At 42.1% G+C, this 57,671-nt stretch carries 47 protein-coding genes and 3 pseudogenes (1 of these 50 cut by a window edge); 24 read left to right on the top strand and 26 right to left on the bottom strand.

Translation table 11 applies throughout. The features are described 5' to 3' along the window. The first annotated feature begins 165 nt into the window (after positions 1–165). Positions 166–369, top strand: coding sequence for a hypothetical protein (locus RH949_RS14225; RefSeq protein ID WP_446353942.1), 204 nt, complete (start codon positions 166–168; stop codon positions 367–369). Between the two features lie 373 nt (positions 370–742). On the opposite strand, the gene RH949_RS14220 is transcribed toward RH949_RS14225, so the two are convergent. From RH949_RS14220 to mgsA, 3 genes are read right to left on the bottom strand one after another with little or no spacing between them, the layout of a single operon-like run. Then, positions 743–1,489 carry a 4'-phosphopantetheinyl transferase family protein gene (locus RH949_RS14220; RefSeq protein WP_446353940.1) on the bottom strand — a complete coding sequence of 249 codons (747 nt, stop codon included), beginning with the start codon at positions 1,487–1,489 and terminating at the stop codon, positions 743–745. Between the two features lie 3 nt (positions 1,490–1,492). Further along, entirely contained in the window at positions 1,493–1,837 is a 345-nt protein-coding gene (locus tag RH949_RS14215; RefSeq protein WP_006101976.1) for a DUF4870 domain-containing protein, read from the bottom strand. After that, the gene (gene mgsA / locus RH949_RS14210) at positions 1,830–3,161 is read right to left on the bottom strand and encodes a methylglyoxal synthase (protein ID WP_446353937.1); all 1,332 of its coding nucleotides are present in this window, start codon (positions 3,159–3,161) and stop codon (positions 1,830–1,832) included. Before mgsA ends, RH949_RS14215 begins: the two co-directional genes overlap by 8 nt. 226 nt (positions 3,162–3,387) lie before the next feature. Between mgsA and RH949_RS14205 the strand changes: the two genes are divergently transcribed. Next, positions 3,388–3,600 carry a hypothetical protein gene (locus tag RH949_RS14205; RefSeq protein ID WP_044207863.1) on the top strand — a complete coding sequence of 71 codons (213 nt, stop codon included), beginning with the start codon at positions 3,388–3,390 and terminating at the stop codon, positions 3,598–3,600. Between the two features lie 67 nt (positions 3,601–3,667). On the opposite strand, the pseudogene RH949_RS14200 reads toward RH949_RS14205, so the two are convergent. From RH949_RS14200 to RH949_RS14185, 4 genes and pseudogenes are all read right to left on the bottom strand, one after another. Then, positions 3,668–4,438 (bottom strand): annotated as a pseudogene (locus RH949_RS14200) (DUF3226 domain-containing protein). Positions 4,439–4,440: 2 nt separating this feature from the next. After that, on the bottom strand, positions 4,441–5,580 hold the full coding sequence (locus RH949_RS14195) for an AAA family ATPase (protein WP_446353935.1): 1,140 nt from the start codon (positions 5,578–5,580) through the stop codon (positions 4,441–4,443). Further along, positions 5,574–6,209, bottom strand: coding sequence for a hypothetical protein (locus RH949_RS14190; protein ID WP_006101961.1), 636 nt, complete (start codon positions 6,207–6,209; stop codon positions 5,574–5,576). The genes RH949_RS14195 and RH949_RS14190 overlap by 7 nt, the downstream gene beginning before the upstream one ends. A gap of 94 nt (positions 6,210–6,303) precedes the next feature. Further along, positions 6,304–6,487, bottom strand: a pseudogene (locus RH949_RS14185) (glutathione S-transferase family protein); the annotation flags it as partial. A 238-nt stretch (positions 6,488–6,725) separates the two neighbouring features. Here RH949_RS14185 and RH949_RS14180 point away from each other — a divergent pair. The 6 genes from RH949_RS14180 to RH949_RS14155 all read left to right on the top strand — a co-directional run bounded on the left by RH949_RS14180 (position 6,726) and on the right by RH949_RS14155 (position 16,812). Continuing rightward, positions 6,726–8,648 carry a PAS domain-containing sensor histidine kinase gene (locus RH949_RS14180; RefSeq protein ID WP_446353932.1) on the top strand — a complete coding sequence of 641 codons (1,923 nt, stop codon included), beginning with the start codon at positions 6,726–6,728 and terminating at the stop codon, positions 8,646–8,648. A 26-nt stretch (positions 8,649–8,674) separates the two neighbouring features. Continuing rightward, entirely contained in the window at positions 8,675–10,336 is a 1,662-nt protein-coding gene (locus RH949_RS14175; RefSeq protein WP_446353930.1) for an ATP-binding protein, read from the top strand. Continuing rightward, entirely contained in the window at positions 10,326–11,831 is a 1,506-nt protein-coding gene (locus RH949_RS14170) for an ATP-binding protein (RefSeq protein WP_446353928.1), read from the top strand. The genes RH949_RS14175 and RH949_RS14170 overlap by 11 nt, the downstream gene beginning before the upstream one ends. Before the next feature lie 118 nt (positions 11,832–11,949). Next, positions 11,950–13,740 carry an ATP-binding protein gene (locus RH949_RS14165; protein ID WP_446353926.1) on the top strand — a complete coding sequence of 597 codons (1,791 nt, stop codon included), beginning with the start codon at positions 11,950–11,952 and terminating at the stop codon, positions 13,738–13,740. A 238-nt stretch (positions 13,741–13,978) separates the two neighbouring features. Then, entirely contained in the window at positions 13,979–15,379 is a 1,401-nt protein-coding gene (locus RH949_RS14160) for a collagen-like protein (RefSeq protein ID WP_446353924.1), read from the top strand. A 326-nt stretch (positions 15,380–15,705) separates the two neighbouring features. Further along, on the top strand, positions 15,706–16,812 hold the full coding sequence (locus RH949_RS14155) for a mechanosensitive ion channel family protein (RefSeq protein WP_446353922.1): 1,107 nt from the start codon (positions 15,706–15,708) through the stop codon (positions 16,810–16,812). A gap of 190 nt (positions 16,813–17,002) precedes the next feature. On the opposite strand, the gene RH949_RS14150 is transcribed toward RH949_RS14155, so the two are convergent. The 5 genes from RH949_RS14150 to RH949_RS14130 all read right to left on the bottom strand — a co-directional run bounded on the left by RH949_RS14150 (position 17,003) and on the right by RH949_RS14130 (position 19,452). Further along, entirely contained in the window at positions 17,003–17,314 is a 312-nt protein-coding gene (locus tag RH949_RS14150; protein ID WP_006101986.1) for a type II toxin-antitoxin system RelE/ParE family toxin, read from the bottom strand. Continuing rightward, positions 17,311–17,580: a type II toxin-antitoxin system ParD family antitoxin gene (locus tag RH949_RS14145; RefSeq protein WP_006101934.1), complete on the bottom strand. Its 270-nt coding sequence runs from the start codon at positions 17,578–17,580 to the stop codon at positions 17,311–17,313. Before RH949_RS14145 ends, RH949_RS14150 begins: the two co-directional genes overlap by 4 nt. 49 nt (positions 17,581–17,629) lie before the next feature. Beyond that, the gene (locus RH949_RS14140) at positions 17,630–17,806 is read right to left on the bottom strand and encodes a hypothetical protein (protein ID WP_446353952.1); all 177 of its coding nucleotides are present in this window, start codon (positions 17,804–17,806) and stop codon (positions 17,630–17,632) included. Next, complete coding sequence (tgt, locus tag RH949_RS14135) at positions 17,803–18,936, bottom strand: tRNA guanosine(34) transglycosylase Tgt (RefSeq protein WP_446353919.1); 1,134 nt, start codon at positions 18,934–18,936, stop codon at positions 17,803–17,805. Before tgt ends, RH949_RS14140 begins: the two co-directional genes overlap by 4 nt. 63 nt (positions 18,937–18,999) lie before the next feature. Further along, on the bottom strand, positions 19,000–19,452 hold the full coding sequence (locus tag RH949_RS14130) for a hypothetical protein (RefSeq protein WP_006102097.1): 453 nt from the start codon (positions 19,450–19,452) through the stop codon (positions 19,000–19,002). A 394-nt stretch (positions 19,453–19,846) separates the two neighbouring features. Between RH949_RS14130 and cobS the strand changes: the two genes are divergently transcribed. Then, positions 19,847–20,644 (top strand): adenosylcobinamide-GDP ribazoletransferase, encoded by a 798-nt coding sequence (cobS, locus tag RH949_RS14125; protein ID WP_446353917.1) that lies wholly within the window; start codon positions 19,847–19,849, stop codon positions 20,642–20,644. Between the two features lie 125 nt (positions 20,645–20,769). On the opposite strand, the gene RH949_RS14120 is transcribed toward cobS, so the two are convergent. The 3 genes and pseudogenes from RH949_RS14120 to RH949_RS14110 form a co-directional block, all read right to left on the bottom strand. Then, positions 20,770–21,567, bottom strand: coding sequence for a DUF3153 domain-containing protein (locus RH949_RS14120; RefSeq protein ID WP_446353915.1), 798 nt, complete (start codon positions 21,565–21,567; stop codon positions 20,770–20,772). Positions 21,568–21,751: 184 nt separating this feature from the next. Continuing rightward, positions 21,752–22,635: pseudogene (locus tag RH949_RS14115) on the bottom strand (metallopeptidase TldD-related protein); the annotation flags it as partial. Between the two features lie 553 nt (positions 22,636–23,188). Then, entirely contained in the window at positions 23,189–24,025 is an 837-nt protein-coding gene (locus RH949_RS14110; protein ID WP_446353913.1) for a WecB/TagA/CpsF family glycosyltransferase, read from the bottom strand. A 785-nt stretch (positions 24,026–24,810) separates the two neighbouring features. On the opposite strand from RH949_RS14110, the gene RH949_RS14105 reads away from it, so the two are divergent. From RH949_RS14105 to RH949_RS14090, 4 genes are all read left to right on the top strand, one after another. Beyond that, entirely contained in the window at positions 24,811–27,561 is a 2,751-nt protein-coding gene (locus RH949_RS14105) for a DUF4114 domain-containing protein (protein WP_446353911.1), read from the top strand. Positions 27,562–27,578: 17 nt separating this feature from the next. Further along, complete coding sequence (locus RH949_RS14100; protein ID WP_446353909.1) at positions 27,579–28,745, top strand: glycosyltransferase; 1,167 nt, start codon at positions 27,579–27,581, stop codon at positions 28,743–28,745. A gap of 63 nt (positions 28,746–28,808) precedes the next feature. Beyond that, the gene (locus RH949_RS14095; RefSeq protein ID WP_446353907.1) at positions 28,809–29,585 is read left to right on the top strand and encodes a hypothetical protein; all 777 of its coding nucleotides are present in this window, start codon (positions 28,809–28,811) and stop codon (positions 29,583–29,585) included. 172 nt (positions 29,586–29,757) lie between these two features. Continuing rightward, positions 29,758–30,810, top strand: coding sequence for a sulfotransferase (locus tag RH949_RS14090; protein ID WP_446353905.1), 1,053 nt, complete (start codon positions 29,758–29,760; stop codon positions 30,808–30,810). 307 nt (positions 30,811–31,117) lie between these two features. Here RH949_RS14090 and RH949_RS14085 read toward each other — a convergent pair whose 3' ends face one another. Continuing rightward, entirely contained in the window at positions 31,118–32,020 is a 903-nt protein-coding gene (locus RH949_RS14085) for a glycosyltransferase family 2 protein (protein ID WP_446353903.1), read from the bottom strand. Between the two features lie 98 nt (positions 32,021–32,118). Between RH949_RS14085 and RH949_RS14080 the strand changes: the two genes are divergently transcribed. Both RH949_RS14080 and RH949_RS14075 read left to right on the top strand, forming a co-directional pair. Next, entirely contained in the window at positions 32,119–32,880 is a 762-nt protein-coding gene (locus RH949_RS14080; RefSeq protein ID WP_446353901.1) for a class I SAM-dependent methyltransferase, read from the top strand. Positions 32,881–33,129: 249 nt separating this feature from the next. Continuing rightward, entirely contained in the window at positions 33,130–33,885 is a 756-nt protein-coding gene (locus RH949_RS14075) for an FkbM family methyltransferase (RefSeq protein WP_446353899.1), read from the top strand. 100 nt (positions 33,886–33,985) lie between these two features. On the opposite strand, the gene RH949_RS14070 is transcribed toward RH949_RS14075, so the two are convergent. Next, positions 33,986–34,810, bottom strand: coding sequence for a glycosyltransferase family 2 protein (locus RH949_RS14070; protein WP_446353897.1), 825 nt, complete (start codon positions 34,808–34,810; stop codon positions 33,986–33,988). A 100-nt stretch (positions 34,811–34,910) separates the two neighbouring features. On the opposite strand from RH949_RS14070, the gene RH949_RS14065 reads away from it, so the two are divergent. Then, on the top strand, positions 34,911–35,651 hold the full coding sequence (locus RH949_RS14065) for a CatB-related O-acetyltransferase (protein WP_446353895.1): 741 nt from the start codon (positions 34,911–34,913) through the stop codon (positions 35,649–35,651). A gap of 140 nt (positions 35,652–35,791) precedes the next feature. On the opposite strand, the gene RH949_RS14060 is transcribed toward RH949_RS14065, so the two are convergent. The 4 genes from RH949_RS14060 to RH949_RS14045 all read right to left on the bottom strand — a co-directional run bounded on the left by RH949_RS14060 (position 35,792) and on the right by RH949_RS14045 (position 40,740). Continuing rightward, positions 35,792–36,997: a hypothetical protein gene (locus tag RH949_RS14060; protein WP_446353893.1), complete on the bottom strand. Its 1,206-nt coding sequence runs from the start codon at positions 36,995–36,997 to the stop codon at positions 35,792–35,794. A gap of 33 nt (positions 36,998–37,030) precedes the next feature. Further along, a complete protein-coding gene (locus RH949_RS14055; RefSeq protein WP_446353891.1) occupies positions 37,031–37,732 on the bottom strand; it encodes an FkbM family methyltransferase in 702 nt (233 codons plus the stop codon). Between the two features lie 168 nt (positions 37,733–37,900). Then, positions 37,901–39,241, bottom strand: a complete 1,341-nt coding sequence (locus tag RH949_RS14050) for a flippase (protein WP_446353889.1) — start codon at positions 39,239–39,241, stop codon at positions 37,901–37,903. Positions 39,242–39,324: 83 nt separating this feature from the next. Then, positions 39,325–40,740, bottom strand: a complete 1,416-nt coding sequence (locus RH949_RS14045; protein WP_446353887.1) for an O-antigen ligase family protein — start codon at positions 40,738–40,740, stop codon at positions 39,325–39,327. Between the two features lie 181 nt (positions 40,741–40,921). Here RH949_RS14045 and RH949_RS14040 point away from each other — a divergent pair, with 181 nt between their 5' ends. After that, positions 40,922–42,310, top strand: a complete 1,389-nt coding sequence (locus RH949_RS14040; protein ID WP_446353885.1) for an SLBB domain-containing protein — start codon at positions 40,922–40,924, stop codon at positions 42,308–42,310. A 35-nt stretch (positions 42,311–42,345) separates the two neighbouring features. Here the strand turns inward: RH949_RS14040 and RH949_RS14035 are convergent, their stop codons facing one another. Then, complete coding sequence (locus RH949_RS14035) at positions 42,346–43,260, bottom strand: hypothetical protein (protein WP_446353883.1); 915 nt, start codon at positions 43,258–43,260, stop codon at positions 42,346–42,348. Between the two features lie 395 nt (positions 43,261–43,655). On the opposite strand from RH949_RS14035, the gene RH949_RS14030 reads away from it, so the two are divergent. Next, complete coding sequence (locus tag RH949_RS14030; protein WP_446353881.1) at positions 43,656–45,920, top strand: GumC family protein; 2,265 nt, start codon at positions 43,656–43,658, stop codon at positions 45,918–45,920. Positions 45,921–45,965: 45 nt separating this feature from the next. Next, positions 45,966–47,441 (top strand): hypothetical protein, encoded by a 1,476-nt coding sequence (locus RH949_RS14025; RefSeq protein WP_446353879.1) that lies wholly within the window; start codon positions 45,966–45,968, stop codon positions 47,439–47,441. 82 nt (positions 47,442–47,523) lie between these two features. On the opposite strand, the gene RH949_RS14020 is transcribed toward RH949_RS14025, so the two are convergent. Beyond that, entirely contained in the window at positions 47,524–48,990 is a 1,467-nt protein-coding gene (locus RH949_RS14020) for a pentapeptide repeat-containing protein (protein WP_446353877.1), read from the bottom strand. Positions 48,991–49,370: 380 nt separating this feature from the next. Between RH949_RS14020 and RH949_RS14015 the strand changes: the two genes are divergently transcribed. From RH949_RS14015 to RH949_RS14000, 4 genes are all read left to right on the top strand, one after another. Continuing rightward, the gene (locus RH949_RS14015; RefSeq protein ID WP_006101425.1) at positions 49,371–49,514 is read left to right on the top strand and encodes a chlorophyll a/b-binding protein; all 144 of its coding nucleotides are present in this window, start codon (positions 49,371–49,373) and stop codon (positions 49,512–49,514) included. Between the two features lie 65 nt (positions 49,515–49,579). Next, entirely contained in the window at positions 49,580–49,723 is a 144-nt protein-coding gene (locus tag RH949_RS14010) for a chlorophyll a/b-binding protein (RefSeq protein WP_446353875.1), read from the top strand. Positions 49,724–49,788: 65 nt separating this feature from the next. Beyond that, positions 49,789–49,932 (top strand): chlorophyll a/b-binding protein, encoded by a 144-nt coding sequence (locus tag RH949_RS14005; protein WP_006101425.1) that lies wholly within the window; start codon positions 49,789–49,791, stop codon positions 49,930–49,932. A gap of 166 nt (positions 49,933–50,098) precedes the next feature. Beyond that, a complete protein-coding gene (locus tag RH949_RS14000) occupies positions 50,099–51,436 on the top strand; it encodes a nucleoside recognition domain-containing protein (RefSeq protein ID WP_446353873.1) in 1,338 nt (445 codons plus the stop codon). A 496-nt stretch (positions 51,437–51,932) separates the two neighbouring features. Here the strand turns inward: RH949_RS14000 and RH949_RS13995 are convergent, their stop codons facing one another. Next, positions 51,933–52,625: a hypothetical protein gene (locus tag RH949_RS13995; protein ID WP_044207512.1), complete on the bottom strand. Its 693-nt coding sequence runs from the start codon at positions 52,623–52,625 to the stop codon at positions 51,933–51,935. Positions 52,626–52,923: 298 nt separating this feature from the next. Between RH949_RS13995 and RH949_RS13990 the strand changes: the two genes are divergently transcribed. Then, the gene (locus RH949_RS13990; protein WP_446353870.1) at positions 52,924–53,916 is read left to right on the top strand and encodes an alpha/beta fold hydrolase; all 993 of its coding nucleotides are present in this window, start codon (positions 52,924–52,926) and stop codon (positions 53,914–53,916) included. A 202-nt stretch (positions 53,917–54,118) separates the two neighbouring features. On the opposite strand, the gene RH949_RS13985 is transcribed toward RH949_RS13990, so the two are convergent. Beyond that, positions 54,119–55,426: a sensor histidine kinase gene (locus tag RH949_RS13985; protein ID WP_446353868.1), complete on the bottom strand. Its 1,308-nt coding sequence runs from the start codon at positions 55,424–55,426 to the stop codon at positions 54,119–54,121. Positions 55,427–55,580: 154 nt separating this feature from the next. Next, positions 55,581–57,671: the 3' portion of a PAS domain S-box protein gene (locus RH949_RS13980; protein WP_446353866.1), read on the bottom strand. The gene runs 1,077 nt beyond the window's last position; the window shows 2,091 of its 3,168 coding nt (coding positions 1,078–3,168); its start codon lies off the right edge, out of view — the gene reads right to left on this strand; it ends in the stop codon at positions 55,581–55,583.

The following is a 57,671-nucleotide window of genomic DNA, read 5'->3' as shown; positions in this document are numbered from 1 at the left end:
ATCAAGGTAATCGCACTGAATGTACCAGTAGGGATTGAGCCGCGAACAGTGATGGTACTGCTCTAAACACCAATCTTTGAGCCAGAAGGCGAAATCTCAACCACCGATCGCAGGAGCCTAAAACAGATGAATAGGCATAAGCAGTGGAAAAAGGCATGTTTCAAAGTGACGACTTGGGTTTTATCCGAGATCGTTTTAAATGTGTTGGGATTGGATGATTTGGCTGACTATAGTGAATTTATTTTTGATCCAGAGGTGATCGTCTCTCAATATCATTCTGTAATTCTAGTGGCTCCACCTCACCCGCCACAAGTTGAGCAAGACTCGCTGTTTGGTCAAACAATCTGCGATCGCGTTGAATTAGTTTAAGTCATTTGTCATTCGTTTATGTCATTCGTTTATGTCCTTTGCCCTTACCCTAAATGGTGTAAGGGCACGATATTATCCATCCGTGTCAACTTAAGGTGAAAGTCAATGCTGGCAAGGTTTTAAACTGTGGCTATCTACTCCTTGACATTTTCCCCCTCATCCCCTAACCCCTTCTCCCACCGTGGGGAGAAGGGGGATCGGATGCTCTTACTCCCCTCTCCCTTGCAAAAAAAGCGAAGCATCCTCTGTCATCCCCCCTCTTGTAGGGGGGAACGAGGGGGGTTGGAGAGGGGCTGGGGGAGAGGGGTTGAGCTTAAGTTGACACCAATGGATATTATCGTGCCCCTACAGGTCACTTGAAGTGTCCAGGAAGTTAAGGTTCAAACTCAAGACATTTGATCTGCCAATTCTGCCCGAATACCGCAACAGCAGCCACATAGTCCGATGCTGGGGTTAGGGGAAAAAGTGACCAATGAGACGCCGCGTTAGCGTCTCCGGCGATACTCAGCAGTTTAGCCGCTTCTCCTGGCATCAGAGCGACTTCAATTTCTGACAACTTGGCTAACCCATCACCAGTTGCTTTTAAATAGGCTTCTTTGCGTGTCCAACCATTGAAAAAAGCTGTTTGTTGCTGATCCCCAGCCAGAGTCCGAATAGCAGTATATTCTCTTGGCGTAAAGAAACGTTGTGCTAGTTTCTCAGCATCGGGCATCGGACGTCGATATTCAAGATCGATCCCCAGTTTAAGAGTTGAGGATAGAGCATACAAGGCTAATCCATGAGAATGAGACAGATTAAAACCCAATGTTTGATTGGGGTTGCTCGTTGCCAGAGTGGGTTTGCCACGGGGACTATAGTCAAACTGGATTTGATCAGGCGGTTGATTTAAATAGCGACCCAAGATTGTCCGCAAAATCCCCCGACCTGCAATAAAATGGTTGCGATCGCGCTCAAAGTAGAATCGCTTTGCCCGTTGCTGTTCATCCTGGGAAAGGAGTTGTGCTAATCTCTCGATCTGTGCGATCGGTTGATTCAAATCCGCCCGCCAGACATGGATCTCCTGGGTGGAGAAGACTAAGGTAGAGGGTGGAGGATACCAAAGACGTTTCCCAATCGTCATCACCTACACCAAGCGGAAAATAAACGGATAGCGGTAGGGTTGGTTGGGATCATCTAGAACCTTGATCACAGCAATAATCGGCATGATTAGACTGACCAAACCTAACAGAATCAGTAAGGGGACACCAATTACGACAACGATTAGCAGAACAAAAATAAAAGCATAGATATAGAGATTAATGTAAAAATTTAGAGATTCTTTGGCATTTGCCTTAACAATCGGATCATCCGTCACCAACAAAATCACAATCGGGATCGCAACCGATAAAATCGCTGAACTCAACAATATCGAGCCATGGCATAGGGCGGATAAAAGTTTGCGTTGATCGAGATCGTGCTGATTACTCATCAGTGACTCCTGGTATTAGCTCTGGTTCAGTGACAGGTGGTTGTTCATCGGCAGGCTTGGATGCTTCCAAGGGAGCAATGACGGTTAATCCCTGGGGAATACATTCAATCGTGACTGGAGTTGTGCCAATAATTTCCCCATCGACAACCACTTTTTGGGGAGGGTTAGTGTTGACCTTAATTTGTCCAGTTCGTAAACAAATTGTATCCTCTCGACGGGCAGCTCTCCGCATTAATGCAGCACCGAGTAAATCCACGATCGCATCCATGGCTTCGATTTTGGTGTTTTGAGTATTAATCGTGACTTCCAATAACCCATCATTGGCAATCACTTGTCCCATCCCCTGTGCCATTAGAGAGGTTGGCGGTGCTGCATTGGCGATGGTGATGGCGGCGGCTTGACATTGACTGGTAATCCCGGCAATCTCTAATTCTGTCTCAAACACACTATGTTCGTTGAGTTGCTGCATCCCTGCCAAAATATAAGCTAAGACGCCCAAGCGTTTTTTCGCCTCTCGATCCGCTCGTTCCACGGTTTCAGCTTCAAAGCCAATTCCAGCCAGCAAAATCATCGGATGCTGATTGCACTGTGCGGCATCAACTACCCGGGTAATGCCTGATAAAATCAGTTCACAGGCGGCGCGAATATTTGTGGGAATCCCTAACGCCACCGCAAAAGCATTAGCTGTACCTCTGGCGATGATCCCCAAGGGAATCTGGCTACCAATCAAAGCACCTGCGACAGCCGAAATGGTGCCGTCTCCACCCGATGCGATAATCAGATCTGCACCGGATGCGATCGCCTCTTGCGCCAACTCTGCTGAAGAGCGATCGGGCGTCGTTAGGTGAATATCGAGATGCAGTTGGGGTTTTAAAAGCTGCTGAATCAGCGTTAAATCCTTCTCGGCGTTGCCTTGACCCGAAACGGGGTTAAAAATCAGGTAAGCAAAGCGATTTTTGGCAAAATTGGCGATAATTGCTTCAGCCGTGGCAAGATTAGTAGCCAGAGGGACGTTGTGAACATTACAGATGCGTAACAATGCCTGAATGTCCGGCTCATGGGGTTGAGCGTAGAGGGGATCGATGAGGAAAATCACCGCAATCACCTCACCTGTCGCCACTTCCGCCGCAATCTGGGCATCTCCGCCCAAAGGACCCGACAATAGACACTCAACCTCTAACTTACTCCGGTCATGAATGCGTTGTCCGGTGGTTCCGGTGGCGATTAAGCGGTAACGGGAGAGGATGGGGGTGTATTGTTTAGCAAAGTTAGCAATATCATCTTTTTTGCGATCGTGGGCAATTAAGGCAATGGTTGGGGACATGATGGGATGGGGGAATTCTCATCTTAGTTTAAAAGGAATTGGCGCAGTTGGTTTTGTAGTAGGCACTTTAGTGGCAGAAGCGCTAAAGCGCTGACTACAAACAGTCAGATGAGTCGATCGGGGAAATCAGCCGCACTACATTTGACTTTACGATGTTAGGCATCATACAGTCTTATCCAGCAAACTACGATTCGATTTCGTGTGAAAGTCCAATCGAGGAACTCTTATGCTTAGAAAAGTTATTGACTCGGATCAAAATACGCTTTATGGGGTTTATTATACGGTTTATGGGTCACTGGCTGGTGATGATCACTTAATGAGGTCTTACCTCTGGGCAGGTCCTTATGATGATATGAAAGCTGCTGTCAATAAATCTCAAGAGTTGAGACATTCTCATCAAGAGGATGCCTCATTTATCGTGAAAAAGTATGTTGAGTGAAATACTCAGACAGTAATGTCTCCGATGGCGATAATTTTTCAGGGGTAAGTCCTAAAAAATTGTAAAATTACAGGTCGTACAAGTTCTTAAACCAAGTCATAAAGGGTTGAGCTTGGGAATGCTGGGGATTCAAAATACGCTCTATGATAGCATTATGCAATTGTCGTCCGGGTGGCTTTTGCCATGCTAACCAGGTGTAGATATTTGCTTTATCCAAATGAGCATCTATAAAGGGTGCGCCTCGATGTTTAGCTTCTGTGACGACTTCTTGAGCGTATTGCCAAAATGGTTCATTCTCATCGGGTATCATGTAGGCTAAAAATGTCTCTAACATTCCGCACTTTTGGTTATCGGGCATAATCCATACACCAAATTTAATTCCATTTGTACTATGGATTAATCCAGTTTTTGGCAATTGTTCTGGAAAGTTAGGCATACTTTTTAAGCAGGCATTTCTGATAAGCTGTCATGCATTTAAATTGGGAATGGGTAGCGAGCAAGATGCAAAGCCTTCGGCATGGCTTCGCTTAACGCACTACAAGGATTTCGCTATTATTGATATTAAGCTTTAAATGCCGAACAGCTTACTGTTCCAGCGTGCCGATAAATTATCATCTGCATCCACGATTAATCCTAATGTTGTCAATCCAGACGCTTTCAATTCTGTAGAGATTATATCAGCATCAATAAATTCGTCACTGCCAAAGGGTTCGATGTAGGGAACTTTTTTCCCTATCTCTTCCCAAGGAATTCCATTCGCTTCAATGAGTTGTGGTATAACTCGTTGATCCTGCTTTCCCTCTACAATAAGCTTCTTTGGATAATACTTGCTTGCCATTTCTAACGTACCTCAATCCCTCGTTGAGCCGCGATAACCATCTCACGTTCAGTAAAAACGACACCTATTTCTTTTCCTGGTTCTATTCGTTGAATTGTAATTCCATCTTCAGTATCCTGTTCCTGACTCGCAATGCTAGCCAAGCTAGTCCAACAATCACTATTATGAGTAGTCGCAAAAACTTGGACATTTAGTTTTTTAGCCGTTTCCAAAATCAGTTTCCACATATCTTCCATCGCTGTGAAATGAAGCCCGGTATCAATTTCATCAACCAGCAATACTCCACCCTTAGCACATACCGTTGATAATGCTAGACCCAACATCCGCCATATTCCATCCCCCATACTGCCAATCGGAACACGCTGATCACTGTCAGCAAGACGCAGGACAAATCCACCACGAGACTCTGAATATCTGTGGCTTTCAGACGTAATAGAAGCAAGGCGCTCAATTTTAGGTTCAATCGTCTGAAGTGCTTGATATACAAGCGTTTCCTCTGGTGTCAAGACGACCTGATCAAACAACTCAGTCATGTTGGTTGTTGTTAAAGATGATGATGTAATATATTGAGTTTTTGCGGCATTTTTTGATGGCTTACCTATAACTCGCCATCGACGAATATAATCTTCCGATAGTCCTCCATTAGCAGACAAAGTGCGTTTCCATATTTCTGGCTTATTGCCATCAGTCCACGTAATTTTAATGACAAATTCTATTAAGTTATCTGGAAACTCTTCAACGACACTTGTAGATTCATCAGACTCAATCTCCGAATCTGCCTTGGAATAAATCGATTGTTTGCCTATAGATCCGAAAAGTTTATTTTCAATATTATCATTTGAAGCCAATATTAAAAATTCACTACCTAATTCAATTTCATGACCGTGAAAAAGATGGCAGATATCAAGTTCACGCTCCCTTCTGCCTCTGCTAATGTCATCACTCCAACAATATTCACCTCTGTTAGTCATTGCGTCAAGTAATGGTTCAGGATTACCCTTGGAGCAGAGAAGTTGAATCGCTTCTAGTATTGACGTCTTCCCACTGTTGTTTTTGCCAACAAGCAAGTTAACTCTACCTAGCTGCTGAAGCTCAAAATGTTTGAAACAGCGAAAATTATTTATAGTGAGATTTTTTAACATATCTCATTTCCTCCGGTGCTTTTGGATAAATAAGCTTGAATGGGTTGTAAGAGGATTGCCAAAATCTTATCGACTTCCTTAATATAATATTCTAACTGATCAATCAATACGGTACGTTCCTCTAAGACCAAAAACCGCCAAACCGTCCCCGTTGTTACAGCACCATAAATTTTATCAATTTTATTTCCGGCTCTTTGATTAAATATCTGGGCGGCGACCATTTCGGCAATACATTGACCAAATCCTGATGGGATTTTTTCATTTTTGGCTTCGGCGATTGTAATTACTGGAGCGTTGATATAAAATTGTTCTGCTGAACAACTCAGAATAAAGTCACAATAGCCTTGTAATCCTTTTTCGATATCGACATTAAAATCTGTGCCAGAGAATAAACTGATTTGATAGTTAACCTGTCGCCTAACTTCCGATAAAACCGGAGCAATAATAAATTCAGAACGGGCTTTTTCGGTATCAATGGCTGTCGCTAGAGCGATAGACTCAGCTAAATTTAGTGTTAAAAGTTCTGAGGGTTGAATACCTGGGACATCAGCGAACAGGTTTTGCGTTTCATCAACGGTTAAGCCAAAATCTTCCTTAACTTTAGCTAAGGTAAAACTGCTATATGCCATTAGTAAACCTCACTTGTTAATTGACTGAACAACCAATACCCCCCCATCTACTCTACTCCGTTACGTGGCGGATGGGGTTCTATATTGCAGCATAGCGATCGCGTGGCTGTTTGGAAATGAATTGTCCGGTTTTGTCAGCTAGATACAGCTCCCATTGCACCTGACTCGAATAGAGATAGGGGTTGACCCTCAATTCCTTCGGGGTCAACAATCGCAGGCATTTTATTGTTGGGACTGATGGCGAGAAAGTCTGGCTTGAAGGGATGATAAGCTCCCAGAGGTTCCACCGGAGATTTGGGAGCGCTATATATTCACGATAAATTTACATTTCAGATTTAATCAAATGTAAATTTTTTGGTTATTTATTAGTTAAAACTTATTTTCGTCAACTATTGTTAAGATCAGGTTTTAATGATCAAATGTTTGCTAGGTTTAACGTATAAAAAGCAAAAGCCTTACTATAACAAATTCAAGCCTCAATTTAACGGAAAAAGTCCATGTCAGTTAAAGACAGATATGAATAAGCAAATAAAAGAAAAACTCCAACAAGAAATACAGGATCTGGGCGATCGCTTACACCGGGCTGAGGTGGAGTTGCGGGCGCTAAACCTAGACGTAGACGCCTTGCCAGATATAGGACTTGGCCCTCCAGCAATCAGGGAGCTCAGACAAGACAATCCATTCCTGCTGCAAGGGATTCTAGAGAACACCACGGATATGATGACGGCGCTGGATTTGAACTGGCGCTATATTGCCTTTAATCAAGCGTATAAAACCGAATTCATTAAGATTTTTGGGCGAGATATTGACATCGGTACAAGTTTGATAGAATCCCTGAGCCATTTACCGAATGGACAAGCAAAGGCACAGGACATTTTGGGACGGGCGCTACGCGGTGAAGAGTTTACAGTCATTCAGGAATTTGGCGATAGTAAGCGCGATCGCAATAAGTACCAATTCACGTTTCACAGTATCCGGGATGACCAAGGAGAGACCCTAGGCACATTACACGTTGTTAAGAATCTGAGCGAGATTGAGCGGCAAACTCAGCAATATCTGCAATATCTCCTCACCTCCAGCCCTGCGGTGATTTTTAGCACCCAGCCTGAGCCGAATTATAAACTGACTTATATCAGTGACAATGTTGTCAATGTTGTGGGTTACACCCCAGAGCAATTTTTGAATGGGTCAGATTTATGGTTAAATCATATCCATTCTGAGGATATTGACTCGATTCTCCAGGAATTACCCCGGAAATTAAATCAGGGAAATTATTCCTTTGAATACCGTTTTATGCACGCCGATGGAACCTATCACTGGCTGTTGGATGAAGGGAGGTTAATTCGAGATGAAACGGGTGAACCGATTGAGGTTGTTGGTTATTTCGTGGATATCAGCGATCGCAAACAAACAGAAAAAGATATAAACCTACAGGCGGTGATTAATCGAAACATCGAAGAAGGTATTTGTTTGGTTAGAGCGAATGACGGCATAATCGTTTATGCTAACCCAAAATTTGAGCAGATGTTTGGTTATGAACCCGGTGAACTAAACAACCAACCTGTGACGATTATTGACTATGAAAATAATCAAATTGGCGTCGAGCCAGTTCGACAGCTAATTACTCAAAAAATTATGGCAAAGGCAAATGCTGAATATACCTGCCAAATTCATAATGTAAAAAAAGATGGAACTCCCTTCTGGGGTAAAGCGATAACGTCTCGTTTTGAGCATCCCGACTATGGCACCGTCATGGTTATTGTTCAACAAGATATTACCGTACAAAAGCAAACTAAAGAGGAACTCCAAGCTTCCCTCAAAGAAAAAGAGGTCTTGCTCAAAGAGATTCATCACCGGGTGAAAAATAATTTGCAAATTGTCAGTAGTCTGCTGCAAATGCAGTCGCGGCGGACTAAATATCAAGACGTAGCGTTGGTTTTGCAAGACAGCCAAAATCGCATTGCCTCGATTGCCCTGGTGCATGAAAAGTTATATCGGTCTGATAATTTAGCTCAGATTGATTTTGCCCAATATGTTCCCGATTTAATTACTCATTTATTTGATTCTTATAGCATCAGTTCCAGTCGAGTTCGCATTTCCTATCAGGTTGAGGATATTGATCTCCCCATTGACACAGCGATTCCCTGTGGCTTAATTTTAAATGAATTGGTGTCTAATACGCTGAAATATGCTTTTCCAGAGGATCAGCAGGGAGAAATAGAGATTAAATTTCAACGAAATCCGGATAATAACTTACTCACCCTGCTTGTCCGGGATAACGGTGTGGGAATCCAAAAATCATTTGATATTGAAACAACTACTTCATTAGGATTAACCCTGGTTTTAGGCTTGGTCGATCAGATCGATGGAACCTTAGACCTAAATTGTGACTCCGGAACTGAATTTAGGATTACCTTTAGCAATAAACTCAGAACTTGATAATGTCTAGAATTAAGGATTACCCGATGATGTTTTCAAAACCACCTCCGAACTTAAAAGAAACCAAAAAAATTCTCGTCGTTGAAGATGAGAGAATTATCGCGATTAATCTGAAAGAAAGCTTAGAATCCCTCGGCTATACCGTACCTGCAATCGCAGCGTCGGGAGAACAAGCGATTGCAAAAGCCACTGAGTTCCGTCCCAATTTAGTGTTGATGGATATCTGGCTCAAAGGCAATATTGATGGGATTGAAGCCGCGCAGCAAATCTGGGAGTGCCTGAAAATTCCCACAATTTATGTCACCGGACATTCGGATCAAAGTACGGTAGAACGGGTAAAAATTACGGCTCCCTTTGGCTACATCCTCAAACCCGTTAAAGAACAGGCTCTTTACGTAGCAATTGAAACGGCACTCAAGCGATATGAACGAGAACAATTAATTAGCGCCATTCTCAGAGGGATTGGAGATGGAGTAATTGTTACCGATAAAGAGGGTCAGGTTAAGTTTCTGAATCAGGTGGCGGAATCCTTAACGGGTTGGCAATTGGCTGAAGCCAAAGACCAGAAATTCACCGAAGTCTTTAATATTGTCGATGAACAAACTCGACAGCCTGTTGAGGATGTCCTGAAAAATGTTCTAGAACAAGATACGATTATTTATTTAGAAAAGCAGATTTTATTGCTCCCCAAGCAAGGAAAGCCAATCCCTATTGCCGATAGCCTGGCTCTGATTAAAAATAACGATGGTGCGATCGAGGGTATGGTTTTGGTGTTTCGAGATGCGACACGACAACGTTTAGCCCAAGAACAGAATCGCGCCATGGAACGCGCCCGACAATTAGAGTATGATATTGCTGAACTGCAATGTCTAGATCTGTTCCACGATGAGAGTTTAACTAAAACGTCATTAGAATTGCCCACGTCTCCGGCAAAGATTAAATTGGCAGTTCGGATTCTGGAAACCATTTTAGATCAACAGAGTTTATTAAGTTCACAAATCCGTTCTAATTCCACAGTGATTGCTCGTTATTGGGGGATTGTCCAGGAGCAGTGTAATCAGAAACTGAAGCTGGTTAACGATTTGCTGGATATCGGTGCGATTGAAACAGAAGTTCATCCCTTACAATTAACATTGATTCAATTCCCCGATTGGATGCCTGAGTTGATTAAACCCTTTGAAGCCTGGGCGCAGTTTCAGCAGCAACGGTTGCATATTGATATTGATCCGAATTTACCCCCCCTGGTTTCAGATCGGTTGAGTTTGACTCGGATGTTGACAGAATTACTAAATAATGCATTTAAATACACGCCAGCCGGGGAGGATATTGGGGTAACAGTGGGGGCTTTGGGAGATGGTAATGTAGAGACGCGCCATGGCGCGTCTCTACGTCAGGGAGACGGGTTTTGGACTAAAAATTTTACTGTCGAGATTCAGGTGAGTAATTCTGGGGTAGAAATTCCCCTGGATGAACGAGAGAAAATTTTTGAGCCATTCTATCGCATTCCGAGTTCCTATTCCTGGAAACAAGAAGGAACTGGTTTAGGATTAACCGTGACGAAAATGTTAGTGCATCGACTCCAGGGCGAGATTGATGTCACGAGCGATCGCGACGGGACAATCTTCACAATTTTTATACCCAGTTTACAATCCCAAGAGATGGAAGTGGAGCATGATCATGATCAGTGAACAATATTTATCGGAAATTGACACAGCAACAATGGCTCGAATTCTGGTTGTGGAAGATGAGAGAATTATTGCTCTGAACCTAAAGGAAAATCTAGAAGCTTTAGGTTACGTTGTCGTTGGAATTGCCGCCTCTGGGGAAAAAGCTGTCACCAAAGCCGGGGAACTTCATCCCGATTTAGTGCTGATGGATATCTGGTTACAGGGGGACATGGATGGAATTTGGACGGCGCAACAAATTTGGAATAAGTGGCAAATTCCGGTAATTTATTTAACCGGACATTCCGATAAAATTACCTTAAAACGGGCAAAGGTAACGGCACCCTTTGGCTATATCCTCAAACCCGTGAATGAACAGCAATTATCCGTAGCCATTGAAGTTGCCTTGCAGCGCTATAAACGGGACCAATTTTTGAGTGCAGTGCTGTGGGGAATTGACGATGGCGTAATTGTAGTCGATCAAGATTGTCGGATTCAGTGTATGAATCAGGTGGCGGAATTGCTAACCGAATGGCAATTTACCGATGCGAAGAATCGGGAGTTGAAGGATGTCTTTCAAATCATTGATGTGCAAACCCAGCAGCCTGTGAATAACTCAGTGACGTTGGCATTCAAAGAAGATAGACTGGTTGATCGTACCGATGATCATGTCCTAATTACCAAGACAGGTCAACAAATCGTGATCGCAGACAGTGCTGCACCGATTTGGGATAACCAGGGGGATCTAGCGGGGGTGGTGTTGGTGTTCCAAGATATACGCGATCGCAAACAAGCTGAAGCCGCGCTACGCCAGCAGTTAGCTCAGGAACAACAACTTAACCAGTTCCAACAGCAATTTATTCACACGGTTTCCCATGAATACCGCACCCCGCTTTCGATTATTCAAGCCTCAACCTTCCTGATCGAAACCGATAGTTCATCGGTTCGCTCAGAGAATAAGCGAGTCAATTGCCAGCGAATTAAACAGGCGGTAAAATATATGGTAGGATTGCTGGAAGATGTATTAACCTTTGGGCAAGCCGAAGCGGGTCAACTGCTCCTTGATCCGATGCCTTTAGATGTAAACCTTTTCTGTCAACAACTCATCGACGAATACCAACTTATTGCCAGTGATCAAGCTAAAATAACCTGGAGCAGTTGCGGCACAAGTCAAACCGCTTATCTGGATCAAAAAATCCTGCAACTGATTGTGAGAAATTTACTCACCAACGCTTTGAAATATTCTCCAGAAAACAGTTCTGTTTATCTAACGCTAACCTGTGAAGATGATCGGCTGACAGTCGAGGTAAAAGATAACGGAATTGGCATTCCACCAGAGGATCAACCTTGTATCTTTGAGCCATTCCGCCGCGCCAGTAATACAGGGACAGTTCGAGGTTCAGGGATGGGGTTAGCCATCGTCAAGAAAGCCGTTGATTTACATGGGGGAACATTGTCAGTGGAAAGTGTTTTGGGTATTGGTACAAGGTTTACAGTGGTTTTACCCTTCCCCGAATAATTAGTCTAGTCATTTGTCATTTGTCGTTTGTCCCTTATTCTTTGTCCTTGATTATACTCGCTTCGTTTTTTTCAATGGTTTATTGCCCTAAATAATTCATTTAATTCTCGTGGTTGCCATGAAAACATTAGCCAAAAACATCTCTGAAAAACTGATAAATATTCTCGTCGTCGAAGATGAGCGAATTATCGCCATCAACCTGAAAGAACAGTTGGAATTATTTGGGCATTGTGTTTGCGCGATCGCGACATCGGGAGAGAAGGCAGTGGAAAGGGCGACAACCCTCCGTCCTAACTTAGTGTTAATGGATATTTTCCTCCAGGGAAATATGGATGGAATTGAAGCAGCACAGGTTATTTGGGAACGTCTTTCAATTCCCGTGATTTATGTCACCGGACATTCTGATCTGAATACATTAGAACGAGTCAAAGTATCGTATCCCTTTGGTTACATTTTAAAACCGATTAAAGAACGGGAATTATTTGTCACTATTGATATTGCCTTACATCGCTATTCCCGCGAACAATTACTAACCACGATTCTCCGCGAAATGGGGGATGGTGTGATTGTCACGGATACTCAATGTCACATTCGCTTTCTCAACGAAGTTGCACAAATGTTTACGGGATGGCAGTTCGTTGAGGCAATTGATCAAGATTTAAGTGAGGTGTTTAAACTTTTTACTCAAAACACAAGGCAATCGGTAAACCTGCCGTTAAGAACAGCGATGGAAAACAATTTTCCCTTTTCAATACCCAAAGATAGTCTCTTGATTTCCAGACAAACTAAAAGGATTCCCATTGGCGGTACTGTAACACCCATTCACGATAAACAAAATAAGGTAATTGGGGCAGTTTTGGTGTTTCAAGATATTAGCAATTCTATTCAGATAGAGGCGGCTAATGTTCAATTAGAACAGGCATTGGCGGAGTTGAAAAAAACCCAATTTAAACTGATTCAATCTGAGAAATTATCTAGCCTAGGGCGCATGGCAACAGCATTAATTCAGGAGTTTAATAATCCGATCACCTGGATTTGTGGCAATATTGTTCTAGGTCGATCATATTTCCGCGATCTGATCGACCTGCTGCACCTCTATCAGCAAGCTTGTCCTAAACCTACGTTAGAAATTCAGCAGTTACTAGAACAGATTGATTTAGAGTTTATTGCCCAAGATTGGCAAAAAATGTTTAACTCGATTCATATAGGTGCGGAACGTCTAATGGATGTCACGCTATCGCTGCAAGCGCTGCGGAATTTCTCGACATTGGATGAACTGGATCAAAGGATGATTGACATCCAGGAAATGATTAATTCAACCTTATTACTGGTACAGCATCGGCTCAAGCCCCAAGGGAAAAAGCCAGAGATTCGGGTAATTCAAAACCATGATAATTTGCCTAGTTTAATGGGTTATGCTAGTCAGTTGAATCAGGTGTTTATTCATATATTGAACAATGCTATTGATGCGATAGATATGAAGAAATTACCGGGTATTATTACCATTGACACCAGATTGATCAGTCGCCCGGTTTCACCCCAAGTTGGAGAGGAAGGAGAGGGGGAAATGATCAGAGGAGGAAATGAAGGAGATAGAGAAGGTGAGGAAGAAGTGAATAGTCAAATTCATGTCCTTGAGCGCAGCGCCGGATTAACAGTCAACACATCTCAAAAAACACGAGATGTTGTAATGATTCGCATTACTGATAATGGTTGTGGCATGAGTCAGGAAGTACAACAAGAAATTTTTGACCCATTTTTCACGACCAAATCTGTGGGAATAGCCGTAGGATTAGGGTTATCAGTTAGCTATAAAATTGTGGTGGAGAAACATGGCGGTAAAATCCACTGTCATTCAGTCGAAGGTGAAGGAACAACCTTTGAAATTGAGTTACCTGTGATTCATTAGGTAGAGCGTCATTTGTCATTTGTCAGGGAATAGGGAATAGGTAATAGGGAATAGCACGATTAAAAAAGGGCGGGTTTTGTAGCCAAGTTAGGGAAAACAATCAACAGTAGTCCCTAAACCCGCCCCTACAAATCCGGTTTCCTCGAAGGTCGTGAAGAGTCAATCCGGAACTAATCCCCCTACACTCTAGTCATCCCTTGACTAGGGAATTTTTTTCCCAGATTGCAGAATTCTATCGATGCTAATGCATGTCTCTGGGAAGCTATCACTCATTCTACTAACTCTGACATTCTCCTTTGTTTTTCCTCACACCTCAAACTCCCTCTTCTGTCCCTTAGTTGCGTGGAGTCGTCATCCAGAACGAGACTTTGGACAAGATGGTACAGATGGTACAGATGGACGTGCGGGGAGACGGGGAAGAGATGGGGAAAATCGGACAATTTTTGTGGATGGTTCTCCAATTAATCTAGAGTTGTCGGGAGGAAATGGTGGTGATGGCAATAATGGACAACGGGGTGAGGATGGAGATTGTTCCCGACAGCCGCGAAAGGTTGAGTATGATCTCCAAGCCGCAGATGGGGGCGATGGTGGAAATGGTGGAAATGGCGGAGATGGTGGAAATGGCGGGTCGTTGACGGTTTATTATACGAATCGAGAGGATTTGAAACAAATCTATGTGCGTTCCCAGGGCGGACGTGGAGGACGTTCTGGACGCGGCGCTGATGGGGGGGATGGCTGTGACTGTGATGACCGAAGTTGGGAGATAGAAACCTGTACCAAAAAGTCAGACGATGGTGACGAAGACTGTGAAACTGAGCGATTCGAGTGCGAAGAGGGTGACAATGGTCAAGATGGTCGAGATGGTCAAGACGGAAAAGACGGAAGCATGGGGACACTGAGTTTAATTAATCGGAGTGAAGCATTACCCCCAGACAAACCCACCGCTACGGTTACTCTACCTCAACTGCAAAACGGCGCGATCGCACTCTCTGTGAATCAATGGCAAACTCGTAGTAGTGCAACCGCTTTACTCGCACCTAATTCAATTATTGCCAACCAGTATCGGGAGTTTGTTGGACGCTTAGAACGGTCTTTTGAATTAGTCTGGAATGCAGACCGGGCGATTACCGATTTTTATAATCAACCGATATCCCTGAGTCTTAAATCTGATCAACGCATCGATGTATCTTTGCCCAAAGAAGTCTGGTTTGATGGCACAATGTCACAACAGGGGAATTTGATGCAATTTGTTGTCACCAATGCACTTCTGAAACAGGAAGCAACCCAACTGACGCGGGCAGATTTTGCCGGAAATCGTTCAGCGTTAACCTTTAGTGTGGTGGACTTAGCCGGAAAGTCCGACTTGTTAGACACCCAATTCTGGTTAAAATACCGCACCGCCAATTCAGGCGATCGCTTCCGTCGCTTCTATAATTACAGAACCCGGTATGAAGGAATTATTCCAGCCGAACTTGTCACTCGCCATAACAACCGCTACACGCTAGAAATCGGCAAACTCCCCATAGAAGCCGAATACCTGCGTCCTGGAGTCGCGATCGAAATTGAGTTAGTCGCGACTCGTTCCTTTGCGGGAAACTCAGCCCAACAGGAAATGAATTGGCGGGGGGAAATTCGATAAGTTTGTAGTCTGGCTCGTTACTAATAAGCTGTTCGGCATTTAAACCATAATGTCAAGAATTGCGAAATCCTTGTAGTGCGTTAAGCGAAGCCATGCCGCAGGCTTTGCATCTTGCTCGCTACCCATTCCCAATTTAAATGCGTGACAGCTTACCCAATTTAATTGCATGACAGCTTATGTACTACGCCACTACTTATAACGGGCTAAAGCCCTTACTACAAACTCCAAACTTCAAACTTAACCAAATTTATGTCTTAGGGTTGATGTATGATTGAGAAAAACCATAAATCCTGATAGGGATTCAGTATAATTCGCTTAAGGAGTTCATGACGCCAGATTTCTTACAGGTTACGTTTTTATACAATCAAGTCGTAGACTATCTCATCGCCTTTGTCATCTTGGTTGTGGGAATTTTTCTGATCAAAATTCTCCGCCAAGTGATTGTAGGACGGCTCAAACGCTGGGCGGCGAAAACGACAACTCAGTTGGATGATTCCCTGATCCAGATGATTGAACGAGCCGTGATTCCTATCCTTTACGTTGGCACGTTTTATGTGGCGATCGCGAATCTCACCTTACATCCGATTCTGGATCAGGTGATTGACGCTGTGACGTTGATTGTTGCCACGATTCTAGGGATTCGCCTCTTGGTTTCCCTGGTGGAATACGGTTTCCGGCTATATTGGCTAACTCGCCGCCAAAGTGAAACGGTGCAACAGGCGCTTGATGCGTTAATTCCGGCGGCTCGAATTGCAATTTGGGCGCTGGGAATTGTCTTTTTGTTAGATAATCTGGGTTTTGATATCTCCGCTGTTGTGGCTGGATTAGGCATTGGCGGTGTGGCGATTGCTTTAGCGTCTCAAGGCTTTCTCCAGGATTTATTCAGCTACTTCTCTATCCTCTTTGACCGTCCCTTTGAATTGGGAGATTTTATCATTGTTGGCGATTTCCTCGGTTCAGTCGAACATATTGGTATTAAAACGACTCGTCTGCGGAGTTTAAGTGGAGAACAACTCATTTTTGCCAACACCGATTTAACCAGTTCGCGGATTCGCAACTATAAGCGGATGCCCAAACGACGGGTAGCATTTAAGTTTGGCGTGCTGTATGAAACGTCTCAAGAAAAGCTCCAGCTCATCCCCGAAATTGTCCAAGGTATTGTGGAAAATCTAGATAATACCACTTTTGACCGAGCGCATTTTAGCGATTATGGGGATTTTAGCTTGAACTTTGAGGTGGTTTATTACGTTTTAAGCAGTGATTACAACCTCTATATGGATATCCAGCAGCAGCTTAATTTACAGCTTAAACAGGAATTTGAAGCGCGTCAGATTGAGTTTGCTTACCCCACCCAAGTCACCTATTTTGGGAATCTCAACACCGGAGAAATTAGCGATTCTTTAAGTGCTTTGGTTGCTGATGGCAAACCCTAAGCCGTTGGTTGGCGTAATATAGCAGAAGGCAGAGGAGGGGGTGAGGGAGTTAGAGGGAGAGGTTTTTATTATGGGTGATTTGCCGGACATGATATTACAGTCATAATTGGACTATGGACAAAAACCTATATTTGTGTAAACAATCCGCAAATATAGGTTTCGGCTTAATTTGGAGGCATATTTCAGTTTCTTACTCCCCATCTTCATCTGAGAACAGCGCCTCTAAATCTCGATAGCCACTAACAACCCGCAAAATCTCAATCCCATTCTCAATTGGTTGATAAAAAATTAAATAATCATCAACAGGAAAGCTTCGCAACGAAGGTAAAAGCTCATCTCGCCTCCGCCCCATGTTCGGAAAACTAGCCAACGTCCGACACTTTTGATTAATCTTCTTAAGTAAACGCTCCGCTGCACCCAAACTACTCTTATCAGCAACATAGTCGATAATACTTTCAATATCTCGACTAGCTGGAACAGTAAATTGGCAAATATTACTCATTCACCCTCTTGAGAACGACGTAAAAGCAGCTTCTGTTCGAGTTGGCTAAAAACCGTCTCACCATCAACCACCTCTCCCCGTTTCGACGCTTCAACTCCAACCATAATTTCCCCCCTCAATTCCTCAAAGCGCCCCTTATAGATACGTTCCCGTTCAGCAAACGCCCTAAGTGCAGCCAGGATAACCTCCTCCGGTGATTTGTATTTCCCGCCCTCTACTTGGCGTTGAAGAAACTGCTCAAGTTCTGGAGTTAAAGACACATTCATTGACTTTACCCTATATCGTGTTAATGATCTTCCTATTCTAGTTCTAGAACTAAAATTCCAAACGCTGCGCCGCCCGTCGTTTCGCCTCCTCCCCCCGGCGGTCATACTTTGCGGTGGTGACCGGACTAGCGCAAGAAGGCAGAAATAACTGAACAGCTAATATCTCCCCCAGCTTCCCCTGCTCCCTCTGCTTCCCCTGCTTCATCGTATCTACGAAGCTGCTCAAGTATTTTTGCCGCGCTGCACTAGCCATCTCGCAAAATCTGTGGTAAAAGTATCCCGTAAAATCGCCTCTCGAATACTTTGGGTAAAGCGAATCAACTCTGTCACATTATGCAGGGAGATTAACATAAAGCCCAAAACTTCCCGCGATCGCACCAGATGACTTAAGTAGGCGCGGCTAAAGTTCTGACAGCAATAACAGGGACAAGTCGAATCCAACGCCGAAAAATCCTCCCGAAACCGAGCATTTTTCAAATTCCAGCGTTCCCCCTGAACCAACGCCGCCCCATGACGACCTAAGCGCGTGGGAATCACACAATCAAATAAATCCACACCTGATGCGATCGCCCGTGCCATTTCTCGATATGTCCCCACCCCCATAAGATAACGCGGCTTATCAATGGGTAAATACGGTGCCGTCGCCGCCACGATGTCATGGATCAAGTCCACCGGTTCTCCCACACTCACCCCACCAATGGCATACCCCGGTAAATCCAAAGACACCAACGACTCAGCCGCCTGACGACGCAAATCCAGATACACACCGCCCTGAACGATACCAAATAAAGCTTGCTGATCCGCACGAGTGTGAGCATTGATACAGCGCTTCAGCCAGCGATCGGTTCTCTCCAATGACGCCTCAATCTCCGCCCGACTTGCTGGATACGGCGGACATTCATCAAATGCCATAATAATGTCCGCCCCTAGCGCATTTTGGATAGCAATCGACCGTTCTGGGGTGAGATTAATTAACCGTCCATCCCGAGGCGAACGAAAAACCACACCCTCTTCGCTAATTTGTCGCAATTTACTTAAGCTAAAAACTTGAAAGCCGCCCGAATCCGTCAAAATTGGGCGCTGCCAACCCATAAAGTGATGCAGTCCTCCCGCTTGCTGAACAATCGCTTCTCCGGGTTGTAAGTGCAGATGATAGGTATTGGCAAGAATAATTTGGGCTTGTGCTGCTTCTAACTGGGCAGGAGTTAGAGTTTTGACCGTTGCCAAAGTACCCACGGGCATAAACCGGGGCGTTTCAATCAGACCATGGGGACTGTGCAGTAATCCGGCGCGTGCCTTGGTTTGGCTGCACCATGCCTGACATTGAAAGGAAAATGAATTGTATGTTTGAGCCAATGCGGTTAAGGGTTCATGATCGTGCTTTGATTATTGTGGCTCATCATCTCTTTTATGTGCGGATTAGAACGGGCATTCCCCCTCATCATCAATTTGTACATCCCACCGGGCATTGAGTACCTGGGTAACCATGGCTTCCAGGGCTTCGGCGTTGAGGGTTTCCACCGATTGCTCATGTAAAGGGTTGGATAAGGGAATCAGCCTTAGCCGACGGTTATCCTGGACTAAATCGAAATAAGCCTGCTTTTCCGGTGTCTGATGCAGTTGCAAGTAATCAAAACTCTGGACATTGATGTAGATAGCTTGATTCGCAATCAGGGTAGAACGGCGGGAATCGGCAAAGACTTCCAGCACATATCCTTCTCCCTCACTTTGCTTGTTGCTATCGATGGTGTGAATATAGCGGACGCGACCCAAATCAGTGAGTAGGCGTCCCATGTCCTGCTTATTGATAATAATGCCCGTATCAATGATACAAGGAGCGGGAAGTCGGCGTGGAGGTTGATGATAACTCATGGGTAAAGCCTATGATGCATAAGGGGCTGATATTGCCTTGCAAAGAGTATTGGCATTCGTGTAAAACCCGACTGAAAAACCTAATGCTTCGATTTTAGCGACTGCCTAGCTAAAGGCAAGTCAGAAGCTATGACAATCAAGAATCAGAAATTTATCCACGGGCTCGTGCCAGTGGATTATTATCTGAAATACTTGAGTGTTACGGGTATTACAGTAGGGTTACTAAACCATACTATCCCAATATTCACCCGCTATTCATCGGACAATATACGTAAATTTCTGTGTAGTAAACTATGAACCCAAATCCTGAGCCACTCAATATCTCTGTGACACCTGTATCCCCGTGCTTCCGGGCTTACCTGCATCTGTGTCCCTCTAGATTAGATTATTCTCCATGAAGTGGTTTAGAGTGCAATCGATGTGGCAAGCGGTGCAAAAGTCCTGGCAGTCTTGGTTGGGTGCTATCACCTTTTATACTTGTATCCCCATTCCCATGAGTTGGGGATTAGACTTTGAGCGTATTGCCCGTTGGGCACCTGGGGTTGGGTTATTCATTGGCGTTCTATTAGCTATGCTAGACGCTCTGTTGCAACACTGGGGTATGCCCCACTTGACCCGAAGTGGGATTATCGTGGTGAGTTGGGTAGCACTCACCGGAGGATTGCATCTAGATGGCGTGATGGATACGGCAGATGGCTTAGGGGTACCCGATCCGAAGCGGCGGCTGGAGGTGATGGCAGATAGCGTTACTGGGGCATTTGGGGCGATGGCAGCGATCGCGCTACTCTTACTAAAAATGGCGGCGCTTACGGATATTGAGACTCATCGCTGGTTTGCCTTGATTAGTGTAGCCGGATGGGGGCGCTGGGGACAAGTGGTGGCGATTTCGATGTATCCGTACCTCAAAGCCACAGGGAAAGGCGCATTTCATCAACAAGGGATTCGGGTGCCGATTGATAGTCTGTGGGGGGCATTTTTACTCCTGGGGGTATGTGGCTTACCCCTACTCATGAATATGAATAGAGATAGTCTGGAGTTAGCCGTTATTAGCGCCGGAGGAGGATGTGCGATCGCGCTTTTGACCGGCTTCTGGTTTTACCGCCAGTTGGGAGGACATACGGGGGATACTTATGGGGCGGTGGTGGAATGGACAGAAGCCTTATTGCTCTGTTTACTGACAATATTTTTATGAGCCTGGGAAATCTAAGCTGCTGGCATTCTAAGTTTTTCGGCATTTCAACTTGAATGTCAAGAATTACGAAATCCTTGTAGTGTGAGCATCTTGCTCACTACTTATACCCAATTTAAATGTGTGACTTACGCCGTTGATGTTCCCGGAAATGACTTATACTTAACCCAAAAACCACCCAACACCAACAGTACAATTACAATCGTTCCCATTCCCAGAGGACTAGGAACCCAATACACCACCCCTAGGCGATTAAGTTGACCCGGTATCAGAGTCCACACAAGCTGATGTCCATCCTCGTAAATCTGAGGCGTAATCGTATTATCCCCTAAATCAAGAATGTTTGCCCCCCAAGGAGTCTGCAAACTAAACTGCAAATCCAACAGCGAACCCGGACTAACGATTACACTCCCATTTGCCGAAAGCACGGCTAGCGATCGCAAATCCAGTTCATAGTTTAACTGATTCCGTTGCACCACAAAAAAGCTACGTTGATCCAAACTTAATATCGAGTCAAGACTGGGTAAATCAACAGTTCCCCTATCCTTAGCCTTCCTAGCCGTTGGGTTCACGGGGTTGAAAAATTGGTTGAACTTGGTGGTCAATTCCTGCCCATTACTAAATGGAATTGTGACTACAAGTGTTTGCTGAGAACGGCGCGTCGTTTTTCCGTGGAGTTCCTTAGCACGTCGTTCAATACTTTTGAGCCATTCAGTCGCTTGAGCATTACTAAAACTTCTCAATTGTTCTCCCAAGCGGATTTGCTGCACAATCGCGCCGTGGTTTTCATCCTTGACGTTCACTAAAACATCATATTTAACGCAGCCAGATAGGAGTAATGACACCAGCAGAACAACCCCAATCATCCGTAGGCGACTGAGAACCGAACGAACGGCAGAAAATCCATTTATCAATCCTGGCTTCACCAACTTTACTCCTTTCTCTCTTATCGTATTTTTGCTGTATTCCTGCGAATACCAGTACAGTTATTATAGGATTTCACCCATATTTTAATTCATTCTTTTTATTATTAATAAGGGCGGGTTTTGTTGATAGATTATCGGTGTGTATCACCATTAAACGGCTAAACCCGCCCCTACAATTTACTTTTTACTTTTTACTTTTTACACTCAACTGATCAAATAACAAACAAGGTAGATAAGCACTTCCGCCAACCCATTCTGGTGACGCACCTAAATCAACCAGACGTTTAAACGCCTCAAAAATACTACCCGCTACCATCGTATTCTTAACCCGACCCACGATTTCCCCATTCTTAACTTTGTAACCTAAATCCAGATTCACGGAAAACTCTCCTGCTAGCTGATTCGATTGACCGGCACCCAGCACTTGATCGACAATCAGCCCTTCTTTCATCCCAGCAATTAAATCTGGCATGGCTGTCTTTCCTGGAATCATACACAGATTCACTAAATCGGGTATGGGACGAGATAACCCACTCCGGAAACCATTCCCACTGGGTTGACATCCCCCTCGCGCCGCCCAACGTCGATGCTATAAGCCTGAAGAAAATCTTCCCCCTTAACTAAGTTCCCTGATAGACTAGCACTCAGGATTTGACGGCTACGTTGTGTCCAAACGTTACTCGTGGTGGCAATTTTCACCGAACTCGAGCGGATATGAAATTCGACATCCACCAATATATCTGGGTTATAAGCATGAACCTGCTCAATTAACCCTTGTCCCACCTCGACCAATTCTTGGGTGGGTGGGGGCTGAAAATTGCTTGTCGGTGTCGTCAGTTGTACATCACTGGCAAACTCAAACTCGACGGGAGCGCCAATTTCAGAAGTTTGTATCGCAGCAGACACTAAGTCATCCAAGCGGCTCAAATCACTAGAACTGGCAAATCCCAGACGTCCATTACAGACAAGTCGCAGCGCTATTCCCTCACGGGCTTTGGTTTGCAGGGATTTTAAACGATTGTTTTCAAAGGTAATCGGTGTATCTTGACTGGACAAATATTGACACTCACCGCCCTATAAGTGCGGTGATTCTTGGGCTGATCTTGCCTTAGTTCGTCCGTTCAACAAGTTGAATAGTTTCCCTTCGGTCTTACAGAGCATACTTGAGCCTTTCAACTCACTCCTCAAGCTTAAATTCCTGTGTGTCCCACAGTATTTCAATGCCTTCACAGGTCTTACATGATTTTAAATGTATCGAGATTTATCGAATTCTCGCTCCAACGTCTCTCACTTTGCAAGATTTAGGATTTCTGCTACCAGGGTTCCGGATACAAGAGATAATCCGCGCTTACCAACTTCGCTTTTTATGTGCGCTTTACCGCTAATGTTATTTTAGTACGAATAAGCAGCATATCAGGATAATTTCGAGATAATCTTAGTGAAAGCCGTCCTAGAAGGTGTTCCTGAGCCTGTCGAAGGACGAGGCTTGTGACCCAAGTTTCCGGTAAACCTCAGCTGCTTCCGCCTGCTGAGTAGCTTGGTTTAAAATCCGCTCCAGCGTTGAATCACTCAATGATAATCTCTCACTTTATGGAGTTGCCTTTCTCTTTTCATATAATATTCATATAATATGAGAGGTTTGGTAGTCAATTCGATTACGCTTTTTTTGGCGGGGCAAGATTTTGAAAAGCTGCAAAGCGACAAGCACGAGGTAAAGCGGATTGATTAAGAGGTAGCGCTTCCAAAGACGAACAGGTTCTTGCATAAATCGATAGAGCCATTCTAAACCGAACTTTTGCATTAAAATTGGAGCTTCGTCAACTTGACCCGCGTGCATATCAAACGCCGCACCGACACAGAGTACTGGGCAATCCAGGCGATGGCGATGGGTAAACGCCCACTCTTCCTGTTTAGGACATCCTAGTCCGACAAAAAGTATACCCGCTCCTGATTGGCGAATGGTTTGGACGTACTCAGCATCTTCCTCTGGAGTTAATGCTCGAAACGGTGGAGAGATTGCACCAGCGATTTTCAAGTTAGGGAATTTTTCGGTCAGCTTGACTTTCAGTTGCTCTAACGTCGGATCGGTGGAACCATAGAGAAAAATACTCACACCTTCAGCCGCCGCTCGTTCGCACACCCTTAACATAAGTTCAGGTCCCCGGACGCGATCGCGCAGATATTTTTCTCCCGATTTGCGAAACAGATTCAGCGCCCAGCGTACAGGTTGACCGTCTGGGGTGACTACCGTAAAATTATTCAGGCGATAGCCATGACCTTGGGGGTCAAGATAACCACGCATCATGCTATGGACATCCGTTGCCGCTACTGTACACGATTGATGCCGTTTAGCGTTTTGAATGATCAGATCGGTACATTCCTCATAGCTTGTCCGATGAACACCAATTCCGATGACACTGGTTTGACTGGGAGACACTGGTAACGTTTGAGTATTCATTCCTATTTCCTCATAGCTGCCCAAACTGGGTTTCGCATTTTTATTTTTTATCGCCCGAAGTCCCAAAACCTTGTTTCTGTAGACCTGGAGTGAGCCAGACCCACGGTCAACGGTTTTTGGGTTTATCCTCATCGTCTCGCTAAGTCTGGGGAGTTAGGTGTTAACCTCTTTCGGGTCGGGGAATAAAATCCTTTATGGGAAGTAATTTACTTGTAATTGCTCAGTCATGTCAATAGTTGTACATAGATTGAAATGTAAATCCACCAATTGCGAGTATTTACGTAAAGACTCTTTACAAAGTTTTGTGAAGTCTCAACCGTTCCATCTGTAATCTGGCTGATCCAAGTTAACTTCCCCTCTTTGGGTGAGGGCGAGGCAGATGTGCAGATGTGATAAGGGTTGGTCAAATCTACTGTGAAGTTTTCATGAAGATACGACAGGCTGTTTATGAAGAGTCTGTAAAGAGTCTATGTTTGGGTAGACAGTAGTTGATTAAATTCAGTAGTTTTACTACAGACAGAGAAAATATACTTACAGGGTTCAGTCCAGCGATTAAATTTTTCACAAGTCCCTCGACTTGAAACATGATCTAAGCCAAGTCGGTGACACTGTTTAGTTCGCGTCATTGTTCATGGGTTATGAACTGTAATCCAAGTTTGATGATGTATTAAAACGGTGACGCCCTGTTAGAGAATCCCTTGATCTAGATCTAGATACACGTTTAGTTCCAACGTTCTGGGCGAGGGATAGATTTAATCTGGCAAAAAACGGGTGCATGCTAAATTATGACTACCATTATAGTTAAAAACGCTGCTGACAGTGGAGTGGGTTCTCTGAGAGCTGCGATCGCGCAAGCCAAGGCAGGGGATACAATTGAATTTGACGCTAGTTTAGCCAATCAAACCATTACCCTCACCAGTGGTCAACTCGAAGTTGAGAAAGACTTGACAATTGATGGGAAACAGGCCCCAGGTTTAACCATTAGTGGGAATAACACCTCTCGTGTATTTTTTGTTCAAGGCGATCCACCCTGGGAACCTATAGAAGTAACATTCAAGAATTTGACGATCGCTGATGGAAAGACGACGGAGAAGGGTGAAGATGGGGCAGGTGCAGGAGTTTGGACATTTAGCTCCACCAAGTTAACCATAGAAAATACCACCTTTAAGAATAACCATGCCAATGGTGAAGGTGGGGGAGCGATTTATGCCGGTTTTCGCAGTAGCAATATTATCATTAACAGTACATTTGAGGGCAATAGCGCTGAGGGGAATGGTCAATCGGGTAAAACTGGGCGGGGTGGAGGTGCGATCGCGGTTAAAAGCGAAAGTTCTACTACAGTTGTGGACAGCGATTTTACTAACAACCATGGAGATTTGGGGGGAGCCATTAATAGCCTCTTAAGTAGCCTGACGGTTACCAACTCCACCTTTGTCAACAACACATCCACGAGTGGTGGTGGAGCCATCTTTACCGATGGAGCTTCGCCAACCCCAGATAGCCGGACGCAAGGCACAATCGAGATTAGTAATAGTCGAATTGATGGCAATCAAAGTGCTGGAGAAGGAGGAGGTCTGTTTCTCTTTGTTTATGATAGCGATACCGTATTAGTTCAAAATAGCACGATTATTAACAATCTCATCACTGAGAATAGCCAAGGTGTGGCTCTCGGTGGGGGGCTACGCCACGGTAAGGGTGAGTTGATTATCCGGAATACGACGTTTGCGAATAATCGGGCGCACCAGCAAGGGGGAGGTTTATGGGTAGGAGAAACATCACCGACTACTATTGAAAATAGTACGTTCTACGGCAACGAAGCCAAATCAGCCGATGGTAATGATGGACTCGGTGGCGCGATCGCTCTCCAAAATGGATCGAGTCGGACTACGATTACCAACACAACCATTGCCAGGAATTATGCTGGATTTATGGGAGGTGGGTTTACCGGCGGTAGCAACAATACCCTACTTACCAACACCTTAGTTGCTGATAATTTTGCTCACAATGGAGGCAATGATTGGAACCTTAACCATCAGACAATGATAGTATTTAGTGATGGCGGTGGAAATGTCCAATCCTTGTCTCCAAACCCGGATGATACCAAAGTAACAGCCGGTGTTATGTTTAGTGATCCTCAACTGGCAGAGTTTACCGATAATGGCGGGGCGGTGCAAACATCTCCCAGACCAAGGAATCCCCAGGTGACAGCCGGAGCGACGTTGAGCGTTTCGATAGAGACACCACCCATGGCTCCGAGTGACTTAATCCTGACAGGGATTTCTTCTACAGAAATTGAACTGACTTGGGCGGATAATAGTCAGGATGAAACCGGGTTTAAGATCGAGCGATCGCGCGACCAAGAGAATTGGACGGTAGTTGCTACAACAGCGGCTGATGTTATCCGTTACCGGGATACTGACTTAACGGCAAACACGCAATATTATTATCGCCTGAGAGCAATTAATGACATTGGGGAATCGTCGGCTACTGTCACCCAGGGAATCACGGCTAGCATAACCAACCCTCAACCCATCCCAGAACCCACATTGAGTCACCTAGCCTCGGATGTTTTCTACGTTGCTGGAGATTCGGATGCGGTTCAACTTGAATTTCAGCTAACTGGGAGTGATACCAATTCGGTTAACGAAGTTGGCATTTTTTGGGTAGATGATGAGTCGGGTTATATTAACGGGATCGCTCCTGGAGAAGCTGGGTATCTGGATGCCGCCCTCAACCAATCCCAAGTTGTTTTCTCTGTGCTTCCTGGCAATCAGTTTCCAGATTTAAGCTTCACCCGTCAATTTGGGGTTGATGGGGATCAGAACTTTGGGTTTTACCTGATCGAAGATAGTACCACGGATACAGTACGGGCTGAGTTGGCGGCTGGAGGGACTCCGGATAATATATTTTTGGGTTTAACCTCTGCCAATGGGGATCAGTTTGACCCTGTACAGGTATCAGAATTAGGTGATAACTACTATAACCTGGCGTGGGAAGATGGCAATGATGGAGACTTTGATGACCTAGTTTTCACGGTGCAAATCACAGAGGCTCAACCAGGAGTTGGAACCCAGTTACAAGGAGGGCAAGAAGCAGAACTCATTGATTTACGGGATCAGGTAACGGGTATGATTCCGGCGCAGTTTGGCGTCAATAGTGACGCCGAGTATGATAATAGTTTTGGATTTTATGTCATTGATGACTTGGATGGTCGCATTGGGGATCTGCTACCCGGTGATCCCGGTTATGCTGAAGCGGCGGTAAGTCAGCAGTTGGACACAAACGCGGGACTACCGGCTGGGACGTTAGTGGCTCCGTTTATAATCGCTGATGGTACAGCAGAAGAGTTTTTGGCAGAGAATCCCCTGAATCAGAGTGATCAAGACGTAATGGCTTATTTTGCCTTTATCGGGGCTAACCCGGATGGGGTAGACCACGTTCGCCTTTTGGGAGATAATACCATTGGGTTTGAAGATGAATGGAATGGAGGCGATCGCGACTTTAATGATATGGTTGTACAGGTGCATTTTGGATAACATTATATAGAATTAACATGAATATTTTGTATCTCACGACTTGTCTTCCTAGCAAAAAAGGGACTGGAGGTGATATTGCGTCAGAGCATTTCATTAATGCCCTTAAATGCAATCAATACAGGGTATTAGTTGTTGGATATCAGAGAAAAGGTGTACCCTGTGAACCAAAGCTCGATATTCTGTCAGTAGGAGAACGTTACATAGAAACAAAAGAGGCAAAATTATATCCTGTTATTTGGGGGCTTAACAGTTTAATAAAAAATCTGCCTTATTCATCAGCTAAATATTACTCTCAGACCTATCTAAAAAAAGTTAATAATATTTTAAACGACGAAAATTATGATATCATTATACTAGAACATTCTTCTCAATTAGTTTGGCTAAAATCGATAATTTCAGAACGTTATAAATTGATTATTAATGCTCAAAACATTGAAAATGAAGTTTATTTAGAGCGCATTGAATATACAAAAAATTCCCTATTGAGATGGATCTATCAGCGAGAGATTAAGTTGGCGAAGAAAGCCGAAGATGAGTTAGCTAGAATAGCCAAGCAAACGTGGACGTTAACACAACACGATGCTGAATATTTCATCAAAGTTGTTGGCATTGAAAATCAAGGCAAGATAAAACGCTTTGATTTACCTTCTAGCCTAGAAAATTTAGGATCTAGTCTGAGAAAACCAAGTTTTGATATTGGGATGATCGGCAGTTGGACATGGAAACCTAATCGGGATGGATTAAAATGGTTTTTTCAATGGGTTTATCCTCACCTACCAGACACTTTATCCATTCATATTGCTGGTAGGGGAGCCGAGTGGCTTCAGGGATTGTATCCTAACGTTAACTATAGAGGGTTTGTTCCCGATGCACGAGACTTTATGGCAGAAGCTAAGGTTATTGCGATTCCTGGGATCAGGGGAGCTGGGGTACAAATTAAAACATTAGATGCTGTTGGGGTCGGATTACCAATTGTGGCAACTCCATTTGCATTGAGGGGAATTTCCAATCCGCCAGCAACCGTTCAAGTGGCTGAAGATCCCGAACAGTTTGCTCAATGTTTAATGTCTGTCGTTTCATCTCCCTTAATCCAAGATGGGCAAGAGCAAGCCGTGAACTGGGCGGAGCAACGTCGAGTTCAGTTTATTTCTGATGTTGCCGCTGCCGTTGATGAATTTCGCTGAAGATATCATCGGTAAGCTGCTCTGATAGTAGTATAATGAAAATATTGATTTATGATGGTGTTGATGAGCAATCCCCAACTGACAGACGTACAAAAAAAAATCAATAAAAAGGCTCGGCATATTCTCCGCGCTTCAAAAATTTGGATGATGGAATTTTCCCAGCCACAGCAACCGTATCGCTATATTTTTCATCATATTCCCAAGTGTGCAGGAACCTCTGCCTTTGATGCTCTAACTCACTGGTTCATCTGTATCAAAGATTATCCCCCACCCTGGGCTTGGGGTAATGAAGATGATCCTCAAGCCTACGAAAAATTCTGTAACCGTCCCAAAAACTTGGCTAACCTATGCCACTACCATATATTATCTGGTCATTACCATCTGCCAGGTTCTTTTATTCACGAAAGATATCCGTCTTTTCTAGAGCAGGAATCCTATCGTCTGATCACGTTCCTGCGACATCCATTACAAGTTCAAATATCCCTGCACTATTATGAAATACGCATGAAGCGAATTTCACCTCAAGAACCACTAGAAAAGCATTTGTTGACTAGAAATAATTATTTAGCAACAGTCATTCCTTGCAATGAATCTAATTATAAAGATGTTCTCAATCGCTATTTCTTTATCGGCTTAGTCGAAAACTATCAAGAATCATTTGAGAAATTAGCTGCTCTCTTGAAGAAGCAGCGCATTCAAGTGGATAATTTAAATCAATCGCCTCGGAGTCGGCAAAGGCTTTCCCCGGGTTTTCTGTCTGAGTTTGAGGAAAGTAATCGCCTAGATTATCAGATTTATAATTATGCTAAAACACTTTACCAGCAAAATGCTTGGCTATAATATGAAGGCAATGCCAGCATAACAGGTACGGAAGAGCCTACTGGTATTATGAGTTTACTTGATGTTTAACTTGCTAAATAACCAACCTTTGAGCAATCGTCGATAAGGTAACAACCAATAAATCAACCACAAAGAACCACCATATCGTTGGAAAAATTTTAGAGTCAAAATCATGCATTGGATTACCCGTAAGGCGAATAAATTGAAACTAAAGATTGAAAGCCAAACAGAATTGATAGTCAGAGATGTACAATCGAAAATCTTCTATCCGATCAATTTGTGGGAGTCACAGAAAATTGATATATCTAAATGCATAGTGGTAAATGGTTTTTGGCGAAGTGGAACAACCTGGTTGCAAGATACTTTATCAGCCGCAATAAACGCTAAAGCAGTTTTTGAACCTTTTGGACTAAGATCGGATTATTTCTATAAAGCTATGCCAGAAATTAATCCGCCACAACATGATTTTACTTTTCTCAACCTATTGATGCCTTACCAAGACCATAATTTTGGTGAAGGCTCATATCTTAAGAGCATCATTGACAAAGCATTGCTAGATCTATTGCCTCATCGAAATACTCAAATGACTATCAGACCCATCAGTTACTATTCTAGAGATAGGGTGGTAGTGAAGTTTGTTAGAGCATCCCTTTGTCTAAAAGCTATTTACAATGATTGGCCTGTTTCTATTATTCATATCTATAGAGATCCGCGAGCACTTATTCATACGATTATGCGAATAGATTATTGGAGAGCTATTTTTGAGCAACTTTCACTCTCCAAACAATTACTTCAAATTAATGATGGTCGTAAAAATTATTTCTATAAATGGGAAAAGGAAATTTTTGAATTAGATCAACAAAACCTGATATCCCGTCTGGCTGCCTACTGGGCTCTAACAGAAAAATATGTACTAGATTCATTTTCAAATCAACAGAAGCAAAATAGATTTTATATAGTAAATTATGACGATATGCTCCTTGAAGGTTCAGATTATTTAAGAAGAGTTTTAGACGAAATGAAAATTGAATTTAACAACTTAGATTTAGAAAAAAATTGGAGTAAAACCTCTCCAACTTCCGTCAAAAAAAAAAGTATAGGTTATGGTAAACGGCAAGGTACTGACAGGTTATATTCTTGGAAGTCTGATCTGAATCAATCAGAACAAGATGAAATTAGAGATATTATGAAAAGATTTGGGTTAGAGTATCGCTTAAAGGAATAATTGTAGTCTTTTCAGTCTTGCAGGATAAAAACTTTTCAATCAGGTGGGTATATTCCGTACTTAGTGTGCTAAATTGTTAGTTTGATTAGTCCGAATATTGAACAGTAATATCTTTAGCTATTTTTTCCCATATTTAAAGTCGTTTTGATGTACTTAGGCGCACAATTGTATCCCAGATTTTTACCCAAGAGTATTAATAAAATCTTCAATATACATGGGTACAACTTGAGAGCGCTAATCGGCTAAAACGCTTAACCGAGTAATGCTTTATGCTTCTATCGTCAATCGGGATGGGGGGAACTTCAGGTTAACGACCGAAGGTCCGAGTTAACTTGATGTTTAACTTGCTAAATAACCAACCTTTAAGCAATCGTCGATAAGGTAACAACCAATAAATAAACCACAAAGAACCACCATATCGTTGGGAAAATAGCTTCCATTCTTCAAAGGAGTACAGAATTACATCTTTTAAGGGTAATCCTTTTGGACCGCTCATCTGCTTTAATTGTTCCTGTAGACGCTGATCAGAGTCTGAGGTCTGGTTTAAGGGACAAGTTCCTATATATCCTGGAGAAATCCACAGACTACATCCTTGGTTTTGAGCTCGTAAACCATAGTCATAGTCCCCTAGGTAATGAATCAAAGCGGGGTCTAGGTTTCCAACAACTTGAACAACCTCTCGACGAATTAGAACACAGTTTCCATTGATGGTGTTACAACGCTGGACTGTTTCATTGGGTTGAACTAGACAAAAGCGCAAAGGATGCCACCAGTATTCTTGCACAACCCCTCCATAGGTGAGTGTGCCTTGCTCCGGGTCTTGAGTCGAGCCAACCACAATTGAGCGAACGTCACCCTGCTCGGCTAGATGACCAGATGTGGCGAACAAAGTCGTCAGAGCTTTTGGATACAGGATGACGTCATCATTGAGCCAAAGGTAATAGTCATAGTCTTGCTTGATGGCTTCCGCTAAAGCCAAGCGCATTCCCCCGTTCCAAAACAAGTGACCATTACCGGGAAGAATGTTGACTTGGGGATAAGCTTGTTGGATAGCTTCTGCTGTACCATCTGTGCTACCATCATCGACTAAATAGACATCAAGGGTGATTTCTGGGGTCAGTGCTTGGTTGAACAATGCCTCTAAACAGGCTAGAGTCTTGGTTTTGCGGTTATAACAGGTGATTAGTACGGCGGTGCGATTTCGGTTCATGTTTTTTTTGCCCGGAAAATTTTGTTAATTTTTATGAAGTTTGCTCTGTAAAGTCCTAAATATAGGATATTATTTTTTTGTTAAACATTTAAACCATCATGACAAGCTTACAGCAGCAAAAGAGAAGGAATGATGTTAATATTTTTAATATCAAGCCTTGGGATGAAGAGAATTCTAGGATAATTAGACAGTACATTCAAGAGCATTTATCTGGTTCAATCAAAATATTGGAAGCTGGGTGTGGACAAAAATGGGATTTGAACTTACAGGGTATAGACTATGAATTAACAGGAATTGATTTAAGCCAAGAAGCTTTAGAAATCAGAAAATACAAAAAAAAGGATTTAGATAAAATAATTGTAGGTGATTTAAGAACGATTGAACTCAAAGAAGCTGAGTACGATGTAATTTATTCCTCATATGTACTTGAACATATAAGTGATGCAGAAAAAGTACTAGACAATATGTACAATTGGTTAAAACCAGAAGGATTTTTAATTCTTAGAATTCCCGATGCAGAAACAGTGTACGGTTTTTTGTCTAAGTTGTCACCATTTTGGCTGAAGATATTATATAAAAAATATATTCAAGGACGTTCTAATGCTGGTAAGCCTGGTTATGATCCCTTCCCAACAGTTTATGAACCTTTTGTCTCTAAAAGTGGTATACGGAACTACTGTAAAAAGCAGGGGCTAAACATTAAAATAGAATACAGTTATGCTTTTGACGCTAAAGATATTTTTAAAGCGTATCCTTTTCTCGGTGATGTTATCGTTAATACAGTGGGTGCATTATCTTTAGGAAATCTTGCATCTAATCGTACTGATCTTCTATACATTATTCAGAAAAATGTTGTATAATTAACCATAATTCTAAGAGCAACATAAAAACTAAAATCAATTGTAATTAATTTGTGATTGCTTGATTGCGAATAAAAATATAGCAGTTCCAAATGAAACGTGAAAATATTACCCCTCCCAAACCCTCCCCTTGCTTGCGTAGAGGGCAGGGGTGGGGTTTACAACTCAAATAAAAACGCTATATAATATAGTTTTTGTTGTTTTGAGATTGTTTAAAATAATTGACTGTACCGGAATAGGTGTTGACTTATGAGTAATATAACTAAATTGAGAAATATAATTAAACAGTTTGTACCAAAGACTATAAAACACACTATTAAAAAATATATCTGCAAATTGAATCCATCAACATCAACGTTTTCACTCTGTGGGGAAGACCGTATATTATCTTATCTTTTCTTGCGACAGGACTCTGGTTTTTATGTCGATATAGGCGCTTATGATCCAATTGATTGTTCCAATACCTATCTTTTCTATGAAAAAGGGTGGCGTGGAATTAATATTGATGCTAGACCAGGGAGTATGAATTCATTTAATAGATGGCGACCCAGAGATATTAATTTAGAAGTAGCAGTTGCCAATAAAGAAGATTCTTTAACCTACTATCAACTTACTGAATCAGCAAGTACGATGAATAGCTTTTCCCAAGAGTTTCTCAAGGAACTGGGCATGGAAGATAAAATAGTCAGTCAATCTCAAATAAAAACTGATCAATTAGCCAGTATTTTAGAGAAATACTTGCCCCCATCTACACCTATAGACTTCTTATCAGTTGATGTAGAAGGAATGGATCTTGAAGTCTTAAAATCGAATGATTGGGTTGCCTATAGACCTAAAGTTGTACTCGTTGAAAGTATTGCCCGAAATTTAGAAACCTTATCAAAAGTAGATATTATGGATTTTATGGTTTCTCATGATTATGAATGTTTTGCTAAAACCCCTAATGGTGTATTTTTTCTAGAAAAATCAGTTCAGCTCCATTCTGTTAATATGATACTAAGTTAATCAACACAATGTGTCCTGCTTTTAAAGCTCTATTTCGCCTAATAATGAGGGTTTATTTGACTTGGTGGTGTCCTTTTCGGTGGAGCAATTTACTTGCATATTAGCAAAAATGCAGTCTTTTAACTTTGCTCCGAATACCTAATGTAGAACGTGTTGTTTTGAGGATAAGTTTTACAATAGCCAGCCACAACTCCGGTTCGCTAATATGTTCTTTCAGCAATTCTTGATTTGACATTAGTACCTGATATTGAGCTTGAAAATGCCTAAGTAGTGAGTTGGTTTTTGAAAGTCCTGAATCTGTCTTACGGTAATTGATTCCGACAATGCCAGAGTGTTTCCAGTGATAGGGATAAGCAGCCAAGCGAATTTGTAAGTCCCAATCTTCGTACAAATTCCTGCCATGTTGCATTCCTCCAGCTTTTATGTAAAGATGTTTAGGAATCAGCATATCTCGAAGAGGTGAACCAAAACCATGTATTAACAATCGCAATCTTTGCTTTATATCAAGGTGAACTAAACCTGAATTGTCCCAATAAGCAATTGGTTGATCATGGTGACTGATTAACTGAACATCAGAATAAGCTATGGCTTCAAAGTTACCTTGTAGAGCTAAAAACTCCTTTTCTATTTTTTGTGGTGTGTACCAATCATCACCATCAAGACTGGTAATTAGCTCACCTTTAGCAGCACGAATCGCTAAATCCCTGTTTGCCGCCACTCCCAGATTTTTTTCTCGGAAAATTGATTTAATTTGGGAATAGTCATGAGCTAGGGACGTAATGAGTTCTCTTGAACCATCCGTGGAGCCATCATCTGCTACAATAATTTCGGCAACTGGCATCGTCTGATTGACGACGCTGATTATGGCTTGCTTCAAAAATCTCTCTTTATTGTAGTTAACAATAATACAGCTAATAGGGATCATACTTTAGCTATTTTTAATCTAGGTAATACATATTTGTGATGATTTTAGAACTAATTATATCATGAGCTGTTAGTATAATTCCATGATTTTGTAAACATTTATGTCTTTTGACCAACTATTTGAAATGATTAAAGTTAAAGAAAATTTACATATCATCTCCAAAAATCCTCTGACTATCTATCTGCGTTTTTTGATCAATTGGCAAAGAAATCAGTTGAAGTTTCAAAAATTTAGACAAGGATATTTGTCCTTAGTTTTGAATTCAGAGATAGAACCGAATGTTTGTATTAGTAGCAACGTGTTAGTACTTGACTCCTCAATTGGCTCCTTTTCTTACATATCTGAAAAAACCTTGATCACAAAGACTTATATTGGTAGATTTTGTAGTGTTGGTCCCAACTGTCTGTTTGGTTGGGGTATACATCCTTCTCAATACTTTGTGTCTACCCATCCTATTTTCTATTCAACGAAAAAACAAGCTGGTATTACATTTGCTGATCAAGATTATATCGAAGAAAGGAAACTTATCCAAATTGGTAATGATGTTTGGATTGGTGCAAATGTTGTTATTTTAGATGGTGTGACGATTGGTGATGGCGCTATTATTGCTACTGGAGCAGTTGTGAATAAAGACGTTCCTCCTTATGCTATCTATGGTGGTGTTCCTGCTAAACTGATCCGTTATCGATTTAAACCAGACGTAGTTAAATATTTGATTAATTTTCAGTGGTGGAACAAGGATCAAGAATGGCTGAAAACTAATTTTTTGCTCTTTCACAAGATTGATGACTTTGTTAATTATATTCAGCAATCGGAGAATTCATGTACAATCGACAGTTGAACTAAAGTCGAGTAGCTTGGCTCACATTCTGCACTATTGACCTAAAAAAATATTGAGTTTTTTGAACACGGCTGAATCAGTTCAGCTAAAATTTAGTTGCTGGAATTAGTAAAATCAACACTATTTTTATAAATTACCTTTTACTTATCAGCGATCATCTGTGAATAGAAAACTGAGCTTGTCACTATCATTTTTTCAGCCATATATGCCAACGTTTTAATGCTAGTTGTCAGAGGTAAATATCGATAGCGAAAAGAGGCAATCCTTGGGTCAGGTTCTTGATACAGAATATCTTGAGCAAAATTATTCCACCGACCATCTGGCATCAAATCTAAGGTCATACCAGCATGACCTGAAGGTAAAAGCATATTCGAGCCATGAATACCGATTACTAAACGGCTTTCTGAGTAAAGTTGGCACATTTGTTGTTCGGTATCCTTGTTAAATTTATCAACCCTGTGGTCTTCTATCCAAGACGGGAATTGAGTTCCTCTACCTAAACCCGCGATCGCAAATTTTGCCGTGGGAATCTGGGTTCGTATTTTGGTAAACAACCGACGTACTTGCCAATTTTGCAAAACAAGGAGTGGGAGCGGCATATTATGTCTTCTCAACGCTCGGAAGACTAGATCACTTAACCCCCGATCATTTAACCACATTCTATCCTCACGCCATATAAAGGTTATTTTAATATCTTTTTGGTTAAAAGAATGTTTAGGTACTCTTGTAAACCGAGTGATATCAAACTGACTAGGATGAGAATAAGCTTGACTGACATATACTTCATCAAAGCGTTCTATTTCTTCACTGACAAACTCAGCAAAGCTAGGATAGTAACAAAAACTCTTACTTATTGGTATAGGTACTGTCCACACTTCCGCAACTCCTTCTGGAACCATCCATCTAAGAAACTTAGGAACAATCAGAACTAGCCCATAATCAGGATCAGCATCTAAATGCCTTTGAGCGTTGAGAAGCTTTAACAAGCAATGTCCATAAAGATGATCAATACAATTCAAGATAATAACGCGATTATACGGCTTGAATACTTCTTGACAAATATCTAATTGTTCAGTCTCTGGATTTCTCAAAGAGTCAAGCAATATTTTTGCATGATCTATAGCTGTTCCTTTCCACCAAAAATTGTTCTCTTTTTGATCAATTTGAAAATATTTGTCAATCAGGTGACTTATTTTTAAGCTTTCAATCAGTTCAGTGGAACAACTAACACATTGCGATTCTACATAACTATACATTCCATGCCATTTAACAGTTAAAGGCTTAAGAGCGGCTTGGCAATAGGGACAAATAGAGTGATGTTGGATATTCGGTTTAATTTCAATCATTTTCCTGATCAATTCAATTTGCGAATTTTGGGGTTAACCCAAAAGCAAAGCATCTCTCTCAAAATCACTTGAAGCTATGATATTGCAATGACTTATATAAATAATCGAATATCCTTGAGAGATTAGATACGGTTGTAGTTTTGTATTAATCACTTTGTCTGTATTGTATTCAACAAGAATCAGTCTTGGTCTATACTTCTCTAAGTTCAATCCTTCTAATACGTCAATTTCCGTACCTTCCGTATCAATTGAAATAAAATCAATGGTTTTAGGAGCCTGTATTTCATCCAAGATTGATTCTAACCGTCTCACCTTAACAACAAGTTTCGATTCATGAATATTAGCCCGGGGGCTTAATGAGTTAAATACGGTTGATTGACTGGTAAAAAAGTTGGCTTCACCCTCAAAATTTGAAACGGCAATGTTCAGTACTTTATCTCTAGGTCTAACGATCTGGAATTGATCTATTAGATCAGGATTAGGTTCTATGCACAACCCTGCCCACCCTAATTGGTAAAAAAAGTATGTATTGCTTAACCTGTCTGGACACCATGCGCCAACGTCAATGTAAAATCCGTTGGGTTTGCGACCGATGACTTTGTAAATTAATTTATCTTCACCAGCTTGAGAATAAAATGGCTGCCAAAACGGATGAAGTAAATGTCTCAGCTCCCTTTTGATCACTGGTCTAATCTGTTTTTTGATTTTAGTTTTAACTTTTTCTAGATTTTTCATTTGACTTTACCTGATAATCCTACTCACTAGCCGTAACAAAAAACATGAACATTTGAATTGATGTTATATTATAAACCTCGCACAATTGGCACAATTGGAAAGCTGGAGCTTTTCGTAGAAGGGAAAAACCACAGATTTTAAAGGATAAAATACAGCTATTGATTATGATTATTGCACCAGTTTGATTATTCTCGTCACAGCTTTATAAAAATTTAATGATTTCAAAATCATCCGACCAATTATCCTCAAGTCTTGAAAGAAAAAATTTAAACATACAATAACTAAAAAGTAAGTGATAAGTGTAGCAATTGTTGCTCCAATTGCCCCATAGTTTGGTATGAGGAAAAGGTTAAGTATCACGTTAGTTACAGCACCAATTATACTCAAATACAACGAAAAATGCAATTTATTTTCCACAGCTAGATAAGCACTTCTTGCCATACCAAAATTGCTTCCAAATTGTGCCCATACGTAGATAGATAATATCGCAGAAGACATGGCATAGGATTTACCATAAAGTATAGTGATTAGATAAGGAGACAATAGACAAACTGGCACGGCAACTAAAATCCAGAGCATGGACATAACATCAAAGTAAATTTGGAATTTCTGCAAATATATATTTGGATCTTTTTTCTTTAATTCGGTAAACTTTGGCAATAAAGACTGGTAAACAATTGCTGGAATAAAATTAAATACTTCCGATACTTTTACGGCGGCAGAATAAAATCCTAATTCTGTTGTGTCGTCCAACAAAGACCCCAACATGACCTGATCGCTTGAAGCATAGATATAAATGGCTAACCCCGACAAAACTAACATCCAACTTTCTTGTAACAAGGCTTTGGCGCGAGAAAGACTGCATCGCCAAGACCTAATGTGATTACCGTTGCTCCGATAGGCAACAACTAGGGCTAATGCTTTTAACGCGACTTCAGCTAACCTTGCCCCAGCAAAGGCTAAGACACTAACTCCTATCTGAATTAAGCTAATTCTCAGACCAGCATAGCAAACAGAAACCACATTGTTAGCGATAACCGTGTATTTGGACTGGAGTTGCGACTGAAACCAGTATTCAATTGTACTAAACGCCTGGAAAATCGTGCCAGCAGCTACGATCCCCACTAACCAGCGAGTCAAAGTGTCATCAGGTTTGAGCAGAGCAATAGTTCCAACCGTTAAAAATAGAGTCAGAACACCGCCAATAAGTTGGAGGGCAAACGCGGTTCCTAACGTTTCATCTTTGCCAAGAGGATCACGAGCCAGATCACGAATAACAATTGTACCTAATCCTAAATTAGCGATCGCACTAAACAAAGCAACAAAGGTTATAGCAAATGTCAGCAAACCATAGTCCGTGGGTTGTAGGTAACGAGCTACCCAGATACCCACCACTAATCCCAATCCCATTTGGAAAATCTTATCGGCTAACAGCCAAGATGTATTACCAATAACCTGGCGTAACCCAGGGGAAAGTTTTTGAATTAATGCTGCTAGCTTATTTAACATCAGCAGGTTAGCACCCAAAAATTAGTTAGTTATATGGTTGAATGAGTTCAGAATAGTGCTGAAATCCGTTCAATTATCATAGATCATTGATCAGTTTTAGGATGAACAGGATTGACTAACGATAGTGAGTCAAGATGGCGAGAGTTTTGTAAAAATCTACCGCTTTTTAGCTGGGCGTCTGCCATTTCCATAGTTAGCCTAGCTGTCATTAGAACATAAATTAGCCAGCCATTAGATATTTGATTAATGCCATTTTCTGTAACGTTTGATATACTTAGCCATGTAAAAAACACTAAAGGCAATAATGATTCGGGGGTGTTGTTTTTTATAAAGTAATTAACTCCATAATAAATATTTATAATTAAGGAAATAATAAATAATCCTAATCCGACCCAACCCAAATCTAAACCCATATCTAAATAGCCATTATGAGAATGCATAGGAATAAACACCAGTTCCTTGGCTTTAATGACAGCGCCCGGATTTTTCAGGCCTCGCCAAGGTTGCCAAAATCCTTGATATCCATAACCCAACCAAGGACTTTTGTTGATCGCGTCAATCACTACAGGCCAGATATATGTTCGTCCAGTTAAAGTCATATCTTTTCCCAATTTTTGTACAATAATCAATTCGGCATTCTCTACGATTAAAATTGCCAAAGATACTCCTATTGCTAAAAATAAACCCATACAGGCAAAAGCCAACTTGGCTGGTAAATGTTTAAGAAAACGGGCAAATATTAAAAGTGATATAAGCACAACCAACAAAACTTTACCCATGCCACTACCAGCTTGTTGTACACAAAAAACAGACAATGCCGCTAGCCCCAGGAATAACCCCTTGTATTTTGGTAAACGAATTGACTGTAAATAGAGTAAGATAACACTGAGATTCATCACAAAACTAAAAGGATTTTTGTGCCCGATGACACCAGACCAATTTATTCCATGACCTGATGTGTAGATTAAACTCAGAATAAGTACTATGGTGTGATATGATAGTAAAATATTTAACAATTCTACCATGCTGTATTCTTTGCCAATGTAAATGAATAGAGCTGTTACAATTAAACAAACAATACTAGCTTTAAGTGTGTATGTTGGGTCTTCTGACCAAATAAAAGATAGAAGTAAAATCATAATATACCCAGCAAAAAAAGGATTAAATTTGATTACACTGCCGATAACGAATATAAAATTATTTAACTTGTTTTTCAGTCTAGAATACAAAAACAAACAACAAATAACATAAAGAAAAATCTGAACAACTAGAGAAGGAATTGTTTTTCCAGGTAGATATAAGACTTCTGGTTTGAATTTACCAAAAATATTAGGCCAAATTACACTGTTACTCAGTAATAATAAAACAATGCAAATCATCTCAAACTTTTCAGCTCGTTTTAATCGAGCATTAATTAGCTGAAAACCTATAACAATGTAAACCAATGCGGTAAATACAACAAGAGTAATTATCAAAGGATTTAAAAATAATTGTTTCATGAGACACTAGGTTTAATCATGATTGAACTTTGCTGATTCAGTTGATTGATAAACAAATAAGCGATTAGCGTATAAAATTAAATCATACTCAGTTGTGTCAAGTATATAGCCTGTGCTTTATATAAGTTTACCTCGACAAATTAAACCCTCGCTAGTCGCGACCGTGACCTTGTTGACATCATTGACCTGGATCGATGCTAGTCAAGCTCAATTGCCAACTTTGAATCAACCTGTATTCGTCGCACCAGAAGATCGACTAGCGCAATTAGAATCAGAATATACCTTAGGCGGAGGCGATCGCGTCCACATTGATATTTTAGCAGTCCCACAATACAGCGGAGAGTACCAGATTCCACCTGGTGGTTTTCTCACTCTACCTCTCATTGGTACGGTACTTGTCGAAGGACTGACGGTGGAACAAGCTAGCCAAACCCTATCGAGTCAGTACGTTCGCTTTCTCAAACGCCCCTTAGTCACCGTTACTCTTTTGACTCCTCGTCCCCTAAATATTTCGATTTCTGGAGAAGTCAATCGCCCAGGCTCCTATAGCCTATCGTTGGTTGGCGGAGCAGGAAACTCGCCCGGTGTGAAGTCACCTACCTTAGCACAAGCAATTGAGCAAGCTGGGGGGGTGACACTATCAGCAGATATTGGTAGAGTTCAGATCCGCCGACGGCGAAGGTCAGGTTCACAGAACGTGATTACTATTAATCTGTGGGAACTCGTACAAACTGGCAATCAGCCTCAAAACTTGGCTTTGCGAGATGGAGACACGATCTATGTTCCTCCATCAACAAACATTACTCTGGCTGAAGCTCGACAAATAGCTACGACTAGCTTTGCACCCAAACCTGACGAACCTCGTACTGTCGCCGTGGTGGGTGAGGTTACTCGTCCCGGAACCTATACCTTAATCGGAGGTAATACTACAAATAACAACAGAACTCAAGGTTTTCCGACTCTAACCCGGGCAATTCAACTAGCTGGTGGGATTAAGCCCATGGCAAATATTCGGCAGATCCAAATACGCCGGCTTAGTAAAGCTGGCACGGAACAAATTATTGGGGTGGATCTGTGGCAACTATTGCAAACAGGAGATTTCAGTCAAGACGCGGTTCTGCAAGATGAAGATACTATTGTTGTTCCCACGGCTAGCGCCGTTAATCCGGCAGAAGCCACTGAATTAGCGACTGCTAATTTTTCACCGGATACAATTCGAGTAAGCGTGGTTGGCGAAGTAACACAGCCCGGGCTAGTGCAAGTCCCCCCCAATACTCCTCTGAATCAGGCACTCCTAGCTGCTGGTGGATTCGATCAACAGCGAGCGAGTAAGAGTAAGGTAGAGTTGATTCGTCTGAACCCCGATGGTACTGTTTCTAAACGCATGATACCCATTGATTTTGCCCAAGGTATTAACGAGGATAGTAATCCCACACTTCGTAATAACGACATTATTGTCGTTGCTCGCTCTAACACCGCTAGAATTACTGACGCCATCGAATCTTCCTTATCACCTATCCCTAATGTTTTTGGATTGTTCAACATTTTTGATCTATTGAACTTGTTTTAGTGACATAATATTTTTCACGTCACTAGAGTATAAAATTACCAATAAGCGCCTTGATCTATTCGCTCTAAAACATCAATATTGCCAGGAGTTTCCTCAGGCAACGGACGTCTCCAATAATCGTTATAAAAGTTGAGTCCAATTTGATGATTATCCCATCGTTTTCCTTTGATCCCAAAAAGGATTTGAGTTGCCCCACCCAGGTGGATGCCCAATTTACCTATCTTTTTTGCATGAGCCACTAAAGGAAGCGAATAAGCTCCAGCACCAACAAGGGCTACATCAAATTCTTTTTGTGACATTTGTTCTTTTAAAGATTGTAGAGCATCCAGCCAACTGTCAAAGCCTGATCGAACTAATGCATGAGACAATGGAGATTTTATCGTAACCAACTCAAAATTGGGTAAACAAGTCTGATATTTCCACAGTTTATCTCTGTGTTTATACTGCTGTTTAATACTTTCTGTAAATGGATGAATAACTAATATTTTCTTGTTTGCTAAATTCTGGCTCCAAGGTTCTTGGTGATAGTAGGGTTCAATAGCCAACAAGGAAGTTAATTTTGCTTGATATGCATGACTTTTAACAATATTTGATTCTCCCCTATTGTACCATACAGCTAAAACATCAAGTTGTTTGATTGATTCTAAAAACTCTAAAATAAAGCTATTAAATATATTATCTTGCTGAGGAAATACTCCAGCTTTTTCATAGATATCTCTATATAATTCGTGAGACCAAACTACATTAATCGAACTAGAACGATGCTGTAAAAAATAACGAATAGCCCAATTTTCGACAGAACCAATTTTGCCAATAGCAACAGGACTATTCAGCCTCAGTAACTCAGAAATTAAAAGATTTCCGTCAGTTGGATTCAAAATATTTTTTTTATGGTAGCCTATGTTTTTTTCAAGAAATATGATTAATTGTTTTTTGAATGGAATCTTCATAAAAATTATTCCCCAGGTAACTCATTCGAGACTTAAAGAGAATACATTATTACATCTGGAGACCAAATAGTCAAGCGCCCTCCCACTCAGGAATGAGATCACCGAGATTCCTGTCCAAACTCGCTTGAGCCTATAATTATACCACACGGACAAACTGCTCGTGTTACATCATATAACATATACTATGATTAGGCTTTCATAATTAACACACTACTTTTTCTGTTACAAATTGAAATATAAAAGGTGGGTGACGAACTTTAATTAGGATATATGTATAAAATGGTATCTATGTATAACTTTTCACCCTTACCTGATTCCGACTTGCTCCAACAGGCAAGTTTGCTCACTGGTTGATCAGAAATCGAGCCAAGTCAAAACGACAGAGGTGCAATTTAATGGATACTGAACAAAATTTCCAATTTTCATCCCATCCGAATGGCAAGCCACTTCAGCCGCCACCTCACCTCCACCAAGCTGAACCAGATGAGGGTAGCGGACAAACAGTGGATTTAGCTTGGGTGTTAGATGTTGCGCGTCGTAGAGCATCAATTATAGCTGGAGTGGCGCTGACTGTGATCATCAGCTCGGGGAGTTGGTTAGCTTGGAGTAAGTATCAAACTGTACCCGAATATCAAGGCTCCTTTAAGCTTTTAGTCGAACCTGTCACAGCAGAAGATCGATTAAGAAACCAATTTTTGCTCTCCCAAAGTCAAGCGTTAGACCTACAAAGAATAGAAGTTGATCGATCGAGCTTATTGGATTACGAGACTCAAATTCGAGTTTTAGAAAGTCCAAAATTACTGAATCCAGTGCTTAACTATCTGCAAAGACGTTATCCTGAAATTGACTATAAGTCACTAACAGTAAACCTATTGATTAACCGAATTACTTACGAAAAAGATGGCAAGGAAGAAGGAACTAAAATCATAGAAGTTCGTTATATAAATGAAGATCAAAAACAAGTTGAATTTGTATTGAAAAAGCTGGCTGATGTATATTTACAGTATAGTTTGCAAGAGCGTCAGCAAAGTCTATACCAAGGAATTGAATTTATTGAAGATCAGTTACCAACTCTCCAGCAGCAAGTTGATCAAATCCAGGGACAACTTCAAAAATTAAGGCAGAAATACAATTTAATCGATCCTATAGTAGCCGATAACCTCCTGACTGAACATATTTTGGCGATTAGACGAAATCGGTTAGAAACAGAAGAGCAACTGGCTAAAACTCGTGAGACATACAATACGCTAAAAAGACAATTGAGCGAAGAAGATGCGACGGCAGTTTTATCAACAGAATCTAACACTTACCAATCATTACTCGGTGAAATGCAAAGATTAGAGGCTCAAATTGCTTCAGAGTCAGCTCAATTTAGGGAAGATAGTCCACCCCTGGAAATTTTACGTGAGAAGCAGCAAAATATGCGCCGCATCTTGAGTCAAGAAGCTGAAGCTATTTTAGGAAATTTAGAAGGTCAAATTAAAGGGCTAGAAGAACAATATAAAACCATTGTAAACACCGAAAATGAGATTAATCAGAAACTTGAACAGTTACCTGATGTTGCTCGTCAAGTTGGTGATTTGCAGCGAAAGCTAGAGGTTTCTACCGATAATTTGAAGGATTTTCTCTCTAAACGAGAAACATTGAAACTTGATGCGGCTCAGCAGGAAATCCCCTGGCAACTTATTGAGCCACCTCAACTCTGGCGTGATGAAATGGGTCGATTAATTCCAGTTGAGCGTCAATCCATCAAGCGCCCCTTTGCGATAGCGGTAGTTTTAGGTGTTTTGCTAGGGATAGGCGTCGGTTTTCTCACGGAAATTCTACATAAAGTATTCCACACCCCTGACGAAATCAAAGAAACAACAAGCCTGCCAATTCTGGGTGTGATTCCTTGGGCTAAAGAATTTAAAAAACTTGCCAAGCAGCCTAGTCAACTGGCGACTATTGCTCAAGTGGCTCATTCTGTGTCCCCTAAAAAGCGCCATTTGTTGTTTAGCCGCAACAATCGCGGTACAGAGTATAGCAATTCACCCTTTACGGAATCTTTCCGCTCTCTCTATACAAATATCCGTTTGCTAAGTTCTAAGCAATCTATTCAATCCTTGGCGATTAGCTCCCCTGTATCAGGTGATGGAAAAACAATGGTGGCTTTATACCTTGCTCAAACTGCCGCCACCATTGGCAAGCGTGTTTTACTTGTCGATACTGATTTACGAAGTCCTCAGCTTCATAGTCGCTTTGATTTACCCAATACTCAGGGACTTAGTGATATGATTGCCAGCGACTTAACTCTTGAAGATGCTATCCAAAAGTCTTCTCTCGACCAGAACTTGTTTGTTTTAACTGCAGGTCAAACCTTATCCGACCCGGTTAAACTGCTCTCCTCGGATAAGATGCAGTGTTTTATGGAGCAAGTTTCATCCCAGTTTGATTTAGTTATCTACGATACTCCACCTCTTTTGGGTTTGGGAGATGGAAACCTGCTCGCCGCTAAAGCGGATGGCACAATACTGGTAGTGGGAGTTGAGAAAACCGACCGTTCCCTAGTAACAAAAGCCTTTGACGGACTAAAGATTGCTAGGGCTTCTATTTTAGGTATCGTCGCTAATGGGGTAAAAATAGAGAAAACTAAGTCTTATATCGCCTATCGTCGATAGGTAATTAAATATTTGTTTCACCCCTCACCTCTCACAAGTGAGGTTATGACCCACATAAAATACATAACCATGTTTTTTAATGCACTAAAAACAACCTCTAGATACAGACATTATATTTTATTTAAACAAGCAAATGATGTTGATTTTTTCATTAAACCGATTGTATTTTGGATTGCAACTACTATTGTATGCTTAGTTGTCAATTTACCCAAAGATCGGATAATTCTGATTATTAATGAAGTCTTGGAGCAGACTCACAATCTTAATCATGAATTTTTAGTAGAACTGGTAAATTCATACAAATTTAAATCTTCATCAGATTTAATTGTGGATTGGATGATCATTCCACTAAAAAGCATATCTTTTTTTACAGCTACTTTAATTTTAGTATATCCCGTTTTAAAATCTATAAATAGAGAAAAATATATTCTTGTCAAGAGCCTTAAACACCTCAAAGAAAAATTAAGGGTATCTATAGTAATTTTCATCTGTCTATCTTTACTTGTATTTCCTTTCAGGTTTCCTTTAGGTTCTACCGCTATGGGAATGGAATATGCCGTTCAAAGTTCCGATCCATTTGCCCAAAATAGTGGTTGGTATTATCGACGAATTCTTATGCCAGCCGTTGCCCACTTTTTTCAAATGGATAGCCCTATACTTTATTATTTATTTTCTATTTTTTGCACTTATATTTTGATTGTAGCTACTTTGGTATTTGTAGAGTCAAAATATTTAAATCTCAAAGATATTACAAATCATACGCATCTGTGGAATAAAAAAACAAAATTTATCTACTATTTATCATTAGGAACCAGTAGTTACCTAATATTTAACTTTCAATTGCCCGCTTATCCAGAGCAATTCTTTTTTATCCTTTTGATCCTTGCCGCTTGTATACCCATGACATCTCAAGAACGGCTATCTATACTCGTTTTATCCTTAATCACTCATGAAGTTAGTTTTTTTGTGTTTTTACCCATTGTATTTTTATGCTTTCCCCATCGCGAAATTATTAACTATTTCTATGTAATTGCTATATATTTTGCTACCTGGGTAGTTGGTACTGGCTTTGACCCTATTGGAGCAATACAGTTTCAAATGGGAGAGAAGGGTGGGTTTTACTATTGGAGCAATACACCTTTTTTAGGATTAGCAGGCTTGTTTTTTTCTTATAAGTTACTTTGGATTATTATAGTATCTTTGATTTTAAGACTGTGGCAATATAAAGAAAAAAGTCTGATCTTGGCTATAGTTTGTATAATGCTATTTCCAGCTCTTACTTGTATACCTTCTGTCGATACAAATCGGATGGTAGGCATGGGCTTTTACGGAGTGCTGATTTGTTTTTCAATCTTAATGAATGAATACAATAAATTAGCCGAAAATAAAACTTTTCTGCGAATTGCTTACATTAATATTCTCGTACCATCTGCAAATGTAATTTTACCTTGGGGTATTATAATTTATCCAGGACTTTATAAATTATATAAATTAATACCTATTATTTCGGATAACTTATGAAGCCATCACGGTCTCCGCTTATACGATAGATTATTGCATCACCGTGCTACATAAGCGGTTCAATTACCGATCTAAATTCCCATTACTGTTCAGGTACAGCATAACGATTAAATCCGATCGCGCTTTTGAAGTTGGCGTCGCTGAGGTTTGCTCCCTGTAAGGTGACATCAATCAACGTAGCCTGGGCAAAATCAGCTTGCGTCAAGTTGGCGTAACTTAAATCAGCATTAGTTAAGTTAGCGCCACGTAAATCGCATCGGGTTAAATTGGTATAGGTTAAATTAGCTCCAGTTAACGTGGAACGAATCAGATTGGCATCCTCTAACGTGGCACCCACCAATGTCACATTACTCAAATTCGCCTCTCGCAATTGCGCCTCCTGTAAATCTACACCACTTAAATTAGCATTCGTCAGCGTCGCGCTGTGCAGGTAAGCGGAGTGAAGGATTGCGCCAGTTAGTTGGGCATTGGTTAGGTCTGCGATCGCGAGTTTAGCATTAGTCAAGTCTGCCCCCTCCAGATTCGCCTTGGTTAAATTAGCCCTATTGAAGCCTATCCCTTTTAACTGCGCCCCTTGTAAGTTCGCCTGAGTCAAATCCGCGATCTGAAAATTGCTCCCATTCAGCACCGCCTCTCGCAGTGTTGTCCTCACCAAAATCGCGCCATTGAAGTCCGCATTAGTGATATAGGCTTGACTTAAATTAGCACCGCTTAAGTTGGCGCTATCCGCATTCACGGTATCCAGGTTGGCATTATTCAGTTTAGCGCCCCTCAAATCCGCTGAACGAATATCAGCTACTTCCAGTTGGGCGTCGGTTAAATTAGCATTGCGTAAATCAGCACTGACTAAGTTGGCGTTGGTTAGTGTGGCTTCTCTTAAGTAAGTGCGGACTAGGCTGGCGTAGTCAAGTTGAGCCTCTTGGAGATTCGCACGACTCAGTAGCGCCCCATCCAAATTAGCCCGATACAAGTCAGCCCCCTGGAGGTTAGCATCGCGCAAATCGGTGACGACGGCTGCATACCAATGGGCAATAAAGGCGGGAAAATAGCCCAGCCACGATAGAGTATTGTAGAGATTATCAGATTCAACCTGAGAGGGTAAGGGATTATCAGCATCCAGTTCTCTTAACCCCAGTTTCGCTTCCCTCAAATTCGCTCTTGCCAAGGTTGCCCCAGCCAGTTTAGCACCGTTCAATTCGGCGTTGCTGAGATTGGCTTGGTTTAAGTTAGCCCCCGTTAGGATTGCTCCTTTTAAGTTAGCACCGCTCAACTCTGCCTGCTGAAGATTGGCATTGGTTAAATCAGCATCGGTTAAGTCACATTGAGGACAAGTATTGGTTGTTTTGAGTTGTTCTAAGTGTTCGGGGTTCGCCGCATGGGTGGCGTGGGTAAACCCTTGAGTGATCAGGAGAGAAATCCCCAAGACAAGCGTTTTCAGAAATGTAGGGGCGGGTTTGACACTTATCGTGTCTTTTCCTACCCCGATGGAACTCAACCCGCCTCGACCGACGTTTTCTGTTTTGAATGGGAGAATGAAAGGGATTTTCATGATCACAGTTGTGCGCGATCGCTCGTTTTTTGAACCGATTTGAACTTACATCTTGCACCAGTTTCACCAACCGCCTTGGGTTTAAACCCAAGGAACCAACAGCGCAAATGGTCTAAAAACGAATGCATCTCTAGTTTTAGTCCATTTTAATGGACTTAAGCTTTTAGCCCGGAGTTTGAACTCCGGGCGGGTGTCGGGGCTTACAATTAACCCTTCACTTGTCTTCCCCTGATCCTAGACGTGCCATGGCACGTCTCTACATAAGCAGCATCAATCATCTAAATATCATATTGCGTAGCTAATGAATCTAAAGAAATGTTGCAGCTTTAGAAAAATTAAGTTAAATTTTATTACAGAGACAGATACAGGAGACACCACTCATGCAAGAACAAGAAACCAAATTTGGCTTTACCTCATTTGCCGAAACCTGGAATGGTCGCTTAGCGATGCTAGGCTTCGTCATTGGTATCGCCACCGAATTGCTCACCGGGCAAGGCATTCTCCAGCAACTCGGCTTGATGTAATCCATCGAGACGGGTCATTGGACAAGGTAAGAACGTACACCAAAGGGTATTGAGAGGGCAGAATTATGCAAGAGCAAGAAACCAAGTTAGGCTTTACCACCTTCGCTGAAACCTGGAATGGTCGCTTAGCGATGCTAGGCTTCGTCATTGGTATCGCTACCGAATTGCTCACCGGGCAAGGCATTCTCCAGCAACTCGGCTTGATGTAATCCACCGAGACGGGTCATTGGACAAGGCAAGAACGTACACCAAAGGGTATTGAGAGGGCAGAATTATGCAAGAACAAGAAACCAAGTTTGGCTTTACCTCATTTGCTGAAACCTGGAATGGTCGCTTAGCGATGCTAGGCTTCGTTATCGGTATCGCTACCGAATTACTCACCGGGCAAGGCATTCTCCAACAACTCGGCTTAATGTAGTTAATCCTTCTAACGAAAACGCTTCGTTTCCCTATGAACTGATTGAACTGTTGGTAGCCGACAGGCATCTAGAACTGATTACTATAGAGCGATTAAAAGACTGAGGGCTTTTGCCTTCGGTCTTTTGCCGTTATTCTATGAGTCTGTCTATTTACGGTTATTGAGTATGTCCTCCCAACCATCGAGGAAGCCCAGCGCTATCAACATTGTTTTTGTCGGCTTTATTGCTGTCGCTATCCTATTTGCCGGGTATACCGACAAGATGCAAGCCATTACTGACGCCAGTTTTGAATCCGCTAAAACGGCTGTCGAGTTAGCCATTGGTTTGATTGGTGTCATGGCGCTTTGGTTAGGATTAGTAAGGGTTTTGGAAGCCGGAGGGCTGATGTACAATCTGGCAACTCTGCTCAAACCCTTGATGGTGAAACTTTTTCCCGATGTACCTCCCACCCATCCGGCGATGGGGGCGATGATTCTGAATATTTCTGCCAATATGCTGGGGTTGGGGAATGCAGCGACTCCGTTTGGCATTAAGGCGATGGTGGAGTTGAATAAGTTGAATCCGTTTCCGGGAACAGCAACGGATGCGATGTGCTTGTTTTTGGCAATTAATACATCCAGTGTGGCTTTATTTCCCTTGGGTGTCATTGGGGTACGGGCGGCGGCAAATAGTAGTGATCCGGCAGGCATTTGGCTACCGACGTTTTTGGCTACGACTTGTTCTACCCTAGTTGGAATTTTAGTGGCGTTGTTTTTACGTAAACGAAGTCAAGTATCCGATACGCCTGTCGCGGATAGTTCAGGACAAGAAACGGTGCTGCAAACTGAGGATGAGGTTAAACCCGTTGAAGAACCGGATTTTTCCCATTTGTTGTATCCAGCAGGTCGAATTTCTAAAATTATCGCTTGGGGGTTTATTGCAGGGTTCATCTTTTCCATGGTTTATGGCGTGATAATCCGCCAAAGTTTAGCTGGTTTCTTCAACCAAGATTTTATTTCCTATTGGCTGATTCCTACATTAATCTTATTGATTATCGCCTATGGGGTTGGACGCGGGGTGAAAGTGTATGAAGCGGTGACAGAGGGAGCGGTACAGGGGTTCGAGATTGCGATTCGGATTATTCCGTTTCTCGTCGCTATTTTAGTGGCAATTGGTATGTTTCGGGCGTCGGGGGCGATGGAGGCGCTTTCGACTCTATTAAATCCGATTACGAGTTTAATTGGAATGCCTGCGGAAGTTTTACCGATGGCGTTAATCCGTCCTCTTTCTGGGGGAGGGGCGTTTGGAATTATGAGTGAAATTGTGGAAAGGGCGCCCGATTCCTATAGTGCGTTTTTGGCTTCGACGATGATGGGAAGTACGGAAACAACGTTTTATGTGTTGGCGGTTTATTTTGGTGCTGTTGGGATTACTCGCATCCGTTATGCACTGGTGGCAGCTTTATTGGCAGATGCGACGGGATTAATTATGGCTTGTGTGTTTTCGGCTTTGTTTTGGGGATAAATTGGTTATTTGTCATTTGTCATTTGTCATTTGTCCTTTGGATATCCCGGTTAAGCTGTTCGGCATTTAAACCTTAATGCCAATAATGACGAAATCCTTGTAGTGCGTTTAGCGAAGCCATGCCGCAGGCTTTAGCGAAGCCATGCCGCAGGCTTTGCATCTTGCTCGCTACTAATACCCAATTTAAATGCATGACAGCTTATTTGATGTAGGGTGGGCAAGAGTGATCAATCCTGAAGTGCTTATGTTATCGTTTCTGGCTCTTGCCCACCTCCAGGTTAGTTAGAGTTATAAAATTTGGTTTTATTTCTGGATAAACCTTGGGCAAGGGCGGGTTTATTTACATCTGTGTCTACTCATAACCGATAACGGTAAAACCCGCCCCTACAACTAAACCTGTTATACAAATCAGCTTTTGTCACCCTCTTTAAGACGTGGCTACTTTTTCCTTACTACCTTACTCCTCCCCTTGAAACCTTCTGCCTTCTCTCAAGCCTTATCTCAAGACTAACTCGCTATCTAAAGTTAACTCTAAATCGGTTTCTGGGTAAATCACGAAAACTTCCGCTTGTTCGCCTCCACCTAAAAGTAATCCGCCTAATGCGCCTAATCCAGCACCGACTAAAACTTCAATTAAATCAATATCGCCAAATATTTCTGATAAAACTCCGGCGGCGGCTGCACCAATGGCGGCATTTTTGAGAATACGACTTACATCAGTTCCGTTATCAATTGTTTCGGTTTCTGTAATTACCGCAGATGTGGCTTCAATTGGTAATTCTCGATTACTGGTTTTTAGGATTAGCTGTTTCGCGATAAATTGAGTCCCGCCTTCTACTGGACGTAATTCTCCCTCGATTTGACTCCCGGCGGGAATTAAAACGGTTCCGGCTGAGGAACGAATCGGTTGGGTAATTGTTAGGGTGATGGGTGCGGTTTCATCGGGGGTAACGACGATTTTTTCCGCGTCCTCAGACTTAACCGCAATAATTGTTCCCGATGGTACGCTTACCTGTGTAGAACGAGGGGTGACTGGTGTGGGTTGTGAGGGAAACAGTTGCCCGATACGATAAGGTTGGGGTTTTGCTGTTGCGGGTATGGCGATGAGGATGGGAAGTGAGGCTGTTGTGGTTATGCCTAGCGCCATTAAGATAGCTATTTCTGACCGCCAGCGATTATAACTTAACATGGAAATAGACCTGCTATAGGGAAAGGATTATGGATAAAGTTGACTATTTTTTTATTGGGAAGTTCCCGATAATAGGAAATTGATACCTATTTTTTCAACGCAGAGGGACGCAGAGGTTAACGCAGAGGGGCGCAGAGGAATTGGGTATGTTTGAGGTTGAATTTTATAGTATAAACTGTATATAAGCTGATGCTCATTGTAAGTGGGTATTCCCTGTTCCCTAACAACTGACAAATGACGACTAATGGGTATTTTTCCAGCACCTAAGTTTAAGAGGTTTACACTTGAGCGCTTTCAATTGGAATCTGGTGTTGTATTCCCTCAGGTTAATTTAGCTTATTGGATCAGTGGTACACCTTCATCACAACCGCCAATTGTAACTTGTACGGCTTTTTCTCAAAGTTATTATGATATGGCTTATCTGCGGGGTGCTAAGTTGGCGTTAGATCCCAAAAAAGATTGGATTATTCACACGGAGTTGTTGGGGAATGGGCGCAGTAGTTCGCCAAGTAATACGCCACCACCGTTTAAGGGTGTGAATTTTCCGGCGGTAACGATTCGGGATAATGTGAATTTACAATCTGCACTTCTCAACTACCTTAATGTTAATAGGATTCGGGCTGTGGTTGGTGCGAGTATGGGGGGACAACAGGCAATTCAATGGGCGGTAAGTTACCCGGATAGGGTGGAAAAGGCTGTGGTTATTGCCGGAAGTTGTCGGGCTACTTGGCATGTTCGTCTATTTCTTAATAGTTTAGCAACCTGTATTCGTTCTGATCCAGCGTTTCAGGAGGGCAATTATACAGAACCTCCTTTGCTTGGGCTGTCACGAATGTCTGAAGCTTGGGTGCCTTGGGCTTTTTCGCCAGAGTTTTATTCTTTACAGGTGTATCAAAGGTATCCTGATACTCAGGCAAATTCGTTGGATGAATTTTTGGCTAAATGGCGCACCCGCTATCATGAAAAAGATGCGAATGACCTATTATGTCATTTTCAAACTTGGGCAAATCATGATGTTAGTTTGACGCCGGGTATGGATGGATCTTTAGAAAAGGCTTTGAAGAGTATAAAAGCAGAGGTTCTCTTTCTACCCATTCGCACGGATGCCTATTTTGCTGTGGCTGATGTCGCTGCCGAAGCTGCATTGGTTCCTCATGCCCAAGTTATGGTGCTAAACTCAGTTTATGGTCATGCGGCGGCGTTTGGACGAGACAAGAGCGATCGCACTCAACTCAATCAGGCGATCGCGAATTTCCTCCATCAAGACATCAACCCTTCTCTCATGGGCTAAAGTTGATCCAAAACAGGACTATTCAATCCGTTAGCATTGGAGTTATGAATCAGGGCGGGTTTTGTTGTTCATTTATTAGTAACAAGCTAGCCTAGTGGCTAAACCCGCCCCTACAAAGGACGTAGCTTGCTTGGTGCTTAGCGAGTATGACAAATGACAAATAACAAATAACAAATTGCCGTGAAAAGTCAGACTATCAGACTTATGACATGGGCAACTCAATCACAAACTCAGTTCCTTGCTCTGGTGCGGAACTAAAATTTAGGGAACCTCCATGCTTTTCGACTACAATCTGACGCGCAATCGATAAGCCTAAACCCGTTCCTTTACCCACAGGCTTGGTAGTAAAAAAATTATCAAATATGCAGTCTTTTACCTGACTTGGCATTCCTATTCCATTATCGCGAATCCGAATAATAACAATTTCTTGATCGTACTGAATGTCGGTATCAATTTTAATTTGAGGCAAATAGTCTTTATTCAATTCATTCGACTTCTTTGTCTGTAATTCATCTAATGCATCTATCGCATTAGCAATAAGATTCATAAAAACTTGGTTTAATTGCCCAGGATAACACTCAATAGGCGGTAATTCGCCGTAGTTTTTAATCACTTCGATTGCTGGACGTTTATCATTTGCCTTAAGGCGGTGCTTTAAAATTAATAGTGTACTATCGATTCCATCATGGATATTAAAGACTACCTTGGTATGAGCATCCAAACGAGAAAAGGTTCGCAAAGAGCTACTTAACTGAAAGAGACGATCAACTCCTTTTTTCATTGAGGATAAAATACTGGGCAGATCTTCAATCAAATAATCAAGTTCAATATCCTGACTTTCTTGTTCGATTTCACTTCCGGGATGGGGAAATTTGTCTTGATACAGACGCAGCAGGGAAATCAGATCGTTTGTATAATCCTTGGCACAACTGAGATTTCCATTAATAAAGCCTACAGGATTGTTAATTTCATGAGCTACGGCGGCTACCAGTTGACCCAAGGTTGCCATTTTTTCAATTTGTATAAGCTGAACTTGGGCTTGTTGTAACTCCTGTAAGGTTTGTTTTAATTGGGCGGTTCGTTCTTCAACTCGTTGCTCTAAACCCTGGGTAAGTTGACGAATTGTCAGTTGATGATCGACACGCGCCAAAACCTCTTCAAATTGAAAAGGTTTAGTAATATAGTCAGCCCCTCCCAAGGCAAAGGCTTTGACTTTATCAAAGACTTCATCTAAGGCGCTAATAAAAATTATCGGAATATCACGAGTGACGGGTGAAGCTTTCAAGGCTGAACAAACGTCATAGCCATTCATGTCGGGCATTTTAATGTCTAACAAAATCAGATCAGGTGCTACCGCTTTTGCCGCCATTAATGCCATGCTGCCGTTGACTGTGCTGCGAACTTCATACCCATATCTTGTTAGTGCGGCTTCCAACAGACGTAAGCTATCGGCTGTATCATCAACGATTAAAATAATTCCTTGTGCTGTTTTTGGCTGATAACTATTCATAAGCAAGTCTGGTTGCCATAAGGATGGCGGATAGTGTAATACGGCAAGGGCTAGGGGGAGCAGAGGGAGCTGGAATTAAATTAGAGTGTATCCAACTAATATTCTATTGAAGTATGTCCCGTATCTAAAATACCGGAAAAAAGGGAGGTTTTTATCAGGAGATAGCCTGGTGAGCTATATCCATAATGACATCACACCGAAAATTATTAACTAAATCAGTTAACGCCTTAGCAAATAACGTCTGTTCTGGGGGAATTTGTTCGATAAGCTGAATAATCTGTTTGCTATTAAGCTGAATGGCGGCTTGGTGTAACTGGGCAATCCAATTCGTCGGCATCACCTTTAAATCCTCAGGGGTTAATATCGGTGTTTCAGCATCGGATGAGGGTGGAGCAGCATTTTCATAGCGATAACGGAGTCCTAAATGTTGTCCCATTTTCTCTAAAATCGCATCCGTTCGGAAGGGCTTGGCGACAAAATCATCACAACCTGCGTCTAAAATAGCGGTTCGTTCTTCATCAAAAGCGCTAGCGGTTAAGGCAATAATCACGGTTGTCTTTCCCAGAGGATGGGATTTAATCAATTGGGTGGCTTCATACCCATTCATTACAGGCATTCGCATATCTAACCAAATCAGATGAGGGTGCCAATGTTCCCAAATAGCCACAGCCACTTGACCATTATCGGCTTCTCGCACGTCTAATCCTAAGGATTCCAGAAACTTAACCAGGGGTTTGCGATTTGCCCATTGATCTTCAACCACTAAAATGCGATAGTTGGGTTGGTCGGGTGCGATGCCAATCACCTGTTGACTTAAGGGTTGACGAGGAGTCTGGTCTTGGAGAACAATGCCAATAGGGATATCAAATTTAACCAATGTACCTTGACCGGGAGTACTGTTAATGGTAATGTCCCCACCCATCAACTGGACAAATCGACGACTAATCGCTAAACCTAAACCCGTTCCTGACTGCGATCGCTGACTGGTTTTCGTTTGCACAAAAGCCTGAAACAGGGTATCCAGTTCATCCGGGGGAATGCCAACGCCTGTGTCTTCAACTTCAAAAAACAGCCTGGATTGAGTATCTGTGTTCGTTGGTGCGGTTATCCTATCGGATATCTCTTGCACGCGCAAAATAACCCTACCTTGTGACGTAAATTTAACCGCATTCCCCACTAAATTAATCAAGATCTGCCGCAATTTTCCCTCATCCGCCATCCCATAGTTCGGCACATTTGCCGTTCGCTCAACCATAAGTTGTACCCCTTTCGATAGGGCTTTCAGGCGCAACATCTCGGCAATGGAATCGACCAAACTGTAAAGGTCAAAGCTATTTTCTGACAGGGAAATCCTACCCGCCTCAATTTTGGACATATTCAGGACATTATTGATTAAATCCAGCAAATGTTCACCCGAACGAGTAATAATGCCCAAATAATCCTGCTGATCTTGATTTAGAGATGCATCCCTTGCCATGAGTTGAGTAAAGCCCAGGATAGCATTGAGGGGAGTACGCAGTTCATGACTCATATTTGCCAAAAACTCACTTTTGCCATGATTAGCCGCTTCTGCTGCATCTAAAGCTTGTTGCAGGGCGACTTCCGTTTGCTTGCGCTGTTGGATATCCTCAACGACGCCAATAATATAATTAGGGGTATCCATCCAAGTTCGCACCAGGGATACAGCAACATTGACCCATTGCCATTGACCATCTTTGCGGATAAAGCGTTTTTCTCTAGAATAGGTGGAACGTTGACCTGCTAATAATTGAGTTAAATCATTAAGCTCTGCGGCTCGGTCATCAGGGTGAGTAATGTCGGGGAAACTAAGCTGTAATAATTCCGATTCCTCGTATCCTACCAGGTCACAAAATCGTTGATTGACCCGAATTAACTGTCCCGATGGTGTCCCCAGGGCAATGCCCACGGCGGCTTGTTCAAATATTGCCCGGAAGCGTTCTTCACTTTCTCGTAAGGCGGCTTCCGCCCGTTGACGTTCGGTGACATCGCGCAAGCAAATCTCAAAAACCGATTCACCTTCCCATTCCGTTTCAACTACACTCATTTCAGCAAAGCTGAGTTGTCCATCGGCGCGAACAATTCCCAATTCTGTGGTTTGATTCACACCAACGGGCAGTCCAAAGTTATAGTTGAGTAAGTTCTCTACGTCCTGATTTAATAAGTTGGCGGCGGCTGGGTTGGTGAAGAGAACTTGACCTTGGCGATCGACAATCATAATCCCGTC

The organism is Coleofasciculus sp. A1-SPW-01 (genome assembly GCF_040217205.1).
GTDB lineage: Bacteria > Cyanobacteriota > Cyanobacteriia > Cyanobacteriales > Coleofasciculaceae > Coleofasciculus > Coleofasciculus chthonoplastes_A.
Note: the sequence above shows the minus strand (reverse complement) of the source record. Positions and strands in the feature narration are given on the sequence as shown.

Bases quoted from the DNA above. Each gene is read 5' to 3' on its own strand.
- RH949_RS14025 (WP_446353879.1), top strand. From the start codon at position 45,966: ATGACCCACATAAAATACATAACCATGTTTTTTAATGCACTAAAAACA.
- RH949_RS14000 (WP_446353873.1), top strand. From the start codon at position 50,099: ATGTCCTCCCAACCATCGAGGAAGCCCAGCGCTATCAACATTGTTTTT.
- RH949_RS13995 (WP_044207512.1), bottom strand. From the start codon at position 52,625: ATGTTAAGTTATAATCGCTGGCGGTCAGAAATAGCTATCTTAATGGCG.
- RH949_RS14010 (WP_446353875.1), top strand. From the start codon at position 49,580: ATGCAAGAGCAAGAAACCAAGTTAGGCTTTACCACCTTCGCTGAAACC.
- RH949_RS14030 (WP_446353881.1), top strand. From the start codon at position 43,656: ATGGATACTGAACAAAATTTCCAATTTTCATCCCATCCGAATGGCAAG.
- RH949_RS14080 (WP_446353901.1), top strand. From the start codon at position 32,119: ATGACAAGCTTACAGCAGCAAAAGAGAAGGAATGATGTTAATATTTTT.
- RH949_RS14085 (WP_446353903.1), bottom strand. From the start codon at position 32,020: ATGAACCGAAATCGCACCGCCGTACTAATCACCTGTTATAACCGCAAA.
- RH949_RS14050 (WP_446353889.1), bottom strand. From the start codon at position 39,241: ATGTTAAATAAGCTAGCAGCATTAATTCAAAAACTTTCCCCTGGGTTA.
- RH949_RS14155 (WP_446353922.1), top strand. From the start codon at position 15,706: ATGACGCCAGATTTCTTACAGGTTACGTTTTTATACAATCAAGTCGTA.
- RH949_RS14065 (WP_446353895.1), top strand. From the start codon at position 34,911: ATGTCTTTTGACCAACTATTTGAAATGATTAAAGTTAAAGAAAATTTA.
- RH949_RS14220 (WP_446353940.1), bottom strand. From the start codon at position 1,489: ATGACGATTGGGAAACGTCTTTGGTATCCTCCACCCTCTACCTTAGTC.
- RH949_RS13985 (WP_446353868.1), bottom strand. From the start codon at position 55,426: ATGAATAGTTATCAGCCAAAAACAGCACAAGGAATTATTTTAATCGTT.
- RH949_RS14130 (WP_006102097.1), bottom strand. From the start codon at position 19,452: ATGAGTTATCATCAACCTCCACGCCGACTTCCCGCTCCTTGTATCATT.
- RH949_RS14105 (WP_446353911.1), top strand. From the start codon at position 24,811: ATGACTACCATTATAGTTAAAAACGCTGCTGACAGTGGAGTGGGTTCT.
- RH949_RS14090 (WP_446353905.1), top strand. From the start codon at position 29,758: ATGCATTGGATTACCCGTAAGGCGAATAAATTGAAACTAAAGATTGAA.
- RH949_RS14100 (WP_446353909.1), top strand. From the start codon at position 27,579: ATGAATATTTTGTATCTCACGACTTGTCTTCCTAGCAAAAAAGGGACT.
- RH949_RS14195 (WP_446353935.1), bottom strand. From the start codon at position 5,580: ATGTTAAAAAATCTCACTATAAATAATTTTCGCTGTTTCAAACATTTT.
- RH949_RS14215 (WP_006101976.1), bottom strand. From the start codon at position 1,837: ATGAGTAATCAGCACGATCTCGATCAACGCAAACTTTTATCCGCCCTA.
- RH949_RS14145 (WP_006101934.1), bottom strand. From the start codon at position 17,580: ATGAATGTGTCTTTAACTCCAGAACTTGAGCAGTTTCTTCAACGCCAA.
- RH949_RS14060 (WP_446353893.1), bottom strand. From the start codon at position 36,997: ATGATTGAAATTAAACCGAATATCCAACATCACTCTATTTGTCCCTAT.
- mgsA (WP_446353937.1), bottom strand. From the start codon at position 3,161: ATGTCCCCAACCATTGCCTTAATTGCCCACGATCGCAAAAAAGATGAT.
- RH949_RS14190 (WP_006101961.1), bottom strand. From the start codon at position 6,209: ATGGCATATAGCAGTTTTACCTTAGCTAAAGTTAAGGAAGATTTTGGC.
- RH949_RS14170 (WP_446353928.1), top strand. From the start codon at position 10,326: ATGATCAGTGAACAATATTTATCGGAAATTGACACAGCAACAATGGCT.
- RH949_RS14070 (WP_446353897.1), bottom strand. From the start codon at position 34,810: ATGATCCCTATTAGCTGTATTATTGTTAACTACAATAAAGAGAGATTT.
- RH949_RS14150 (WP_006101986.1), bottom strand. From the start codon at position 17,314: ATGAGTAATATTTGCCAATTTACTGTTCCAGCTAGTCGAGATATTGAA.
- RH949_RS14005 (WP_006101425.1), top strand. From the start codon at position 49,789: ATGCAAGAACAAGAAACCAAGTTTGGCTTTACCTCATTTGCTGAAACC.
- RH949_RS14175 (WP_446353930.1), top strand. From the start codon at position 8,675: ATGATGTTTTCAAAACCACCTCCGAACTTAAAAGAAACCAAAAAAATT.
- cobS (WP_446353917.1), top strand. From the start codon at position 19,847: ATGAAGTGGTTTAGAGTGCAATCGATGTGGCAAGCGGTGCAAAAGTCC.
- RH949_RS14015 (WP_006101425.1), top strand. From the start codon at position 49,371: ATGCAAGAACAAGAAACCAAATTTGGCTTTACCTCATTTGCCGAAACC.
- RH949_RS14205 (WP_044207863.1), top strand. From the start codon at position 3,388: ATGCTTAGAAAAGTTATTGACTCGGATCAAAATACGCTTTATGGGGTT.
- RH949_RS14055 (WP_446353891.1), bottom strand. From the start codon at position 37,732: ATGAAAAATCTAGAAAAAGTTAAAACTAAAATCAAAAAACAGATTAGA.
- RH949_RS14035 (WP_446353883.1), bottom strand. From the start codon at position 43,260: ATGAAGATTCCATTCAAAAAACAATTAATCATATTTCTTGAAAAAAAC.
- RH949_RS14165 (WP_446353926.1), top strand. From the start codon at position 11,950: ATGAAAACATTAGCCAAAAACATCTCTGAAAAACTGATAAATATTCTC.
- RH949_RS14160 (WP_446353924.1), top strand. From the start codon at position 13,979: ATGCTAATGCATGTCTCTGGGAAGCTATCACTCATTCTACTAACTCTG.
- RH949_RS14020 (WP_446353877.1), bottom strand. From the start codon at position 48,990: ATGAAAATCCCTTTCATTCTCCCATTCAAAACAGAAAACGTCGGTCGA.
- RH949_RS14095 (WP_446353907.1), top strand. From the start codon at position 28,809: ATGAGCAATCCCCAACTGACAGACGTACAAAAAAAAATCAATAAAAAG.
- RH949_RS14045 (WP_446353887.1), bottom strand. From the start codon at position 40,740: ATGAAACAATTATTTTTAAATCCTTTGATAATTACTCTTGTTGTATTT.
- RH949_RS14180 (WP_446353932.1), top strand. From the start codon at position 6,726: ATGAATAAGCAAATAAAAGAAAAACTCCAACAAGAAATACAGGATCTG.
- RH949_RS14075 (WP_446353899.1), top strand. From the start codon at position 33,130: ATGAGTAATATAACTAAATTGAGAAATATAATTAAACAGTTTGTACCA.
- RH949_RS14110 (WP_446353913.1), bottom strand. From the start codon at position 24,025: ATGAATACTCAAACGTTACCAGTGTCTCCCAGTCAAACCAGTGTCATC.